Here is a 55,948-nt window from a genome sequence, read left to right as displayed (position 1 = left end):
GTCGATCAACCGCTGACCCAGGAGCTCCACCTTGGGCGCCCCCCCTCACCCAGCGCCATTCACCATGGGCCGTCTTCACGCGCCACGACGACCCATGGCTGAACATCGAGACTTCCAAGCTCCAGGAACAGGGCTGACGCGTAATCCGCCTGGACGGCGGGAAGTTGCAGGAGCGCCGGTATGGCTGGCACGGCCACACGCCGCAGTAGTCCACAGGCCCACCCCGGGCATCACCGGACAGGTCATACTCGACTGAGCACGCAGCGACCCAGAACACCAAGAGGGGGAGACGAAGGCATGGGTGGTAAAGGCAAGAGCGACCTCGCACTCCCGCTCAGCGATCTTGAGGACTACGGAAGCCGGTTGCGGTCCGTCAAGGATCGGATGAACCGGACGAAGAAGATCTTCGAGTCCTACAAGGACGACATCGGCGACGGGGGCGTGTACGACGCGCTCGACGACTTCGAGTCCAACTGGGAGGACGGCCGCGAGGACATCACCCAGCAGCTTGACGCGCTGGCCGACATGTCCGACGCGGTCGTACGCGAGTTCAAGAAGCTGGACGACAAGCTCGCGAAGGACGTCTCCGAGGGTGTGAAGGAGAAGGGCGGCAAGGGGAAGAGCAAGGGCGAGGGCGACTAGCCACTCACCCGCCCGCCACCAGCCGACCAGCCGCGCTCGTCTCCGGAGGAACCCGCGCCGCCACCAGCCGCCCGGCCGCGTTCGTCTCCGGAGGAGCCCGCACGGCGACGCCCGCCCCAACACCCGGTGAACACCGCCCACCCCCGAGCGGCGGCCCAGTGAACTCTCCCTGAGACAGCGCGCGTTGACTCGGAACCTCACCCCTCCCCTCGTAATTTGGCCACACCCGCACAACTGGGTTCGGACAACGGGGGTCGGTTCGGTGATGAGTGGTCTTTCCTGGGAGTCGATGGTCGCCGCCCTCGGGCTCGCGATACCCGTCGGCGCCGCCCTGTGGGAGTTCGGTTTCGCCGGGCGCAAACGGCTCGGCTACCGCGTGCAGATGGACACCACCGCGAAGAACGCGGACACCCACCCGCACGCCGGAGTCCTCCGGCAGATGCAGCAGAACGGCACCTCGCTCGCCGACCCCTCCTTCGTCCTGCTCCGCATCCAGAACAGCGGCTGGACCCACATCGACGCCACCGACTACGTCGTACGCGACGACGACCAGGTCGGCATCCGGATCAACTTCCCCGGCCGCCGCGTCGACGGCATGGTCGTCACCGAGCTCAGCCACGACTACCTGCGCCCGTGCTTCGACGACGCCGCAGGGCTGCGCATGGACGACGGCCACATCGAACTGCCCCGCGTCCCCCTCAACCGCGGCACCCACTACAAGGTCCTCGCCGTCCTGGAACGCGACCCGGACTTCCCGGTCGGCGCGGCCTTCCCCGACCCTGTCGTCGTCGCGGGCATAAAGGGCGGCGTACGCGGCGGGCGGATCAAGAAGACCGAGAGCCACACCTTCGCCTCGAAGCCCGTCATGGTCTTCATCGCGCTCCTGGTACTCATCGCCGCCACCCAGTCCTTCACCTCGTTCACCAGGGACGACGCCCCCACCCAGGCCGCACCGGTGGACTGCGCCGAGGGCACGCTGACACTCTCCGGCTCCACCGCCTTCAAGAGCGCCGTCACCGACGCGGCGAAGCGGTACGTCAAGAAGTGCACGGGCGCCCGCATCCCCGTCACGGACGACACGTTCAAGGGCAGTGTCGCGGGCCTCGACACACTGGAAGCGGCGGGCAAGAAGAGAACCGAGGCGGCCAAGACTGCGGACGCGGGGCCCGGTCTGCCCGATCGTCTCGCCTTCACGGACGGCGCAAAGGGCGACGGCCGCCCCCAACTCCTCCCCCGCCCCGTCGCGCTGTCCCTCTTCACCCTCGCCGTCAACAAAGACGCCGGTGTCCAGGACCTCTCCCTCAAGCAGCTACGTCAGATCTACTCCGGCGACATCACTAACTGGCGTCAGGTGAACGGAAACAACGTCCCCATCCACCTCGTGAGCCGCCACCCCGGCTCCGGCACCCGTTCCACGCTCGTCCACCAAGTCCTCGACGATAAAGAGCTCCTCGAAGTCACCTCGGGGGACTGCGCGGGCATGGACCGCAGCAAGCCGGGCCGCTGCGAGGTCGGCGACACCGGCATCCTGCTGGACAACGTGGCCTCGATCCCGGGAGCCCTCGGTCACAGCGAGGCGGGCGCCGCGCTCACCCACGAAGGCCTCCAGCAGGTACGTATCGCCGGTTACCCGGCCACGGTGGAGGGCGCCGACGCGGGCGCGTACCCCTACTGGCAGACGGAGTTCGCCTACACCTACGGCGAACCGCCCGCCGACTCCGTGGCCGCGGGCTTCCTCCGCTACCTCACGGAAGGCGCGGGCAAGGACAGCCTCCCGGTCCACGGCCACCGCCCCTGCTCGGAACTGGAGAAGCCGCTGCTCTGCCGTCCGGTCGGTCAGTAGCGCTCCGTCGGTGCCGCACGCTCTGCGCCGGGAACGTCTGGCGTCAGCCCGCGGCGCCACTAGGGCCTGCCCGGTGGTCGTGCCGGACAGGCCCCTCGCTCCTCACCTCCTAGCCCCTGGTCCCCGGCCCCCGGCCCCGAAGAGGGATCAGCGCTTGAGCGTGAAGGTGAAGTCGCCGGTGAGCTTGCCGCTCAGCCGGACCGCCGATACGAGTTTCCCTTCCTTGATCAGTCTCTCGACCTCGGCCCGCGACAGACCGCAGCCTTCAGCGATGAGTCGCACCGGCCGGACGGGGATCCGCGCCGCGAAGCGGACCGAGATGTCGATCACCTCGCGGTCCAGGTGATCCGATCCGCCGGTGTCGAGACGCCAGGCGTCGTCCCAGTCGAGGGCTACGCGATCACGGCGCCGCACGACCGGATCCTGGAGCAACTCGGCTGCCAGAGCGGGGTCGTTGTCGTGCATCCGGTTCAGCAGCTCAGGCCGTACGGAGCGCACGTTCATCCGCTCGAAGACCGTGAGCTTGGCGGTCTCCCCGCACCCGGTGCAGAGCACGAGGAGCCAGGCGTCGATGAGTTTGTGATGGGCGTTGACGCGAAATTTGCCGTTTGCCCGGAAGCGCTCGGAGGCGCAGGTGTGGCAACGGCGGCGAACGAGTGGCAGGCGCATGGGCATGACAACCCAGCTATTGAGCACAGAAGTACACCGGTTCCAGTGAGAAATCCGCAGTAAAAAGGAGCGCGGCGCACAGGTGCGACGCGCGACAGATCAGCGCTCAGGAGGTCTCACACGGTGTACAACGGGACGTCCTTGCCTAGACGACGTGGCTCGGCAGCACGGTAGCGGCGCACAGCGGCGCCGCTCCACCGGTTTTACAGCGCCCTACCGGTTTCGCAGCGCCCCACCGGCTTTACACCGGTTCCAATGGGCTCCCCACCGACTTTTGCAGCGCCCTACCGCGGCTCTACAGCGCCCCACCGCCGCCGCTCTCACTCGCCAACGTCCGCCGACGGCGACGCCTCGAGCGCTTCGGCGGCACGGGTGAGCCAGACATGAATCTCCCGCCACTGCTCCGGCGAGTCGAGTCGGGCGCGCAGGGTGTCCTCGATGCCTTCGATCTCGCTGGACGCCTTGGCGAGCGTGGCGGTGCCGTGTTCGGTGAGCGACAGGGTGCGGTGGCGGCCGGTCATGTCGGCACGGTGGACGAGTCGGGCGCGTACGAGGGCGTCGATGACGCGCAGCATGGTGGGCGCGGTGACGAAGGCCCGCCCCGCCAGTTCCGCGTTGCTCATGCCGGGGCTCCTGGTCAGCAGGTTCAACGCCGTGTACTGGGGCCCGGTGAGCCCGTGCGCGGCCAACCTGGTGTCCATCTCGCGACGCATGGCCTGCTGCAGGCGCTTGACGGCGAATCCGAGCGAGGCGGAGGGATCAAAGTGCGCATCCATGATCTGCATGCTACGTTGACCAACCATTAGCCCCCTAATCGTTGCCGCCTTGATCGTTCTGGAGGACTCCCCATGAGCACGACCAACCCCACCGGCCTGGACTTCGTATCTCTTCAGGTCAGCGACATCGACCGTTCCTACGCGTTCTACTGCGACACGCTGGGCCTTCCCGCCGCGCCGTCCAGCCCGCCCGGCGTGCAGCTCATCACCACCCAGCCGGTCTCCATGGCACTGCGCACCGACGTCACCCCGCAGCCGGGAACCGCCGGACACGGCGTGACGCTCTGGATCCGCGTGGACGACGTCGACACTCTCCACAAGACGGTGACGGCGAGCGGCGCGAAGGCGGAGGGGGAACCGGTGGACGGCCCCTTCGGGCGCATGTTCACCGTTGCCGACCCCGACGGCTACCGCCTCACCCTGCACAACGCCGGATGACAGAGGCGCATCACGCCCGGTCGACGGTGCGCGGCAGGCACGACCTGCGCCAGGCCCGGAACTTCCTAAAGCGTGGCCCCTGGAGAGCCGGGCCCCCCTTGAGGGAGCACTGCGGTTCGCCTATCGCGCACCGCCCGACCGGACCTCAGCCGACCTCGTTCTCCGCGATCGCGCTGCCCCGCACCGTCACGTCGCCGCCGTAGAACAGACCGGTGAAGACCGGGCTGTAGGTCAGCTGGACCTCGACCTCGACCTGATTCGCGTTCGCCGTCACGCAGTGCGTCGCCGCGACGTCGGCGCCGTTCATGTCCGTCGAGCGGGCGTAGGCCTGGGCTCGCGCGCCGCAGTTCTCGTAGTTGATGGGCGCGCCCTTGACACCTTCGTAGATGCCCTCGCGGTCGACGTCCTGCGCCGCGTAACGCGCTGCCTGCTCGGCGATGTCAGCTGCCCGCTCCCGCTTGGAGATGGACAGGCCGCCGTCGATGACGAAGGCCGAGAGCGAGAGGAAGACGAGCGCGAAGATGATGACGGCGCCCGCGCCCGAGCCACGGTCGTCGAGGCGTGCGCGGCGGACGGCGACCCAGTCCCGTACGACGGGAACGATGCTCACACCGACCTCCGGTACGGGTCGAGCGAGGAGCTGAAGCTGGCCGTCAGTGTGGTCGGCACATCGAGACCGAGCATGTCCAAGCCCCTCACCTTGCAGCTCACTTCGACCGTGAAGAACGGGTCGACCTCGGCGCTGAAGCCCGCGCTCGTCTTGCGGACGTCGACCGGTCCGGAGCAGACGTCGGCGAGGTCCGCCTCCGCTGCCGCCTTCGCCTCGGCCATCGCCGTGCCCTGGTCCTTCTGGATCGAGCCCGCGCGCGCCGCGTCCCGTGCCGCTCCGTCGACGGCTCCTCGGCCGTCGACGAGCTGGCCGAAGGCCACCAGGACCAGGATGAAGAGGATCATCACGGGAGCGAGAATGACCACCTCGATGGTCGACAGGCCCCGATCGTCCGCCCTGAGGTCGTCCGCCCGCAGGTCGTCCGCCCGCAGGTCGTCCGCCCGGGGGTCGTCCGCCCGGGGGTCGAGCGCCCCGAGGCCCTGCGCCCCGAGGTCGAGCGCGCGGCGCCGACGCATGGCACGTGCCCGTGCCCGTACGTTCCTCATCAGCCGCCCTCACCCTCCTCGACGAACCGCTCCACCGGGCCGGAGGACTGTGCGTGCACCGTCAGGTCGAGGCCGGGGAAGACCGAGGGTACGTTCGCGGTGATCTCCACCCCGACCGTGTTCGCCTTCGGCTGGATCGTCTTCACGTCGGGGCCGAGCACCAACTGCGGCCCCAGCTGCTGGATGTAGGCGTCGACCACGTCGCGCGAGTTGCCCCGCCAGCCGCCCGGGTTCTCGTCGGCCGTCGCACGGGCCTTGCGCGCGCCCGCCTGGGCCGCCGCCTGGGCGACGTGGTCCGCGAAGAAGTACAGCGCGAACTGCACCGTCGCGAAGATCATGAAGAAGAGGACCGGAGTGAGCAGCACGAACTCGATCGCGGTCATGCCGGATTCACCGCGGGTGGAGGCTGCCTCCACCCTGCGGCGTACCCATCGCTTCACGCACCCGCGCACTCGTCCCCGCCTTCGTTCCCCGGTAACCGATTGATCAGCAGGTCTTGCCGGCGTCCGCACCCTCGATGCAGTCGCCGACCTTGTCGGCGCCGCCCTTGAGCGCGGTGTTGATGATCGCGGCCACCACGCCGACGATCGCCACGACGACCGCCGAGATGATGACCCACTCGACCGCGGACGCACCACGGTCGAGCTCGCCGGAGCGGGCACGCTGCACGCGGCCCTGCAGGAAGGTGATCACGAGGTCCAGACCGGGGTTGCCGGTACTGAAGTTCCGTCCGTTCATGGTGAGTTGTCCTTTCAGGAGTGGGGGGAGGGTCCCGGGCCGCCGCCGTCCGCCGGCCCGTCCATCGCCGTGGCGGTCGCTAGACCTGGAACACGCGCATGGCCGCCGGGAAGATGAGGAAGACCAGGAAGCCGGCGCAGAGAAGGAGCTGGGCGACGAGCATCGACTGGGACTTCTCGCCCGCGCTGCCCTCGATCTCGGCCATCTCGCGGTGCCGCATCGTCTCCGCGCGGGAGGCGAGCGACTCGCGCACCTTCGCGCCGTCGTCCGCCACCAGGGCGAGCGAGGCCGACAGGTCCTTGAGCTCTTCGATGCCCAGTTCCTCGCCCAGGGTGCCAAGGGCCTGCCACTGGCTGATGCCGGTGATCCGGGCGTCGGCCAGAGCGTTCCGGATACGTTGCGTCGCCCACCCGTCCGAGATCTCCGCCGCCGCCATCAGGGCCTCGGGAAGACCCCGGCCGCCCGCCAGGCTCATCGACACCAGGTCCAGATAGGCGCCGATGACGCGGCGCAGGTCGCGTCGCTTCTCAGCGGCGTCGCGGCGCACCTCGAGGTCGGGCAGGAAGAAGAACAGTGCGCCGAACATGAGGGCCAGCCAGACCGGGATGATCGGGCTGCTGCCGACCCCCAGCGTCCAGATGACGGCGAACAGGAACGGTCCGAAGAAGACGCCAGCGGCCGCGAGCAGTGTCTTCGTCGCCAGGAACTTCTCCCAGCTGCGATCGAGCACCGCGAGGTCGGCGCGCAGCGAACGCTGTTCCCAGCCCTGCTGCAAGTAGAAGTCGGCGACCCGCGTGCCGACGCGGGCGCGAGCCGAACCGAGCCGGCCCTTGTCGCCCTTGGTGTCTTCGGAGGAGGCGCGGTGCGACTCGTACGCCGCACCCCGCGCCCGCATCGCGTCGATCCGCGCGACCGTGGCGACGGCACTCCGCTTGGAGGGCATCAGGGCACGGATGAGGGCGTAGATGCCCAGGCCCATGATGGCGCCGATCACTATCGGCATCGTCAGGCTCATCGACGTACCCCCTCAGGATTCGAATAGCCCGGCTGACCAGGCTGACCCGGACCCGAACCCGGCTGCGGATGGCCGGGCTGGCCGTACGGACCCGCCGGGCCCGTCAGCGGCGCCTGCTCACCCGAACCGGCAGCCGCGCCACCCGCGGCACCCGGACCCCGCGGACGCACGAACTGCACGCCAGGCTCGTCCCTGACCAGGAAGCGGTCCGGGGTCTCGACCGTCGAGAGCTTGCGCAGCCACCAGAAGCCGAGTGCGAACAGGCCGCAGACGCAGGCGAGTACGAGCTGCCCGACCGCCGTGCCGTAGGGCGAGACGAAGTCGCGGTTGAAGATGGAGAGGCCGAGTACGAACGCGATCGACACCGCGACCACGATCTGCACCGAACGCCGCGTCGACGCCCGCTGCGACATCACGCGCTGGCGCATGTCGACCTCTTCGCGGGCCGACTTGGCGAGCGCGCCGAGCACCTGCCGCAGACCAGGACCACGCAGCTTCGCGTTCAGGATCAGCGCGGCCACGATGATGTCGGCCGACGCGTCGTCGATCTCGTCGGCAAGGACCTGAAGGGCGTCGGGAAGCGGCGTACGCGCACGCAGCCGGTCCACCAGGGCGTCCAGGTGCGGGCGCAGGACCGGCGCCGCGGCGCGTGCCGAAGCGGGGATCGCCTGCTCAAGGCCGACCGCGCCCGCGATGGTGTCGCGCAGGGACTCCGTCCAGGCGGCGAGGGCCTCGACGCGCTTCATCTGCGCGCGCTCCTCCTTCGCGCCGCCGAACAGCTTGTCCCAGAAGAAGATGAGGATGCCGGACGCGATGCCCGCGACCGCCCATCGCGTCAGAAGCAGCACCACCAGGCCTACGCCGATGGCGAGCGAGCCGCGCTGGCCCGCGAACCGGATGAGTTCGCTCATCCGCTCGCTGGCCCGCTGCTTCTCGTGCTCGGGCTTCACCGGCAGACCGCGCACCGCGATCGCGAGGACCGCGAGGCCACCGCCTACCGCGATGCCGCAGCCCAGTGCGTACAGGACGGGCAGCGAGAAGAGGCCGCCCATCGAGCCGAGTGAGTTCATGTCGTGCTCACCCCCATTGCCCGGCGGGGCGGTAGCCGAAGACGGCCAGGTCGTCCATGCAGGCGATCGGCGCGTGCGCGACGACCTGCCCGTTCGAGGCCTCCGCGAAGACCTCACTGGACAGGACGCGCCCGTCGACGCCGTTGACCTCGCGGACCGAGGTCACCATGCGCTGGAGCTTGCCGCCGGTCTGGTAGTTGTTGCGCCGCTGGATGAAGACGACGAAGTTGACGGCTCCGGCCACGAGCATCTGGCTCGCCTCGATGGGCAGCCGCTCGGTGGCCTGGAGTGCGTACGTCGAGATGCGGTTGAAGACCTCACTCGAACTGTTGGCGTGGATCGTGGAGAGCGAGCCGTCGTTGCCCTGCGACATCGCGTTGAGCATGGTCACGATCTCGTCGCCGAGGACCTCACCGACGATGACGCGGGAGGGGTTCATACGGAGCGAACGGCGCACGAGCTCCGCCATCGAAATGGTGCCCTGCCCCTCGGAGTTGGGCAGCCGCTCCTCGAACGCCACCACATTGGGGTGCAGATCGGCGTACTGGTCGAGGCCGAGCTCCAGGGCTCGCTCGACGGTCACCAGACGCTCGTGCGGCGGGATCTCGTTGGCGAGCGCGCGAAGCAGCGTCGTCTTCCCGGCGTTCGTCGCTCCGGCGATCATGATGTTCTTACGGGCCCGCACCGCGCACGCCATGAAGTGCGCGACCTCGGGCGTCACCGTGCCGTTGCCCACCAGGTCCGACATGAAGACCTTGCCCATGCGGGCACGTCGGATGGAGAGCGCGGGGCGCCGCGTGACGTCCATGACGGCCGACAGACGCGAGCCGTCGGGGAGCCGGAGGTCGAGCTGCGGGTTGGCGGAGTCGAACGGACGCGAGGAGAGACCGGAGTAGGCGCCGAGGATCTGGATGAGCTCGATGAGCTCTTCGTCGGTCTCTGCAACCGGGTCAGCCTTGGCCTCACGCCCGTCGGCGTATCCGACGAAGACCTGGTCGTACCCGTTGATGTCGATGTTCTCGACCTCGGGGTCGTCGAGCAGCGGCTGGAGCCGTCCGACGCCGAAGAGCGCGGCGTGCACGGCGGCCGCGTACTTCTCCTCGGTGTCCGCGTCCAGCGGGGTGCGCCCGGCGTTGATCTCTATCCGGGCGTACTCCTCCAGTATCTGGGCGATGACGGCGCGGGCGTACTGCCGCTCGTCCTCGCCCGACATGGGGGTGACGCCGGAGACCTGGTCCAGGCGGCGCTGCTCGGCGATGCGGTCACCGGCGTCCTGCCGGAACCGCTTCACGAGCTGGTGATCGACGGGAACGCTCATCGGCCTGCCCCGTGCGCGCCGGCTCCGTGCGCACCGGCTCCGTGCGCGCCCGCGTTCGGGTTGGCCCAGGCGGCGCCGTACTGCTGGTACAGGTCGACGGTGACCTTGCGGGCCGAGCGGATCAGCATCGACTTGTCGAGACGGCCACGCTTGCGGCCCGCCAACTGCTCGGCGCCCGCCGGGTCCTCGGCGAGCGTGCCGACGACGCGGGCGCCGGTCTGTGCGGCCACCAGCATGTCGTTGACCTGGTGGACGAGCTTGGCGGACGTCGAGGGGTCGGCGATCAGGAGTACGCCGATGAGCGGAGTCGCGAGCGATGCCGCCCCACGCGATCCGCCGTGCAGCTTGGCGGCGAGGGCGGCGGCACGGTCGCGTACGCGCGCGATGGCCTCGGGCTCGGTCCGCGAGACGAGCAGCACGAGGGCCGCCTGCGGGAAGAGCTCGACGGCCGGGGTGTCCCCACTGATACGACCGCAGTCGGCGATGACGTCGGCGGGCGCGTGCGGGGAGTCGGCGAGCTGCGAGAAGGCACGACCGAGGGTCGGCCAGAGCCCCGCGAGCCCGGCGGCCTGTTCGGCCACACCAAGACCCACGAGGACTTCGAGCCCACCGGCCAACGGCTGGGTGTGGTCCCAGAGTTGATCGGGCACGAGGCCGCGACGCGCGGTGGCCGCGATGCTGAGCATCCCGGTGTTGGGGTTGAGCGGTCCGCCGTGCGCGGCGGCGCTGCGGTAGACCAGGTCGCCGCCTGCGGGGTCGGTCTCCGCGACCAGCACGCGCCGCGGCCAGACGGCTGCGAGCGCGACGGCGGCGGTGGTGACTCCGGGAGACCCCTTGTCAGCGGCGAGAGCAATGAGCGCCATGTCTCTTCTACTCGCCTCTAGTTGCTGTTGGGAGACACTTGGACGAGAGCTACGGCGCCCGCGGACGCGGCCCTGGCGACGGCGGCCGCGTCGGCGCTGTCCACCTGGAGCGTGACGCCGAGGGCGCCGGTGCTCACGGTGGCGTCGCTCTTGCTGGCGACGGTGCTGACGCGGGCGGCCGAGACGATGGGCGAGTCACCCGCGCTCGATCCGGCGGAACCGCCGCTCTCCTTGGACCCCGAGGACGCGGAGTCGCCGACCTGGAAGACGTCCACGGTGTCGCCGGACTTCAGACCGTCCGCGGGGTACTGCCCCTCCTTGAGGGCAACACCCACGGCGGACTTGCCGGCGGGCAGGCCGCCCTTGCTGGAGAACATCTCGCCGACGACCACGGCACCCTTGGGGATGGTGTTGGTGGCCGTGAGCTTCTTCAGGTTCCCGAGCTGCGACCACTTGACGTAGTTGATGCTCGCGTCGTCGGCGACCATGACGGAGGTGACATTGTCCTTGGTCACCGCCCCGCCCGCCGAGATCTCCTCCGTCACCTTCACGACCTCCACACGCTCTCCCGCGCGCAGCACGAGGACGGTGGCGCCGAGCGCGCCGACAAGGATGAGCAGAACGGCCAGGGCGGCGAGTGCCGGTTTGCGCTCGCGAGGCGGCGCGGGAAGGCGCTCACCGACCGCTGGCTGAACCGGCGCGGCGGAACGGCTGTTGCCCGCCCCCGTACGCTCTTGGATCTTCACGCAACTGCTCCCCGCACGCCCAAGAAGATTCGGTCATTTTCAGACACTCGCGACTCTCTTCGCCCGCCTCGGGCGGGCTATTCAGCCCCAGGCACAGTGTCAAGTCATCGCACCGTATCAGCAGCACATAAGCCCCTCAAGGCGCGTTAAGACTGCTGCGGCCCGCACCCCTCATCGTTACCCACGCGCAATCCTTACTCCATGGTTCCCACGCATTCCCGCATCTCGGAAGGAGAAGGATGATGTGCGTTCGCGAATACTTACCGTTTGCGCAACGGGCGCTGTGGGGCGCGGTGATGAGGAACACCAACTGATCGGTGGCTGATGGACAGCTGATCCATCAGCCGCACGGATGACGCGGGGAGGGGCGGGAGTGGTTCCCGGTTGGGCGGAGTTCGGCCAAGTGTGGCTGGGTGCCTCTGTCTGCTCCTCGGACATCGGGCACGGTCCGACGTCAGCACACTCCGGCGCCCCGTCCTTGACGCCAACTCCGGCGCACCTCGTCCTCGACCTACACCTCGACGTACACGAGGAAGCGCTGCACGCTCACGGCCAGGACTTCGACGGCTGACGTGAGGTGGTAGGCCTGGCCCTCAACTCGCTCCGGTGGGGGCCGATACACGGTGTGAACGAAGAGCCCGCCGCCCATGTCCGGCAGGGTGAGGCGGTGCAGGCGTCGACAGAGGCGAGCGAGGTCACCGGAGACGGCTGAACACTCCGTCGTACTCAAGGGCGCCGCCCGCTTCTCCCTGGTGCACGACGATCGCGAAGCCGTCGGCCAGGCGGCACGGTGAACACCGGCCAGGCCGCCCTGTCGCGCAGCAGCTCCAGCGCGGCATCAGCAGCGTCGACGCCGAACACGTCCACGGGGAGACCGTCGCTGAGATCAGCGAGATGAGCAGCCCAGAACCCCGGTTCGTCCATCAGCGGCAGTCCGTCCACGACGGGGGCCGATGCGTACCAATGCCATGCCATCACCATGCCGGGATTTCTACTGGAGGGCTCCATTCCGGCATTCGAGGAGCGCCATTCGTCCGTGCTACGACCGAAGTGGGGCACTTTGTGCGGCCATTTGCCTCACGAGACATTCACTACTCGGCAAAGTGAAACCTGGCGAAGGCATTGACCAATTCAGTACCTTCAGATGGCTTGAAGAACTGTCGCCCCACCGGGAGTCACACGTGAACCGCAGTCGCACCCTGCCCGTCGCCGTCGTCTCGCTGACGGCTGCCGCTGCTCTGCTTCTGACCGGGTGCGGGGGTGGGGACGACAAGGACTCGGGCAAGGACAAGATCGCTGGCGCTGATGAGGGCGGCAAGAAGAGTTCGTCGCCGAGTGCAGAGAAGAGCGAGTCACCGGTGATCGACCGCCCCGCGATGAAGCTTCCCTCGGACGTTGACCTCGTCTTCGAGGAGAGCAGCCTTCCGGACGCCGACCAGGCATCGGCCGCGAAGGATGCGCAGAACTTCGTGACGGCGATCCGGTACGGAATCGTGAAGCAGGATCCGGAAGACGCCGCGTACAAGTTCTACTCGGAATACCAGGGGCCGGCGTTCAAATACGCGAAAGACCTGATCAAGAAGAACGTCGACGCCGGTTACACGGTCACGGGTGAGCAGAACTTCAGCGGCACCAAAGTTGAAGTGGTGAAGAGCAAGAAGTCGGCTGTCGTCACTTTCTGCAGCGACGCCACCAAGTTCTTCAGCAAGGAAGTCAAGACGGAGAAGGTGCATCGCACCAAGCCGAGCGTCCAGGATTTCGCCTCTTGGGAGATCCTCATGACCGCCTCCGACAGCAACAAGGGTCTGTGGAGGGCCAAGCAGGCTCAGGTGCGCGACGGGGTTGAGGAGTGCAGGTCATGATAGTGCGGAAGCCGCTGCTTCTACTGACTGCCAGCATCTCGCTGGTACTTGCGGCCGGAAGCCCGGCCTTGGCAGGTACGGAGTTCGGCGACGGGAACGTGTCCGGGAAGAAGGACGGCAACACCGTGGCCGCCGTAGCCCAGATCCGCTACACCTCCACCGGCAACAAGACCGGTGGCGGCCGCGTGGCCTCCGTCGACACCAACTGGACGCCGCCCGCCTGCTGGTACGCGCCGGAGTGGAAGGCCACCGAGTTCCAGGAGTACCGCCAGCGCCTGTACTTCGGCGCGCGGCACGACCCTGACGCGCCGCGCGATGTTCTGGGTGACATGTCGGATCAGAACCAGGCGTACGCCAAGGACGGGTACAACATCGACAAGGAGAAGGACGGCATGTGGTGGGGGCCTCAGCAGAACCCCAACGCCTCCATGGCCGACCAGTTCAAGTGCGACAGGGAGCCGTTCTGGGTCGAGAACGGTGAGACCCCGGACGTGCCGCAGGCCATCGACCCGGAGACACTCGCGGGCCTCGCGTACGAACGGATCCAGGTCCCCGGCACCAAGGTCAGCCTCGCCCCTGACGGCCCCTCCAAGGTGAATCTCCCCACCTGGGCCTGGCTCGACAAGGGTGACTTCAAGCCCGTGTCCGTCACCGCATCGCTCGACGTACCCGGCCTGCACATCGAGGCCACCACGACCGCGAAGCCCACCGCGCTCAGCATCAAGCCGGGCACCGAGGACGCCGTGCGCATCCCCGCGTCCGGCAAGTGCGAGCTCAACGACGACGGTTCGATCGGTGAGCCGTACGCCAAGGGCAAGGCGAAGCAGACGCCGCCCTGTGGCGTCACCTATCAGCGCTCTTCCGGCAACGGCACCTTCAACCTCCAGGCCACAGCGACCTGGGAAATCGCCTGGACGGGCACGGGCGGCGCGGGCGGCGACCTCCCCGACGGCGAGTACGGCAACGACCAGCCGGTCACCGTCGAGGAGATCCAGTCCATCAACCGCTGACGTTCCGTCGCCGTGAGGGCGGGCATCGGCGCCGTCTCGTGCGCCGAACACCGTCTACCACTCGACCACTCGTCGCCGCGCCCAGAAGGCGCCCTCTGACAGCGCCTTTTTACCACTGCATGATCAAACAGATACGCGTCCTAGACTCGTTCCGGTTACGGTCGAGTCGGTATGCGTACGGTGGGACCACGGGGGCGGTCGGTAGTCATGGGTGACCTGGGCAAGGACTCGGAGTCGATAGCGAAGGCGGCGCCGCTGCTGCGAAGGGCTCCGCATCACATCGCTAAGCCGCTGCATGATTTCAAGGCGGAGTCGCATGACCTGTCGGCGCTGGGCGCGCTGGGGGCGTTGACGAGCGCGACGGATGATGTACGCGAGGGCATGGAGACGCTGTCCGAACTGGCCAAGGATCTTGTCGATGAGTGGCATGCCGAGGCGAAGCTGATGACGGATCTGTCCGAGGCGTTCGATGCGCTGGACGTGCTGATCGAGGCCGCCCTGCGCGCCGAGAAGCAGGGCTGAGCCCGGTGGTCGACCTCAACCCTCTGCACTACATCAACAAGTTCAACCACATGGCCGGCGACAACATGGCCAGCATGATGGAGTTCCTGGGGATCTCCGACCCGGCCGTGGACCCCGACGGCATCCGGGAGATCGCCAAGAAATGGCGTGGCCTGGCCAAGGCGGTCGATGCCTCGGTGAAGGAGGCCGAGCAGGCACTGCGGGACGTGACCTGGGAGGGCAAGACCGCCTCCGCGTTCAGCAAGCGGGCCAAGAAGACCCGTACGCAGGCGACCACGATGGCCGACTCGCTGCGCGACGGTGCGGACGCGCTGGACAAGTTCGCCGACGAGGCGCACGAGCTCCTTACCGAACTCAACGTGATCATCCTGGAGATCATCGAGGTCGAGCTGGCAGGCCTCGCCCTCTCCGTCCTGACCGGCGGCGCGTCCGCGGTGGTCGGCAGCCTGGCGGCGGGTGCCCGGTTCGCGAAGGCGATGGCGGTGATCGGCCGGATCGAACACGCCGGCACGGCGATGGCCCGCACCATCCGCGCGGTACTCGAAGTCATCCGCGGCCTCTCCCGGGCACTGAAGGCGCTCAAGGAGATCAAGACGATCGCGCGGATCGGGAAGATGGCCGGCTCCGGCGCCAAATACGCCGCCCTGGACACTCTGCTCAAAGACCCCGCCACCTTCAAGGACCCGGCCAAGCTGGCCGAGACCCTGGCGATGGGCGCCGCGCTCGGCGTGGGCCTGGGCGGCCTGGGCAAGCTGCTCGGCAAGGGCCTTGGCAAGCTCAAGCCCAAGGACCTGGCCAAGCTGCGCGGCGCGATGAAGCTCAACTGCGCCTCGTTCCAACGGCTTTCGATGCGCCCCGGCTTCGACAAACTCCCCGCATCGGTGCGCAACGCGCTCAAGAAGTTCGTGCGGGACCCGATAGACGTGGCCACCGGCGACATGGCCCTCACGCGTACGGACGTCCAGCTGCCGGGCGTACTGCCCCTGCTCCTGGAGCGCACGCACCTCTCCTCCTACCGCTTCGGAGGCTGGTTCGGAACCTCCTGGGCCTCGACGCTCGACCAGCGCGTGCAGGCCGACGACGAGGGATTCATATACGCGGCAGCAGACGGCGCCCGCCTCTGCTTCCCCATGCCGGACCCGGAGACGGGCGGCCCGGTCACCCCGGAGACACCCGGCTCACGCCTCACCCTGGCCTGGGACGAGGAGATGGACGGCGCCATCCGGGTCACGGACCCGGACACCGGCCTGACCCAGGTGTTCCACAGCCCGGTCCCGGCGGCCGACGGCGAAGCGGTCGACCTCCCGCTCCAATACATCCAGGACCGCAACGGCAACCGCATCACCATCGAGTACGACGAGGCCGACATCCCCGCGGCGGTGGTGCACTCGGGCGGCTACCACATAGCCCTGGACCGCGACGACTCCCGCTCCCGCATCACGGGCCTACGCCTGCTCGACCCCGCGCACCCGGCGGCACCCGGCACCACTCTGATCACCTTCGGCTACGACGAGACCGGCCGCCTCACCGAGGAGACCAACTCCTCGGGCCTGGCCATGCGCTACACCTACGACAACACGGGCCGCATCACCTCCTGGACCGACCGCAACGACACCACGTATTGGTACCGCTACGACGCCCAGGGCCGCGTCACCGAAACGGGCGGCACCGGCAACGCCCTGGCCTCCACCTTCACGTACGAGGACACCACACACACCACCCGAGTCACGGACTCCCTCGGCCACACCCGCGTATACGAACACAACGACTCGTACCGCTTGGTCCGCGAGACGAACCCGCTCGGTGAGATCACCACCCAGGAATGGGACGACGAGCACCAACTGACCGCGTTCATCAATCCGCTCGGGCACACCACTCGATATCGATACGACGAACATGGGCGAGTGGTGTCGGTGACCCGCCCGGACGGCCAGGACACGACCGCCACGTACAACGAACTCGCACTGCCCACGACGGTCACGGAAGGTGACCGGATCCTGTGGCAACGGGAGTACGACGAGCGCGGAAATCTCACCAGCGTCACGGACCCGGCCGGAGCCGTGAACCGATCCAGCTACAACGAGGCCGGTCATCTGACCACAACCACGGACGCGCTCGGCCACACGACGCGCGTGCGCTGTGACCCTGCCGGACTCCCCACCAGCGTCACTGATCCGCTGAGCGCGACGACGCGATACGAACGAGACGCGTTTGGGCGGCCTGTCGCGTTCACCGATCCGCTCGGCAACGTGACACGACTGAAGTGGACCGTTGAGGGAAGCCTCGCGCTTCGTTCCGCCCCTGACGGCAGCACCGAATCGTGGACCTACGACGGTGAAGGCAACTGCACCAGCCACACGGACACGCTGGGTGCGGTCTCCCGCTACGAGTACACCCACTTCGACCTGCTCGCCGCGCGCACGAACGCCGCCGGTGTCCGCCATGCGTTCACCCACGACAGCGAACTGCGGCTCGTTCAGGTCACGAACCCGCAGGGACTGACCTGGAATTACGAGTACGACCAGGCCGGGCGCCTGCAATCCGAAACGGACTTCGACGACCGTCGGCTCAGCTACCGCTACGACGTAGCCGACCGGCTCGTCTCCCGCACGAACGCACTCGGCCAGTCGACGTACTTCGCCCATGACGAGCTTGGGCAGATCGTGCGCCAGTCGGTTGAGGGTGTGAGCACCAGCTTCACTTACGACCCATCCGGACTGATGACACGAGCTGTCACTGCCCAGAATCAGGTCGACTTCCACCACGACTTCAACGGCCGCCTTCTCTCGGAATCGGTCAACGGCCGAACCACCTCCTACCGCTACGACGCCCTGGGCCGCCGCATCAGCCGCACCACACCGAGCGGCGCCACCAGCAGCTACGCGTACGACGCCGCAGGCAACCTCACCGGGCTGAACTCAGGTGGTCGCCAGGTCGACATCGAGTACGACCCGTCCGGTCAGGAGGTGACCAGGCGAGTCGGCGCCGCCATCGGCGTGGCGCACACCTTCGACGCCGTTGGCCGGCTGACCGGACAGTCGGTCACGGGGGCAAGCGGGCGTTCGATCCGTCGGCGCGCGTACGACTACCGTTCCGACGGCAACCTGGTTCGGCTCGACGACGATCTCGAAGGCACCCGTCACTTCGACCTGGACCCGACGGGTCGAGTCACCTCGGTGCGGGGGGCGGACTGGACCGAGAGCTACACGTACGACGCGGTGGGCAATCAGACGGCCGCCTCCCACCCTGGCTCTCACTCGGGCGTGGAGGCCGACGGCGCCCGTACATACGCGGGCACCCGCATCACCAAGGCCGGAACCGTCCGCTACGAGCATGACGCGCTGGGCCGTATAGTCCTGCGGCAGAAGACCCGTCTGTCCCGCAAACCGGACACCTGGCGGTACACCTGGGACGCCGAAGACCGGCTCGCCTCGGTCATCACACCCGACGGGACCAACTGGCGCTATCTCTACGACCCGCTGGGCCGGCGTATCGCCAAGCAACGGCTGGCTGCAGACGGTCTCTCCGTGGCCGAGCAGGTCGACTTCACCTGGGACGGCACAACACTCTGCGAGCAGACCACCACTGCCGACGAACTGCCGAGCCCCGTCACCCTCACCTGGGATCACCACGACCTGCACCCTGTCGCTCAGACCGAGCGCATCACTGCGGCCGACGCCTCTCAGGAGGAGATCGACTCCCGGTTCTTCGCGATCATCACCGACCTCGTCGGCAGCCCCACAGAACTCCTCGACGAAGACGGCGCCACCGTCTGGCGCGCCCGTTCCACGCTGTGGGGAAAGACCGCATGGGCGGCGAACAGCACGGCGTACATCCCCTTGAGATTTCCGGGGCAATACTACGACCCCGAAACTTCCCTGCACTACAACCACTTCCGCTACTACGACCCCGAGAACGCCCGCTACCTCACACCCGATCCCCTCGGCCTTGCTCCTGCAGACAATCCCAACAGCTACGTTGACAACCCGCAGACGTGGACAGACCCTCTCGGGCTCTCTCCATGTGTCAGAGGCAAGTGGGCGGACAAGGCTGACTTCTCGAGCCAGAAGGTGATGAGTAAGAAGTTCCACGCCCACGCGAAGGACTTCATGGACAATCCGGGAAACCTCAACGGAGCCAACCTCAAGGCCTTCGAAAAGTCCATGAAAGAGCATATGACGTCTCCGGAGGCAAAGATCTTCCGGTACAACTACCGTAAGCAAGGTCAGGCGGTGGGCTTCATCGATCCGCAATCGCTCAAGATGGTCATGCTCCGCGCTGACGGGAAGTTCTGGTCGGCCTTCCAACTCAACAAGAACCAGTTCTCGGACATTGTGCAGCGAGGATTCCTGTGGTGAACGAAGAGGAACAGCCGCAGATGGGCGGCGGCAAGGACGGGATACTGAACAGCCTTGTCTCCGGGCTGCGCTCTTTCAGGCAAGAGTGGCTCTCTGAGGGGAACAGGCGGGTAGTGCCGCTGCCGTCCCACTCCCGTATGGACGAGCACTTGGCACGCCGCATGAGCTCAGGAGCCGCACAGACCGGTCACGATCACCTCATCGCAGGTCTCTTGGGTGACACCGGCGTACAGCAGCCGGAGATCGAGATTCCTGCGTCCCAGGGGCGCATCCTCCAAGGACTCCCCTGGCGCGATGAGAACTTCGTGATCGCACTGCCGGACATCTCCGGCGCGCTCCTCGTGACAGACCAAGGCTATTCCTTGATCGCCGGAGGGGATGACTTCCTCAGGTACGGAGTCCCCGAGGGAGACGATCAAGCTGTCATTGATTTCAAGCGATATGCGAAGCGCGTCGGCCGCAGCCATCCAGCCACGCTCGCACTTTCGAAGAAGTTCTGGCCGACTGAGGTGGCATGGGCGTCGAAGAGCGACGTTGCCGCGGGAACCGCCACCGCGGAACAGGTGTCGCTCATGAAATCCTTCGTCGCCGACGAAATCAGCGCGGAGACCTTTGCCGTGTCATGGCTGGACGCCCGACGGCGTGCTCTGCGGCTGCACGAACGCCTGCGGGAGCCCTTCTCCCGGATCCTCGACCAGGTCTTCTATGCGCTTGACGACTACGTCATCGATCGTGGACTCCGAGATCCGGACGACATGACGGATGAACAACTGCAGGTGATCACCCGTGAGCGCCTCGCTGAGATCAACGCCCTTGAGAACGACTCGCGTTCATGAGCAGATTGCACCCTGACCCGTCAGGCGTGACTTCACGTGAGGATCTGTCAGTCTTCCTCTTGGAGTTGGCGCGGAACGTGGCGGCCGGTCGTTTCCCTATGGAACACGAGACGTCGATCGACTACGTACAGGCGGCTGGCTACTGGGTCCGCTCCATGGAAGGTTTCTTCGCCAATCGCGGCGAGGAGGCGCCGGATTGGAGCACGATCGCCGTGATCTTCTCTGCCGCGTTCGTCTACGAATGACCGCCGGTTCAATGGCTCGCCCCGCGACAAGGACCCGAAGGCGCCCAAGCCCCTCGACCGCAGTAGCTCGCTTGAGCAACTGGAGGGTCGGCGCTGGCCAGAGCGCCCCGCAGACGCGACCCCCATGGTCCAGAGCATGCACGAACTGCTACGCCGCCCCGTCGGAACGTTGGAGCCGCACGAGTTGGCCCGGCTGAGCGTCACCTCCTGAAGCAGGAAGGAAGCTCAAGTGACAAGCGAGAAGAGCGCCCTCGCAGGGACCGCGCCAGGCGCGGGTCGCCTGACGAGAGCGACGCGCTCCCACTTGCGCTCCCTGGCCGCCGGCACCATCACTCCCGAAGGGGCGTCGAAATGGGCGCTACGAATGATGGACGGCGATGCGCCGGAATTGCGTGAGCAACGGATCTGGACCGCACTCGACCGCCTCTCCGGTGCGGACCTACTCGTGGGGCCAGGGGAGTATCTGCACGGCCCGGAAGACTTCGGCGCCTGGGCCGAGGAATTCGACCACGCCAGGTAGACCGCACGCCTCGGCATTCGGAGCCCGGCGCCTCACCCGTCATGTCCCCTGTCGTGGTGCAGCCGAACCGATCTGATCTCTGCCTCGGGGGTAGAGCTCGTCCATGCTGTCGATGGGAAGGTAGCGGCGGGGGAAGGCGATCCACGGCGACCAGCTCGTATTCGTGCGCCGGGAGACGGGCGACGCGAGAACGGACGCGGTGCTGCGTGACAACGCCGAGTACTCACTCGCTGTCGACGAGGCGACCGGGAATCAGGATCCCAAGTCCAAGGCGGTGGCCTTCTACAGCAAGCCGCGGGCTACTTGGGGTCGGTCGACCGTATCGGCAATTCGACAACCCCTCGCCCCCCCACCGGGAGTTGCCCGCGAACTGCCGCCGTACGCTGCCCGTCGCCGTCGTCTCACTGACGGCTGCCACTGCCTCGCCGAGCTGCGTCGGGCGCGACCCGGTCTTGCCCTCCATGTGACGGAGACCGAGCCGGTGCACGGTCTCCGGGACCTGCGCACGGGGGAGATCGACCTGCTTCTGGCCTAGCGCTACGTTCCCGAAGGCCCGCCACCCTCGATAGCTGCCTCGCCGCGGCTGGGTCGCGGGGCATCCCGGCACCCCCGACCGGCGCCTGCTGTGCCGCTGGACCCACCGCATCGGCATCGACCCGGCGATCCGCTACGAGGCCGACGACTACGTCACCGCGCTCACCCTGATCGCGCAGGATCTGGCGGTCGGCCTGGTCCCCGCATCGGTGGTCGGCCGCCGGCACGACGCCGACCGGCCGGTCGTCCGCATTCCGGACCTGCCACAACCCCGAGGCCTCGACCGCCAGGCGCTCGCCGTGACGCGGCCGCGGTCGCACCATCCAATTGTCGACGAACTCGCCGAACTGCTGCGGGAGTCGATCGGGGCGTTGCGCAGGGCCAGGGAGACTTTCGCGGGGCAGGGGTAAGAAGCTTCCGGAGGGGCGCCGCCGAGGGCCGTCAGCCGATCGGGCCCCAGTCGCGCCGCGGTCGTGGTGGCTCGGATGCGGGGGCCGTCGGACCGCCTCCGGTGGTGCCTCGCCCCGGTGAGCGCACCAACGCCCACAGGCCCATCAGTCCGCCCACGACCGCCGGCATCCCCAGCAGCGCCCCGAACCCGAGCGTGAACCAGGCCCCGTCCTCGCCCCGGACCAGCTGACGCACCCCGGTGACGAGGAATGTCACGACCAGAACCGCCCAAGGCAGCACCCACGGCCAGGGATCGGGCGCCGGCACCGGCTCCTCGCGGCGCTCATCGCAGAAGGCGGCGTACCAATAGCGGACGCACCACCAGGCGACCGCGCACATCGACACCGCGCCCGCCCAGAGCCCGACCTTCGCGAGCGCGCCGTCCTCGCCGTTCACCGCAGCGGCCGTCAGCCCCACCCCCAACATGAACGTGAGGACGAACAGCATCGTGCCGACGGCCAGCCGGTGACGGCGGCTGCCGTCCAAGGCACGGGGTGAGATGTACATGTGGGTCACCCTAAGAGAGCCCGCCGCGCTCCCGTCAACGCCGCGTCAGTTCCGCATCAGACCGACATAAATCCCGAAGTGATCACCTCCCGAAACCCCCGCCCTCATAGTCCACTTGTCCCAGGAGTGACCTACACATCGACCATGCTGGAGCAGACCCAGCCCGACATCGGGAACATCTCCAACATCATGAAGAAGCCGTGCCGCGAGATGGAAGGGCGTGATGGGCCAGTTCCCCGTCGGCGACCCGCTGGACAGCTTCGTCCGCGTTGCCGAGGCGAAGGAGTTCGACATCACCTTCACCTACATCACCCTCGCCACGTACGCGCCCGGGAAGGCGCTGAAGGCCATGGCTGACATGACCAAGGCGGTCGGCGCCTGCAAGGGCGGCTTAACGGCGAAGGAGGACAAGGCCTCCAACGCGTACGTGTCCGTCCCCTCCGAGACCACCAGGACCGCACCCACGCCCGGTGCGGACGAGTCCCTGGCCTTCAGGGCCACGACCAAGTACCAGGGCGACACCCACAGCGTGCGCGCCCAGGCCACGCGCCACGGCGACACCATCGCCATCTACTTCGCCGTGGACGGCAACGCGTACATCCAGTCATGTGCCGGAAATGTCAAGATCTTTCCGGGGGTGGTCAAGTCGCAGGAAAAGAAGCTCAGTTGATGCCCCCGCGAGCAGCCGGGTCGCTCCACAGCGGCTCTCGGCGCGTCACGACACGATGACAGTTCACCGAAATAGGGCATCTTGCCCCGCTATCAACTCTGGTGGAACCAACAGCCCCACAGATAACGTCGGCGCTTTGGAGACCCCCTCGCCCCACCGGGAGCCGACCGTGAATCGCCGCACCATGCCCGTCACCGCCGCGCTCGCCGCGACCGCTGCCCTGCTTCTGACGGCCTGCGGCAGCGGAGACGACGGCAAGTCCAAGGACAAGGACAAGATCGCGGGCGCCGAGCAGGGCGACGCGAAGAAGTCCGCATCGCCTAGCGCACCGGCTGCGGACGGCGCCGACCGCCCGAAGGTGACACTGCCCAAGGACGACGTACTCGTCTTTGAGGGCGGCAAGACGGGTGACGCCAAGAAGGACGCCGTACTCGCGGACAATGCCGCGCGCCACCGCGCCATCGACGCCGCCATCATCAAGGGCGATCCGAGCTCCGAGGCCGTCCAGTTCTACTCGGAGGGTGACGGCGCGACCAGCGCGGTCACGTGGATCAAGTCGGTCGTGGACGACGGCTACTCCGTCACGGGAACGGTCCGGTTCTTCGACCGCACCGTGGCGTTCCGCGAGGACGGATCCGCACGGCTCACATACTGCAGCGACGAGAGCAAGTGGTTCGGCAAGGACCGAAAGACAGACAAGCCCGACAAGACTCCGGTGACGAAGAAGTCCTATGTCTTCTACGACGCCAGCCTGAAGCGCAGCGCAAAGGGCGTGTGGAAGACCACCGCCGTCTCATCGGAACGGGGAGCCAGTCAGTGCCAGCCGTGAGAAGGCCCTTGGCGGGGACCGCACTCGTACTTGCCGTCATGGGAGTATCGATCATTCCCAGCACCGCCTTTGCCGACGGACCCGGCGGCGGCTCCGAGGGCAATGTCGAGCAGTCCGGCGAGAAGAACGACGAAGAGATAGCCTCCGTCGTCCGGTTCGACCTCTCCCGCAACGGCACCGGCCCGTCCAGCGGCCCCATGACGGTGAAGTCGTCCGACTGGACCCCGCCCCCTTGCTGGTACGAGCCCAAGTACACGCCGGAGCAGCTCAAGGCGGACCACCAGAAGACGAAGAACCTCCCCCACGCCAGTGGGCTCGGCGAAGCGGTCGCCGCCTTCGAGAAGCATTACGTCGAAGGCCACCCCTACAAGAACTACAACATGGACAAGAAGGGCAAGGGCATGTTCTGGGACCGTGCCGCCCTTCCCTACGAAGAGGGCGGCGACATCTTCGCCTGCAAGAAGCCGCCCTTCTGGGTCGACAACGGCGAGCCCCCGAACGTCGAGAACGCGGTCACGCCCGAGGTCCTTGCCGAGCTCGCCTACGCGAGGATCAAGATCCCCGGTACCAAGGTCACACTCGCTCCCGAGAACGTCACGAAGGTCAACCTCCACACCTGGGCCTGGCTGGACAAGGCGAAGTTCAAGCCCGTCTCGGTGACCGCCTCCCTCAACGCCGGCGGCCAGAACATCGAGGCCACGACCACCGCCGAACCGCAGTCCCTCCGGATCGAGCCCGGCACGAAGGACGCGACGAGCCATCCCGCGTCCGGGGAGTGCGCCCTCAACGAGGACGGCAGCATCGGCTCCCCGTATGTCCAAGGCAACGCCAAGAAGATCCCGCCATGCGGCGTGACCTATCTCCGATCATCCGGCGACGGGACATACGCGCTCAAGGCCACCATTACGTGGAAGGTCACGTGGGAGGGCACCGGTGTCCCCGGGGGAACTCTCCCCGCGGGCACCTTCGGCACGACGCAGGACATCACAGTCGAGGAGATCCAGTCCATCAATCGCTGAACAGGCTGGACGGCGCGGCATTCACCAGCACGTCACCCGGCTCTGCCCCTTGCCCTTCTTCCGGGGGAAAGCTGGCAACGCGCCGTCGATCTCCCGGTAGGTGGGCCGACAACTGCAGGAGCCACCACGCCCTTCAGGCACTCCGCGACCTCACCATTGCCCGCCGTCGACGATCACTTCGGTAAGGCAGAACGGCCTGAATGCCACCCCCACTCACCCCACGGGGAACCTATGCAGGGCCTGACCTCAATCAATCATGAGCCCGCGTCGCCTTGCTGACGCAGGCTCACGGGCAGGGCAATTGCCACTGCGGCCCGAAGCCCTACAGCCCGCTACAAGCTCGTGTCACGAGCTCTCAGGAACTCGTTGGGTCCTCGGACAGGCGTACCGTGCTGAGAATCTTCATGATGGTGGCCTCCGGGACTTCCTCCTTGACGCCCGTGGCGCTGTAGAGGCTCCATGCGACGTACTCGCCCTCAGCGTTCTTGAAGCCGAACGTGATCGCCCTGCCGTCCGAGGAGCACTTGTTGGGGCGCGGCGCATTCTTGGACCGGGCCCACGCGATGCTGCCCTTGACGCCAGATTTGGTCGTGTAGGGCTTCGCCTTCTCATCGGTGATCAGGCTCTTCTTGTCCGGCTGCGTGTAGGCGCCGTAAACCCACCACCCGACCGTGTTCACCGCGACCTCATCGCTGTTCTTCGCGCCGTTCGCACCCTTGGTGCCCACGGCCGAGAGCGCCTTGTCCTCGCTCGAGCCGTCCTTGTCGTCGTCGGACGAGCACCACTTCGGCTTGTAGTACGCGGGCGCCGACATGGTGACGAGCGGGTCGCCGGTCTTGACGTCCTCGAACGCCACTGCGGAATTCGCAGCCCTGACGTCCCAGTCGGGGGGCACGTCAAAGGTGGTACCGCGCTTGGGGTTCACAACGGTCCGCCAACCCTTGACCGTTGGCTCGGGACCGTTGTCCGTGCCACGCGCGTCGTCACTTCCCTCCGCACCCTCCGCCGGAGAGTCATCGGGGCGGGGCTTCCCGGCCGAAGACTTCTCCGGGGCAGCGGACGTCTTCTCATCGCCCTTGTCTCCACCCAGGGCGAAGAACCCGGTGATCCCCGCAGCCACCACGACGGCAGTGGCCGCCACGATGGCGATCACCTTGGTCCTGTTCCCGCCACCCCCGGTCCCACCGCTACCACTGGGCTGCTGAGGCGTTCCCGGCATCATCGGTTGAGTGCCCCACTGCCCTGGCTGCTGATACGCGTCGGGCTGCTGGAACCCCGGTTGCTGGTACGGGTTCGGCGCTTGGTAACCCGGCTGCTGGTACGGGTTCCGGTCCTGCGGATTCTGCTCGCCCCCGGGCGGCTGCTGTCCTTGCCACATGGCGGGCAACACTAGAGCATTTACCTATTTGAGCCGGTGGCACGATCACGATCGGTGCCGGTGCCGGTGCTCCTTGGCCTGAGGTTAGGCCCTGACCCAGCGGCGTCTTCGCCAAGCCGAGGGGCAACATCAAGCTCAGCAAGTCCGTCTGTGCCCCGCTCGGGTACGCGATGAGCCAGTTCCCCTTCGGCGACTCACAGGACAGCTTCGCCCGCGTCGCAGAGGCGAAGGAGTTCGACGGCACCTTCACCTACATCACGCTCGCCGCTTACGCACCCGGTCAAGCGCAGGACGCCATGGCTGACATGACCAAGGCGGTCGGCGCCCGCACGGGCGGCTTCACGGTGAAGGGGGACAAGGCCGCCTCCAACGTGTCCGATTCGCGGTGGACGGCAATGCCTACCTCCAGTCACACGCCGGCGACACCAAGATCTTCCCCGCAGTGGTCAAGTCGCTGGAGACGAAGCTCAGTTGAGGCCGATGGGCCGCCTCAGCTGACCCAGACGTCCCCGCGGAACGCCCCTCATCGCAGGGCCCCGGCCCCTCTAAGCGGCCGAGGCCCTATGGCGGCCTTCTTCGCGTCACGACGCGATGACAGTTCCTCGAAATAGGGCACCTTGCTCCGTTATCGACCCTAGCGGAACCAACAGCCCCACAGTTAACGTCGGCCCTTTGGAGACCCCTCGCCCCACCGGGAGCCGACCGTGAACCGCCGCACCATGCCCGTCACCGCCGCGCTCGCCGCGACCGCAGCCCTGCTCCTGACGGCTTGCGGCAGCGGGGGCGACGACGCCAAGGACAACGACAAGATCGCCGGCGCCGAGCAGGGCGCAGAGAAGCCGAAGAAGTCGGCAAACCCGTCGGGAGCACCGGCGGAGGACAAGCCGGACGGCGTGGACGTGTCGCTGCCCAAGGACATGGACCTGGTCTTCGACTGGGACAAGCCGACGGACAAGAACGAAGCGGCTGCGATGGACGACGCAGCCAACTTCTTCCGTGCCATCTACCGAGGCGTCGACAAGCGCACGGCCAAGGAAGCCGCCGTGACCGTATACGCCACCGGTGAGGGACTCCACTACGCGAAGACCCAGATCGACGGCTGGATCGACGGCGGCTGGACCGCCACCGGCACCCTGCGCCACTACCAGGCGACCACCCGGTCCACTACGAACGGCAACTCAGTGGAAGTCGCGTTCTGTGCGGACGCAAGCAAGTTCTACGGCAAAGAGATCAAGACCAACAAGATCCTGAAGACCAAGAAGAGCATCGCGGACTTCGACTACTACAAGATGATCATGGTCAAGCACCCCACAGGCAGTGGCCTGTGGCAGGCGTCCAAGGTGTTCGTCGAGACGAAGGCGGAGAAGTGCCAGTGAACAGATCACGGCTTACGGTCCTCACCACCGCAGCCCTGACGCTCGCCCTCAGCGCCCTCGTCCTCACCGAAGTCGCCTATGCGGGGAAGCCGGTCGGTTCGGGTAAGGGCGGCTCCAAAGAAGAAGGCGGCACCGACAAAACCGGCATCTACGCCGCCGCAAAGGTCCAGTACTCCGGAGCCGTCGCCAAAGACGGCGCCAGCGGAAACGTATCCTCCGCCGACGTCAATTGGGACCCGCCGCCCTGCTGGTACGCCCCGTACCTCGGCGCCAAGGACTTCAAGAAGAAGAACACCGCAGATCTCAAGGAACAGATGAACACCCCCGGCCTGGGTTCGGGGGGAACCGCCCTGGGTGAGCTCAAGCGCCACTACGAGGACGACTACGGCTGGACGGACACCCCCGGCTACAAGGACTACAACGTCAAGAAGGACGGCGAGGGGATGTTCTGGGCTGCGGTCGAGAACCCCAACGAGCCGGACGCCCTCAAGCGCATGTCGTGCTCCGACATCCCCTTCTGGGTCGACAACGGCGAGCCCCCGCCGCCCCAGCACGAAGAGGCCATCACCCCGAAGATGCTCGCCGCCCTCGCCTACCAGCACATGGAGCTCCCGGGCACCAAGGTCACCCTTGCACCCGAGGCCAACACCAAGGTGAATCTGCCTACTTGGGCCTGGCTCGACAAGGCTGTTTTCGAGGACGTCAAGGCGACGGCGGAGATCAACGTGCCCGGGTTCAACCTCGAGGCGACCACGACCGCCACCCCCAAGTCCCTCACGCTCGACCCCGGCACCAGGGACGCCACCACCATCCCCGCCAATGGCGAATGCCCCATCGTCGACGGCAAGATCGGTGAGCCGTACGCCAAGGGCAAGTCCAAGGAGACCCCGCCCTGCGGCATCACGTACCGCCGCTCCTCCGGCGGCGACACGTTCCCGTTGAAGGCCTCCCTCACCTGGGAGATCAGCTGGCAGGGCACGGGCCAGGCGCAGGCGGTCGGCATGCCCGACGGCACCATCGAGGCGGTCCAGGACATCGCGGTCGAGGAAATCCAGTCCATCAACCGCTGAGGCTTCGGCTCGGGGCGCCACCCCGAGCCCCAGCCATCCAAGGCGGCAGCGCCGAGTGCGGCGGCGGCGAACGCCCCGGCACCGAGCAGTTCACCCGTGGCGCTCGCCTCACCGGGCGTCCTGGGGGCGAGTTCGTCCTCGGGGTCCTCGACGACTGTCAGGACCTGCCCGACGTCGTACTCGTCGGAGGTCGTTTGCAGCTCCGGCCCCGGCACCCGCGTAATGCGCAACGGCAGCCTCCCGCATGTTGCGCCGCATCTCGGCGGACTCCTCTTCCATCACGTGATGCCCGAAACGCTCGGCGAGGAGGGTGCGGGTTCGATCGGCCCGCTCCTTCAGTTGCTCAGGCGTGAGCGTACGAGCGGCGAGATCCTGCATCAGGGCACGGAGACCGGTCGCGCGCTTCAGCGACGGCGGCGAGCGACCGCCGAAGGCGCGGTGACCTAGGACCAGGGCGAAATCCACACGTGGACCGGAAGCCGTACCGATCCCCTCCCCCACACGTCGGCCTTTCCGTCGTACGCCTGCGCATACTGCGACACCACCCGATCGCACCGGCAAACACACCGCCGGACATCGCGGCCCCGGCAGCCACAAGGCAGCCGGGGTCCTCGACTGCCGCAGCCGTCGCGTCACGACACTATGACAGTCTGTCGGAATTATATGGATTGCCCCAATATCACCCCTGGTGAAGGCAGAAACCCCACAGATATCGTCGACCTGTTGGAGCCACCCTCGCTCCACCGGGAGCCGACTGACGCCGCCATGACCACATTCCTAAGGAGGACCGAGTGACCGTCGCCTTCTCCCTCGACACGGACAGCGGTGTCTGGGCACTCGTCGATGACGAACCGGCCAACAAGAAGCAGGTCAAGATGCTGGCCTTCGAGCTCGATTCGGCAGCCGAACTGATCCCTCAGACAGTTCCGGTGCACCAGATCTTTCTCTACGTTCCGGATCCCCGCCGAGAGCCGCCCAGGGCCCCGAGGTGATCGACTTCGACACCGAGCGCTTAGGGCGTGGCATGCGCTCGATCCGCCATTTCGTCGCGACCAAGGCCGGTGTCATGCGCTGCGCGGTGAACTACGCCTGGCGCATCGAGTCGCTCGGCGCACAGGGCTCAACCAACGCCCTGGTTGGTTCAATTCCACTGACGTACAGGCGCATTTCGAGAAACGAACCACAGCCGCTTGATCCCCTGCGAGCCATCGACCCCCTAGAACCCAGGAGAACCGAGGAATGCCGTCCGAGGAACTGCAGCGCGCAATAGGCCAACGCCTCGGCATCCACGCCGACGCCGCGGCGTGGTGCACGATCGACAAGATCCCACGGCCTCCCGCGGAGGTGATCCAGGCGGCTGGCGAGCCGCGGCTTCAGGCCGGGCGGCTGCGCCCGTTGGGGATGGTCGGTAAAGCGCTGGCAATAGTGTTCATGCCGGTCCTCGCAGTACTGCTCGTTCTCTCGAATGCGGTGGAGGCGATCGAGAGGCTCCTTGCCCCGCAGAACGAGAAGCAGCGGCTGCGGGCCGAGGCCGAGCGGCGCGATGCCATCATCGCCGAGCAACGGCTCGACCAAGTCTTCGACGGCGACTGGGATGCCGGCGCAGGGCAGTTCCTGCTGCGCTGGTACACCCACTCCGCTCATCATGAGCGCCTCATCCTGGCGACCGAGGACGGCATCGCCCTCGCGGCCCCTCCTCAACGCGTCAGCGTGGGCAGGGAGAAGCGTATGGAGATCGTGGCCCGCATCCCTGCCGGGGAAGCCGTCCTTGTCGATCCGTTCTCCGGCGAACCCATGACGGACGTACTACTTCTGCAATTCCGCGACGGTTCCTGGTTGCGGGTCGAATCGGAGGAGACCCCCAGCGACCTCCACCGCCATCTGCTCCGGCAGTCCCAAGCGTCACGACACGATGAGAGTACCCCGAAATGATCCGACTTGCCCCCCTCCATCACCCCTGGCGGAACCAACAACCCCACGGATAGCGTCGGCTCGGTCGGTACGGGCCAGGCGTAGGCGGCCGGTCTGCCCAACGGCACGATGGAGGCGGTCCAGGACAACACGGTCGAGGAAATTCAGTCCATCAACCGTTGAACATCGCAGACCGACGGAAGCGTTCAAGGCCCTGGTGGCGCCACCAGGGCCTAGAGACAGGGAGCAGAACTCACATGTCAGACGAGGAAGATCGTGACCCCGGGCCGTGGGAGTACAGGGCCCGCGAGGGAATCATCAGGAAGATGATTCCGGGGGACGTCATCGCCGCGGTGCCCGCCGCCCGGGAAGCCGCCGAGTCCGAGGGCCGCAGGCTGCAGTTCGACTTCCTCGACGACGAAGCGGTCTTGAAGATGCTGCGCCTTCGCTCTGTCGACGACGAACAGCTACTCAGCGCTGGAAAGAAGGCGGGCTACCCCACGGCCCTGATCTTCTGCGGGATCTTCCTCTACTGGGGCGCATACGCCCAGTACTGGGCAACCAGAACGCAGACGTTCTTCTACGCAGGAGCCGGACTCGTTGTCGCCGCCACCCTCGCGTTCTTCGTCGTCACGTTGACCCGGCAGTGGGGAAACCGCCCCCGCCAGAAGGTCCGGGCCAGGGCAGCCGCGTACCGGAAGATCGCGCACATCGCGGCCGAGAACGGCGGCGACGTCCCGACCTTCTACCCGCACTACGGGCCCTACCCCTTCGCCGCGAACTTCCATCCCGACGCCGCCGAACTCGACCTGCCCGAGCAGAGCAGATTCTGAAGGCCTCCATGCCGGCGTCGCCGGCGGTATCCAGCCTTCTGTCAGGGTTCGCCGGGGATCTCCCCCTGCCCATCCGGCCAGACTCCGCACTGGAGGGACCCACTGCCCTTCTTGCCCCAGCCGAAGCGCTGCTTCTCGGCCAGCACCGCCTGTACGCGGACAGCAGGGCCGAGCGGCAACTGGACGTCGGAGTCGTCCTCAGATCCAGGTGAACTCGCCGCTCAATGCCTCTGCTCTCGTTCCACCATCAGCTCACCTCATCGGCCCGGCAGGTGCGTCACATCACCCACCGCAGCGAGCCAGCCATGGCGTCGCACAGGTGCTCCATGGGGCCGGACATTCCCGTGACGGGGGCCGAGAAGGAGAGAACCAAGTAGCCAGCGCCGCCCGGCATATGGACATGAACGTCCAGGGACGTGGCGCCCAGTACGCGCACAGCCGTGCCTGCGGGAAGATCCACCACGGACACCTGCCGCCCCGACGCTCCGTCTTCGGACTCGCGCGCCGCCAGATACGTCGCGTACCTCTGCGGGTCCGCGGACGAATCGCCCAGTGGCATCAACGACACCAGCAGTGAGGCGGGCAAGCCGCCGTCCTGTGAGGTCGTCAGGAGGAAGAACTCCATGGCGCCACGCGCCAGGCCGGACTCCGCGGTGTTCCGCAGCGTGGTCCATACATTGCGCGTGAGATCCGCGGAGACCCCGCGGCCCTGCGCCTGCCGATCCACGAAGGTCTTCAGCTGGCCGCGCCACCGGTCTTGCGTGAGGTCGACGCGGAACCACTCGCGGGGGACCAGCAGACGGTAGTCCGTGGGGGTCGCCGCCTCGAGTGGTGAACCCGCCTCCTCCGGTGATTCGTTCATCGCATTCACCCCGGCATCACCAAGGGCAGTCCCTGCTCGTCGAAGAATCGGACGCTCTTCACGACACCGGCGAACATCGCGGAGAAGGTCTCCCACCCCTCGGCCGTCGGTGTTCCCAACTCCAGCACCATTACGGTCTGGTTGCTCAGCGGAATCTGGACCTGGATGAACGACGTCCAGATGGGCTCGTCCTCCCCCGACTCCGTGAGGCTGCCGTCCACGAAGGATTGCCGAGTGCCTATACAGGTCGCGGCGGGGCCACAGGGCAACTTCACCTCGTCCACCTGACCGATCTCCAGGTGCCGCATCGTCGATGCGATGAAGCCCACCGGCTTGGCCCCGGCTCGTTCGTCCAGGTCCACGAGGCTGACGTTCACCGTGGCCGTACAGCGGACGTCCTCGACCTCCGTCACCACGAAACCGGCGTACTGAACTCCCGCCTCGATGAACTCGTCGTAGTTCGCCGCGCACATGGAAGCCCATTCGAGTTGGACGTCCTCACTGGCACCCGGCAGTGCCTCTCGGGCCAACTCCATCAGCTTGCGGCAGAGTTCATCCAGGTCATCCGCCTCGAAGGGAAGCTCGAGGAACCCTTCAGGCATGACCCAGCGAACCTCTATGCCGTCGCTTCCCGTGAGGCTGGGCCGACTGTCTTCGATGGTGTCGGTAGTCAACTGTGGATTCTCCTCTCCGTCTCAAATGCCGCCAGGCACGACCTAGGCCGCCAACGCCGCGTTGAACGGCTTCGGCGAGGCACTGGGTGTGGGGGAAGGTTGAGGAGAGGGTTTAGGCGTTGGCGTGGCAGGGGCCGGCTCCTGGTATCCGGTCCTCTCGCCATTTTCCCCCTTGCGCATCCGGTTCAAGGCGCTCGCGAGGCCTGCCCCCTTGATGACCGCTGTGATGTTCTTGCCTTCGATGGGCCCCTTCTTGAGCAACGCGCGGCTCCCGTTAACGATCGTGACGCCCATGCCGTTCAGGAACTTGTCCCCGACACCCTCGAGAGCTGTGCCCCCCTTGAAGGTTCCAAGGCCCTTGAGCTTTGACAGGCCCTTGAGTCCCTTGAGCGCCGTAAACCCCCTGAGGGCGCCAAGTCCCGGCATCACGCCCAGTACGTCACCCCCCAGCTTCACCCAGCTGACCTTGCCCCCGCGCGCCGTCATGTCATACGCGTGGCCCGCAAGCGCGAGAGCGCTGGCAGCTACGGCAAGGCCCGCGAGGATGGGAACCAGAGCCTGAAGCGGCGGAACGAAAGCACAGATCACCGCGAGCACGGACAGGACGGCAGATATGTTCGAGAGCGCATCCGCCCAGTCCCCGAGCCAGTTCATGAAGCCGCCCGGATCCCGGACGTCATCGTGATGCACGACGTCCCTGATATGCCGAGCGGCTTTGTCCCCCGCATCGTCATAGATATCCCTGGCCTCCTTCACCAGTTTCCGGGAGCCGCCGATGCGAAGCAGCGCGTCGGCTTTCTTCTCCTTCCAGCGCTCGTAATCCTCCTTCTCGCCGGCGGGAACGTTGTGGGTGGGGTACTTCTCGTCGTACTTCTTCACCTCGCGCTCCGCCAGGTCAAAGTCACTCTTGGCTTCGCGATAGTCACCCAGCGCCTTGTCCGCCTTGCGCTGCGCCCTGCGCATTTCACCGGCGAACTCGTTCGACTCGCCTTCCCGCACGTGCTCACCGAGAGCCTTGGCGGCCTCGTCGTAGCGCTCGAAGGACTTCTTGAGCTTGTCCCCGGTGCCGCCTGCCATGTCGTGGAAGGCCCGGCCCGCGTCGCTGTCCCAACCGTCCACGGAGCCAAGGGCCTTGATGACGCGGGACTGCTCGTCGATCATCTTGGCCATCTTGCGCAGCTTGCGACCCAGCTCGGCCACTTCCTCGGGGTCTCCCGGGGTGGGATCGTCATGCCAGAGGGGTGGCCAGTCGCTGTCCGTCCTACTCACTTCTTGCCCTTGCCTTCCGCCTTGGCGCCACGGATCGCCTCGGCCAGCTTGTGGTCGATCTTCTCGTACTCCTTGGCGGCGACCGAGGTGAACTCGGCCAGCTTCTCAAGCTCCTTCATGAGCTTCTTCCTGGTCTTCTTCCAGGTGTCCCCGAAGTCCGAAAAGGCATCTTTCAGGGCGCCATGGCCCACGGCACTGCCGTATTCGTCGGCAGGGTTGCCGTTGCGCTCGAACTCGTTGTGGATCTTTCCCATATCTCGCGATGCCTGCTTGATAAGGGCGATATCCGCCTTCTGATGGTCCGCCACGGGACCCCCTCCCCGTTCGTTTCCCTGACCGTATCGCTCGTGCATCTGGAGACAATGGGGAGCAAATTGACCGCTCTCCACCCTCTTCACAGCACCCGGTACCGGATAGCCTAACGAAGCAGCAAGCCATTCTGCGACGCCCATGAGGAGTGCCTGACGTGACATCCACGGACGAGCAACGCGCAATCGCCGACCGGTTGGGCATTCAGGCCGAAGCCATGGAGTGGTGCACGATTGGCAAGATTCCCACGCCGCCCGCCGACGTGTTCCAGGCGGCCGGGTCCCCGCGGCTCCGGCCGGGGCGGATGCACCCCTTGGAGATGGTCTTCGAGGTGCTCGCCGCGCCGTTCAGGTTGATCGTTTGGTTGGCGACCCTCGTGACAGAAGCGAGGGAGGCGGTCCTGCGCAGTCTCGACTCCAAGAGTGAGAAGGAGCGGTTGCGGGGGAAGAGGGGCGAAGCCCAGCGGCATGAGGCCTTCATCGTCGAGCAGGGGCTCGACCGCGTCTTCGACGGGAACTGGCAGGCTGCGGCGGGGCAGTTTCTGCTGCACTGGTACACCCACTCCACCGACGACCAGCGCCTCGTGCTCATCGCCCCGGACGGCATCGTCCTCGCGGCACCACCTGTGCGTGCAGTCCTGGACCGGGAGAAGCACACGGAGGTCGTCGCCCGGCTCGGCGCCGAGGAGGCGAGCCTGGTCGACCCGTTCAACTGGGAGTTCGAGTCGCGGATGCTGCTCCTGCGCTTCCGCGACGGCTCGTGGCTGCGGATCGACACGGAGGACACCCACAGCGACCTCCACAGGTACTTGCTCCGCCAGCCCCTCCCCGACACTGTCCCCGATCCTCACTCCAACGACAACTGACGTCTTTCTCCCGACGGTTCAGTCCTCGCACCACCCCTACACCGGCATAGGCGTAGTAACCGTCCGCGTCTCCCCGTCCCCAAGGTGCAGCAAACCGCTGCCCGGAGTGATCGGCCCGCCGACCGTGCTGCGCGTCGTGCGAATGCCGATCAGGTCGCCCGCGGAACTGTCCTGCGGGGACAGCAGGATGCCGCGCCGCGCCTTCTTCGCGTCGACCTGCCAGCCGGAGAAGCCGCCGCAGATCTCTTCCTCGTCACCGGCGATGACGACAGCGAGGCCCTCCTCGCCGCCCCGCTGGACGATGCGCTTGAACACATCTTCCGCGTCACAGTCGTCCAGCGTCTCGGCGTCGTCGACGAGCACCACGATCGGCTCCTCGCGCGTCGCCGACGCCAGAACCTCCTTGAGGTCGTCCTCCTCGATGTCGTCCTCCGTGAACACCTTCAAGACGCCCTCGCGGCCTTCCAGTTCACGCAGGGGCGACTGCCGCGGAGCAGCGATCACCAGGCGCACGCCCTGACCCAGGTAGGAGCGGGCGAAGTTCATCAGGACGGTACTGCGGCCCGACTTGGCGGGGCCGCCGACGACAAAAACAGGCATTCCCTGCCCCAAATCGGTGCCCAATCCGGTCAGTTCGTCGCCGCCGACGCCCACCAGGCCCCACAGCGGGGAGGCCGGAAGCGAGGCGTCCCGAAGCCGCCACGCGTCGTCGAAGGAGATGCGGGACGGGAGCACGTCGACCCTGAACGGCCTGCGGGCGCGGGGGACTTCGGTGTCCCGCTCGGCCGCCGCCTCACCGATGACGGTGAGGGCCGCCGCCTGCCCCTGGCCCGTGACGTCTTCGCTCAGCAGCGCGAACTGGGTCTCGGTCGCGGTTCCGTTCTGGAAGGCACGGCCGGCGGCGATCTCGTCGGGCAGCTTGCGCGCGTTGATCTCCAGCATCGAGAAGTCTGCGCGGTCGGAGAGCCTCAGAGCGTACTTGTCCTCGGTGAGCGAGGAGATCCGTCCCGAGAGAATCTGCCTGTCACCCGTCATGATCAGGTGGATGCCGACGCTCGCGCCCTCCCGCATCATGGCCATGATCTCGTCCGTCAGCACACCGTGGTCGTACTCGCCGAGGCCGGGAAGCCAGCCCTCCCAGCGGTCGAGCAGGATCACCAGGTGCGGCATCCGATCGTCCTCCGGTACGGCGGCCCGCTGTTCCCCGATGTCCGCGAATCCCTTCTCCGCGAATGCGTCCTGCCGGCGGGTGAGTTCGCCGCTCAGTCTGTTGATGAGGCGGATGGCCCGCTCCGTCTGCGCGCGGCTGACGACCGCGCCACAGTGCGGCAGCCGGGACAGGGCGTTGAGCGCGCCGTTGCCGCAGTCGATGCCGTACAGATGCACGTCGGCGGTGGAGTGCGTGCGGGCCAGGGAGCCCGCGATGGTCCGCAGCACCTGGGAGCGCCCGCTGCGGGGCGCACCGCCGATGAGGAGGTGGCCGAAGGTGGCGAAGTCCACCGTCACCGGGATGCGCGCCTGCTCGGAGGGCAGATCCGCGATGCCGTACGGGGCCGGGGGAAGCGCCCCCGCACCCTGCGCCGCCGGGATCTCGTCGAGGAGCAGGGTGTCGCCGAGCGCGGGGAGCCAGGGGCTGTGCTGAGCCGGGATGCGCATGGCGTCGTTGGCCTCGCGTACGGCGTCGACCAGCACCTTGAGGTCGGTGATCTCCTCATCCTCGCGGGCCTCGCCCTTGGGCTTCACGAGCGCGGGCCTGCCGAGGTCCTGCCACTGCAGCAGGCTCGACCAGGGGGCGAGGGCCTGCGGGTCGGCGGCCCCGGGCCTGCGGCCACCGACACGGCCCGACTGGAAGGGGATCAGGGAGGCGTGTCCGAGACGGACGTACGCGCGTCCCGGCGTGCTCTTCGAGATGTGCCCGGCCTCGGGAGAGTCGATGACGTCGCTGGACTCGCCGCCGTCGGTCACGCGCAGCGCGATGCGCAGGTTGGTGTTGGCCCGGATCTCGGGCGAGACGACACCGCTGGGCCGCTGCGTGGCGAGCAGCAGGTGGATGCCGAGGGACCGGCCTCGCTGAGCGATGTTGACCAGGCCGGCGACGAAGTCCGGCAGGTCCCGGACCATCGACGCGAACTCATCGATGACGATGAGAAGTCGGGGCACCGGCGCGTGCGACGGGGCGCGACGCACGAGGTCTTGGTAGTCCTCGATGTCCTTGGCGTCAGCCGCGGCCAGGATGTGCTCGCGCCGCTTGAGTTCGGCGCCAAGCGACTCGAGGGCGCGCTCGACGAGGTGTGCGTCGAGGTCGGTGACCATGCCGACCGTGTGCGGCAGCTTCACACAGTCCTTGAACGCCGAGCCGCCCTTGTAGTCGATCAGCACGAAGGTCATGGCCTCCGGGGTGTTGGCCACCGCGAGCGCGGCCACGATGGTCTGCAGCAGCTCCGACTTACCGGAGCCGGTGGTGCCCGCAATCAAGCCGTGCGGTCCGTCCCGCCGCAGGTCGATGCCGAACGGGCCGTCGTACGACTCTCCGATGACCGCCATCGTCGACTGACCGCCCGTGCGCCAGCGCGCCGTGATCGCGTCGCCGGTCGGCGGCTCCAGCTGGAGGACGTCGAGCAGACGGCTGGACGCGGGCAGCGCCGAGTCCTCGGTCTCACCGCTGATGTCCCGCAGCGGGGAGAGGGAGCGGGCGAGCCGGGCGCACCAGGCGGGCGCGACGAAGTCCGGCCGCACGTCGCTGATGACCCTGGCGCCGGTCTGGTGGACGCGCAGCCGCAGGCCCAAGCTTTTATCCACGTCGGCCACAGCGGACCCGGCGTGATCCCAGGCGCTGAAAGAAGGGAATCCACCGGGCGGGGCCTCGGGCGCCGCACTCGCGGACCGCCTGCCCCTGAGCCGATCGGAGGCGGTCCTCGTACCCTTCCCTGCGCTCGTCTTCGCCGCGGTCTGAACGGGACGCGGCTCGGCGACGACGACGGCCTGGCACTCGCCGGGCAGGAACCGCTCCTCGGCATCGATGCAGAGCGAGAACATCGAGACCGTGGGACCTTCGCGGAGGAGCCGCACCACACCGGGCATCGACCGCAGCCGCCTCGATCCGTCCCACATGATGACGATGTCGGGGTCGCCGAACGAGGTGGCGTCTCGCTGGCCGCCTTCCTTCGCGGCCTTCTGGCGGGCGTCGAGGATCTGCGTCAGCTCACCGATGCGGGCGCCCACGGTCTCGGAGTCGACGCCGATCAGGACATGGGCGTGGTCGCCGCCGGGGCGGGAATGAGGCAGCCAGCGTACCCAGTCCCAGCTCTCCTGCGCCGAGTTCTCCGTGAGGACGTAGAACAGCACGTCCATCGGGCTGTGCAGCGTCGCGGTCTGGGCGACGGCCCAGCGCCCAAGGGCCCGTGCCGTGTCGTCGGGACCGGCGATGCCCACCACCCCGATGTCCCGCAGCGGCAGTGCCACCGGGACGTCCTCGATCTTCCAGGTGACCTGGCGCCGGTGTTCGTCCTGCTCCGGGTCATCGAGCACGACCTCGGACGGCAGTCGGCCGGTGCCGAGGCGCAGCAGCAGATGGTCGGCGTCGGCGCGCCTGCGCTCCCACAGCCGGCTCCGGGGGCCGGTGGCCAGAGCGAGCACGAGCGCGGGGTCCGGAACGGCCTCGATCCGGTCGAGACGCTCGGCGACGAGGGCTTCTCGCGCGTCCTGCTCGATGCGCGCCTTCTGCTCCTTGTACTCCTTCACCTGCTTCGCATGCGACTGCCGACCGTGCTTCTTGTCCATGAAGTAGTTGCCGAAGAGCATGATCGGACTCAGGGCGGCGATGATCAGGAACTGCCAGCGCCCGAAGACCCAGGCGGAGACGACGGCGCCGGCCAGCGGCATGAACGCCATGAGCCACGGCAGCGGTCGGGCCTCGAACTCCCGGGGCGACTGGGGCAGCCGGAACGTGGTCTGCCGCTCGGAGGGACGCAGTCGCGGCGGCCGGTTGTAGTCGAGCCCGGCGCCGTCGTCGGACCACTTGAGCGCGGCGTCGGGCGGCGTGTAACGGTGAAGTTCGAGCAGCGTGTTGCCGACGGCCAGTTGCCCGCCCACCGGCCATTCGTCACCGTCGAGCTCTTCACCGTCGAGAGTTACACCCTCTTTGTCCCCATGTATGGCGACCTGGCATATCCCGTTCACCTTGACCGACAACGCGACGGCTCGGTCCGCGAGTTCGGGGTCGTCGATGCGTACGTACGACGCCGCACCCCTGCCGATCTCGTAGCGCCCGACCCCGAGCCGGTGCACGGCCCCGGCGGCGGGGCCGCTCGCGACGCGCAGCTCGACCAGGCCGGCCGGCTCTCCGGGGAGGCATCCGGCGGGATCGTGCAGGCTGACGACGGCCCCCTCGCGCAATGGTGACCCGACCACCGTCGCATGGGGGTCGACGGCATACCCGTCGACGAAGACGGCAGGTGCGCCGTCGCTGGGCAGCCCGGCCCCACCGATTCCACCGCGCCCACTGCCGATGGCGATGACCTGCGCCTGCGGCCCTTCATCGACATACCCGACATGTCGGCCCAACTCGCGCGCGATGTCCCCGACAACTGATTCGGGGTCGACATCGAGCACCACATCGGAGCTCATGCCCCTCATGGGATCGACGACGGTCAGGGTCAGGCGCACGCTCGTCCTCCTCATCAGACCGAGGCCCGCCCCGGCCGGAGCACGGACCACTGCCCATGGTGTCAGCGAACCCTATCCGCCCCGCACTTCCCATCCGCAACCACCTTGTGCACGACCTCACAGAGCCCTCGCTCCCCCAGAGGGCTGTGCGCCCCCGCCCGTCCCCCCGTAAGCTTCTGTGCCACGCTGACGATCGGATCATCCGCATCAGCGAATACGGGAGCCACGGGGGTTGGCCCTGCGGCAAGTCGGAAAAGGGAGTGCCCGATGGCCAAGAAGGACACCGATCTCACATATGCCGAGATGGACAAAGAAGCCGGCAAGCTTCTGAAGGACATGGACGACTTCCACCGCGAACTCGACGCGATCGACAGCCGCATCGACCTCCTGGTGGAGAACGGCTACACCACCCAGAAGGGCTCGGCGGCCTTCGAGAAGTCCTTCAAGGAGTTCACCAAGGGCGCGAAGAAGGCTCTTGAGGGCCTCCAGGGCATGTCCGAGTTCATCACCAAGGCCCGCAAGGCCTACGAGGACCTGGACATCGAGCTCGCCAACGCGAACAAGTAACAAAGTGGCTTCCTGACGGCAGCCCAAAGGGATCGGCCCGGTTCAGAGAGACTTGAGCCGGGCCGTCCCATTTGCGCTGGACGGGCAGCGGGGAGCCGGTCACTGTTACGACGCCGATGTGACGCGGGAACGGGGAGGACCCTGATGGGCAGTTCGGCGAAGCCTGCGCGGCCCAAGGCCGCGGCCGCGGCTGCGCAGGGCAGCGGCTGGAAGAAGGCCGGGTTCGCCTGCCTGGTCCTCCTCATCGGGTTCGCGGTGGCTGCCGCCCTCGTCCTCGGTCCCTATGCCTGGGCCGGCGAGATGTGGCGCGACCTCGCGCCGAAGTGGCCGGGCGGGGGTTATGGCTTCGCGGTCACGGCCGGGCTGCTTCTGCCGGTCGCGGGCGCGCTGGTGGCGTTGCCGTTGCGGTACATCAACTGGAAGCAGGACAAGCCCCGCTCGGCGGGATGGACGGCCGCGGCCCTGCCCGGTATCGGCGCCTGCGTCCTAATTCTCTCCATCGCCATGCACACGATCCGCCCCAAACGAAGCCATCGGAGCGGGTACTGCAACGCGAGCGGCGAGTACTGCTGGGTCAGCCTGAACTATCCGTATGTGTGGGTGGTGGGGCTGGGGGCGACGATTCTGGGCGCTCTGGCGGGCGGTTGGCTGTACGGGGCATACCGGCGGCGGGCGGCCTCCGGCAGCGAATGAGCGGCGGGCGGTGCGGGGCCGACTGCGGGTTGTCAGTCCACGCGGGAGAGTTGGGCCTCTGGGTTGCCTGACTTTTTGTTTTCCGAGAGGTACAGCAGGGCGTCGCCCTTGGGGCGTAGGCGGACCGTGTGGCTGTTCTTCGTGCACTGGGCCGCGCTGTCCGCCTGGCCCTTGCCCTGCGCCACGATCTCCTTCCGCGACACCGACTTCAGGACCAGGTCCACCGCGCAGACGCCGCCCAGCTGGTCCGTCTGCGTCATGACCGCGAAGCGTTCGCCGACCTTGCCCTGCTCGACCTTGAGGCTGAACGTGCCCATCGGGATCGCGCCGTTGGCTGCTGTCGCCTGGCCTTCCCACGTGCCGAGGTAGGAGCTTGGGACCTTGCCGTCGCCCTGCTGGCCGCTTGCCGTCGCCTGTGGGGGCCGGGCCGTGTCGCTGCTCTTGTCGTTCTCTCCCGGGAGCAGCCCGAACACGAAGGCGGACCCGATGGTCGCCGCTGCGAGCGCGCCCGCGACGCCCAGGACCAGCGTGCAACTGACCTTGCGGCCCCGCTGCCCGTCGGCCCCACTCGGCGTGGACGTCGCGGCGACCGAGACGCTCACCCGGCCGGGCGGGTCCGGTGGCGGGGCTGACGACGGAGGTGAGGTCTGCGTGGGGACGTACGCGGCGGGCGCCGACGCGTACGAAGCGTCCGGTGGGCCGAAGGTCCCACTGCTCTGCGGCTCACGCCCCTCGGCCCGGCCGCCCGCAGGCCACCCCACCACCGAACCGCCGAACGGCACCGGCCCCGACGGCTGTTCCGCGCCCCCGACCCCGTCCGTCTCCAGGTCGAGGATCCGCACCGCGCTCCGGCTGACCCGCTCCACCAGCGGCCCCGGCAGCCACCCGGCCGCCACGAGCCCGTCCACACCCGAGGGCGCGAGCCGCCGCGCGACCTCCCGCGGAGTCGGGCGCGCAGCCGGGTCCTTGATCAGGCACTCCCGTGCCAAGTCGCGCAGATCGCCGTCCAGCGCGCCGAGTTCCGGCTCCTCGTGTACGACCTTGTAGAGCAGCGACGCGGAGGAATCACCCGGGAACGGGGATGCCCCCGTGGCCGCGTACACGAGGACGGCGCCCAGTGAGAAGACGTCCGCCGCCCCTGTGACCCCCCTGCCGAGGATCTGCTCCGGCGACATGTAGCCGGGCGAGCCGACGGAGACGCCGGTCGACGTGAGCGAGGCCGTGCCGTCCGTCGCGCGTGCGATGCCGAAGTCGATGAGGCGCGGGCCGTCCATCGTGAGCATCACGTTCGACGGCTTGACGTCACGGTGCACGAGTCCCAGGCCATGGACGTGCGTCAGCGCCTCGGCCAGGCCCGCCACCAGTACGCGTACGGAATGGGCGGGGAGAGGGGACAGGTCACGTACCGCCTCCGCGAGTGAAGGCCCCGCCGCGTAGCCCGTGGCCACCCACGGCACCGGCGCCTCCGGGTCCGCGTCGAGCACCGGCGCCGTCCAGTCGCCGCCCACCCGCCGCGCCGCGTCCACCTCGCGCCGGAAGCGGGCGCGGAACTCCTCGTCGAGCGCGAAGTGCGGATGGACGACTTTCACCGCGACCGTACGGCCGCCCGAGCTGCGCCCCAGATAGACCCGGCCCATGCCGCCCGAGCCCAGTCTGCCGAGCAGGCGGTAGGGGCCGACGGCGGTCGGTTCGCCGGGATCGAGCGGGTGCATGACGAAGGCCTCCCCCGGACGCGCCGCACGCCCGCGTCCACCCGGGCCGCGGGCACTGTCTCCAGATGCGGCTCAGAGTAGTCCGCGGCTCAAGGTAATCCGCGGCTCGGAGTGGTCCGCAGCTCGGAATGGTCCGTGCCTCGGAGTGGTCCGCGGCTCGGAATGGTCCGTGCCTCGGAGTGGTCCGCGGCTTAAGGCTGCTTACCCCACAACTCCACCCGCACATCCGCGGGGAAGCCCGTCGTCTCCCCCACCCGGCGCGCGAACTCCGTCACGCCCTCCAGCTGCGCGCTCCCGAACCGGAAGTCGAGCGTCGTGAAGTACTGCTCCAGGATCTGAGCGTCGAAGGCCTCCCAGCGCGCGGCCTGCTCGGAGACCTTGCCGACCTCCTCCAGGGAGAGGTCGCGCGAGGCCAGGAACGCCTTGTGCACCGCGTCCACGACGGCGGGCTCGCGCTCCGCGTAGTCGCGCCGGGCCGCCCAGACCGCGAAGACGAACGGCAGACCCGTCCATTCCTTCCACATCTGGCCCAGGTCGTACACGTCAAGGCCCAGGCGCGGCCCGTCGATCAGGTTGGCCCGCAGCGCCGCGTCCCCGATGAGCACGGCGGCGTCCGCCTCCTGCATCATCACGCCGAGGTCGGGCGGACACGTGTAGTAGTCGGGCTGTACGCCGTAGCGCTCGGCGAGCAGCAGCTGCGCCAGGCGCACGGAGGTGCGCGAGGTCGAGCCGAGCGCGACCCTGGCGCCGTCCAGCTGGTCGAGGGGGACCTGCGAGACGATCACGCAGGACATCACCGGGCCGTCGCAGCCGACCGCGAGATCGGGAAAAGCGACGAGATCGTCGGCGTTCCTGAGGAACTCGACGAGAGTGACGGGCGCGATATCGAGATCGCCCCGCACCAACTGCTCACTGAGCTTCTCCGGGGTGTCCTTCGTGAGCTCGAAGTCGAGCAGGGTTCCGGTCCGCGCGAGACCCCAGTACAGGGGCATGCAGTTCAGGAACTGAATGTGACCGACGCGCGGCCTGGGGGTGCGGTGATGACCGGGGAGCTGGTCTGAGCCCTCCCCGGTGATGGTGCCAACGGGAGAATTGTCCACATCGGGGAGGCTAGCCCCCTTGCGGTACGGTGCAGAAAGCGGGGCCCCGATCCCGCCCTTGTCAACCCCTCCGGACCTGGTCCGTCAACCCCTCCAGGGGGTCCGTCAAACATCCGGGTGACGTGATCTTGCCCCCTATTGCATTCAGCTGCCTGCGTGCTAAGCTCACCGCAAGTTGCAGTTTGGTTTCCCTTGCAGTACAGAGCCTGCGGAGCATGTAACCCGCAGGCTCTCGTCGTTTTCAGACTTATGCAGTTGTTTCAACAATCGCAGGTTCTGGAGCAGGGCAACCCTTTGGCCCAAGGAGGGCTTATGGCTACCGGAACCGTGAAGTGGTTCAACGCCGAAAAGGGCTTTGGATTCATCGCCCAGGAAGGCGGAGGCCCCGACGTCTTCGTCCACTACTCCGCGATCAACGCGAACGGCTTCCGCTCCCTTGAGGAGAACCAGGCCGTGAGCTTCGATGTCACGCAGGGCCCGAAGGGTCCGCAGGCGGAGAACGTCACCCCCCAGTAGTGGGGCGTCCCATGCGAATGGGATGTGTGAGAGTTCCGGTGACTTGATCCGGACACGGATAGCAGTACCCAAGGAGCCCTGTCCCCGCGCGCAAGCGCGGAGACAGGGCTCCTGCCTTTATGCGGGGCCCCGCGTTTGTGCGGGGCCCCGCGTTTGTGCAGGGCCCCGCGTTTGTGCAGGGCCCCGCCTTTACGCCGAGCTCAATGCCGCCCTGGCCTATGCCGAGCTCAATGCCGCCCTCGCCGACGTCACATCCTGTGGGTTCCAGCCCTCGCCCGGGACCGAGGCGAGCAGCAGGTTCGTATACGGGTCCTCCGGTGCCGTCAGTACCCGGTCCGTGGGCCCCTGTTCCACCACCTTGCCCCGGCGCATCACCAGGACCTCGTCGGTGATGTGCTGGACGACGGCCAGGTCGTGGCTGACGAAGACCAGAGCCACCCCGGTGTCCCGGCGGATCTCGCCGAGCAGCTGGAGGATCTGGGCCTGGATCGACACGTCCAGAGCCGCCACCGCCTCGTCCAGGACCAGGACTTGGGGATCCACCGCGAGCGCCCTCGCGATGGCCAGGCGCTGGCGCTGGCCGCCGGAGAGTTCGCGGGGGCGGGCGCCGGCCTCGCGTGAGCCGAGGCCCACCTGGTCCAGGAGCCCTGCCGCCAGCTTCTCGTCCCTGCCGTGCAGGTGCAGGGCCGTGCGCAGGCACTGGGACGAGGTGAGGCGGGGGTCCAGGGAGAGGTAGGGGTCCTGGAAGACCATCTGGATCTCCCTCGCCCTGGCCAGACGTGCGGTGCGCTTGCGGGGCGTACGGGCCTCGCGTGGGCGGTCTTTCACGGTCACCGTGCCGGAGTCCTGGCGGACCAGGCCCACCAGCATGCGGGCGACCGTCGTCTTGCCCGAGCCCGATTCGCCCACGATGCCCACGGAACCGCCGGGCCGGACGGTGAACGTCACGTTGTCGGCCGCCTGGTGGCGACCACCGCCGGGCAAGGGGTAGCTCTTGCTCAGGCCTTCTACCGCCAGCAGGTCGAGGGACGTGGACATCAGTGGCTCACCTCGGTCGTTTCCGTGCTCTGCGGTCGCAGATCGGGGTGCCCGCCCACGACCATGCACGCCGCTGTTCCGCCGTCGTCCAGCTTCAACCGCTCCGGCGTCCACGTCCGGCAGGACTCCTCCGCGTCCCCGCACCGCGACACGAACGGACAGCCCTCGAACGTGTCCGACAGGGACGGCGGGCGGCCCGGGATCGGGTGGAGGGTGTGGGTCGTGTCGCCCAGGGTGGGCGAGCAGGAGAGCAGGCCCCGCGTATAGGGGTGGGCCGGTGTCGCGAACAGGGCCTCGGCCGAGCGTTCCTCCACCACGCGGCCCGCGTACATGACGTACACGCGGTCGCAGTACGCCGCCGCGAGGTGCAGGTCGTGGGTGATGAAGAGGAGGCCGAGGTCCCGGGTGGAGCGCAGTTGGCGCAGGAGGGCCAGGATCTCCGCCTGCGTCGTGACGTCGAGCGCGCTGGTCGCCTCGTCCGCGAGCAACAGGCTCGGCTCCGCCGCGAGCGCGCCCGCGATGACCACGCGTTGCAGCATGCCGCCCGAGAGCTCGTGCGGCCGTTGGCGTACGCGGTGTTCGGGGTCGGAAAGGCCCACGGCGTCCAGGAGTTCCACGGCACGCTCGCGCGTCGCGCCCCTCTCGACCAGGAAGTCGCCGATGCGGCGCACCGGGTTGAGGGCGGCGCGGGGGTCCTGGTGGACCATGGCCACCGTCCGCGCGCGGTGCGTGCGCAGGGCCTCGCCCGTGAGGGTCAGGACTTCGGCGCCGTTCACGCGGACGGAGCCCGATGTCCTGGCCCCGGCCGGGAGGAGGCCGAGCGCCGCCTTCGCCGTGGTCGACTTCCCCGATCCCGACTCGCCCACCAGGCCCACGACTTCGCCGGGCCGCACGGTGAGGGACACCGACTGGAGGAGCGGCCGGGCCGCGCCCGGTACCCGCAGAGTGAGGTCTTCGATGTCGAGCAGCATGGGTCACTGCCTCCCTAGCCGGTCGGCGGCCCAGACCCCGACCACGTTGAAGGACACGACGACCAGCGCGATGGCCGTGCCGGGGACGAGTGCCGGGAGCAACGCGCCCTGGACCACGGCCGCCTGGCCCTCCTGCACCATCAGGCCCCAGTCGGATGAGGGCGGTTGGGCGCCGAAGCCGAGGTACGACAGCGTCGCGAGGGACATCAGCGCCTCCCCGAACAACACCACCAGGTAGCCCAGGATCGCTCGGCCCAGGTTCGGCACCAGGTGCGCGACGCAGATCCGCGCGCCGCCCATTCCCTGCACCCGGTAGGCGTCGACGTACGGCTTGCGCGATTCCGAAAGGGCCAGCGAGCGTACGTACTTGGCGATCGTCGGCGTGAAGGCGAGGCCGAGTGCCAGTACCGACGTCGTCATTCCCGCGCCGAAGACCGCGATGATCAGGACGGTGAACAGCAGGCCGGGGAACGCGTACATCACGTCCGTGATCCGCGAGACCAGCGCGTCCACCCATCCCCCGCGCCATGCCGCGAGCACCCCGAGCGTGACGCCGAGGACGGCCGCGACGGCGAGGAGCAGGACCGGCGCGATCAGGCTCGTACGGGTTCCGTACAGGGCGCGCGAGAGCAGGTCCTGGCCTGACGAGTCCGTGCCCAGGAGGTGCTCGCCGGACGTCCCGACCAGTGATGCCGAGAGGTCGATGGCGTCGGGGGCGTAGGGCGCGAGGAGCGGTGCGAGAACCGCTGCCAGTACGACGAGGCCGAGCAGGCCCGCGGCCACCAGCACCCCGATGGGGCGTCGACGACGGCGTACGGCCAAGGGCGCGAGCGCCACGGCGGAAGCACCGGAAGCAGCAGAAGTAGCGGTAGAAGGGGTAGAAGCCATCAGGAACGTGCCTCCTTCACTCGCGGGTCGAGCAGCGGGTGCACCACGTCCACCAGGGTCGTCACCACGATGTAGCCGGTGACCATGAGCAGCAGGACCGCCTGCGCCACCGGGAAGTCGTGCGTATTGATCGCGCCCACGAGGAGCGAACCGATCCCGCTGATGCCGAACGCCGTCTCCACGACCACCGTGCCCGCCAGCATTCCCGCCATGACGAGTCCGCACATCGTGATGATCGGCCCGAGCGCGTTGCGCAGGACGTGCCGTCGGATGATGTCCCGTTCCGGGACGCCCGAGGCGCGCGCCGCCTCCACGTGGTCGGACGCGGCGGCGTCCGCCATCGCCTGCCGGGTGACCCGGCTGATGATGGCGAGGGCGCCGAGCGCCAACGACAGTGCGGGCAGGGTCAGATGGTGCAGCGTGCCCCCGAAGCCCTCCCCCGAGCCCGAGACCGGGAACCACCCCAGCTGCACCCCGAACAGGGAGACCAGCGCGATCGCCGCCACGAACGAAGGCACCGAGGCCGCGAGCGTCGTGCCCCCGACCACCGCCGAGTCCACCCACGTGGACCGCTTGACCGCGGCCAGGATTCCGGCGCCGACTCCGAGGACGACGAACAGCACGGTCGCGTACGCGACAAGTTGGAGTGTCGTCGGGAAGCGGGCCGTCACCAGGTCGGCCACCTGGTCGCTGTATTTGAAGGAGCGTCCCAGGTCGAAGTGGACGCAGTCCCACAGCCAACGGCCGTACTGGACCACCAGCGGCTCGTCCAGGTGGTACTGGGAGCGCACCTGGGCGAGGCGCTCCGGTGTCAGTTTGTCCCGGCCGCCCGCGAGGAACACCGCCGGGTCACCGGGCGCCGCGTACACGGCGGCGAAGATGACGAACGAGGCGGCGAAGAGGGTGGCGACAAGTCCGGCGAGACGCCGGGAGATCCGAGCGAGCATGGTCCGTCTCACCTAGCCCTTCTTCGTCTTGAGGCCCAGTTCGGCCGCCCACGGGTAGTAGAGGTAGGCCTGGGAAGCGGGCGGGCCCGTCAGCTTTCCGCTGATGACCAGGGCCGAGGGGACCTGCGCGACCGGGATCCACACCCCCGCGTCCACGAACCGCTTCTGTACGTCGATGGCGAGCTCGGCCCGCTTCGCGTCGTCCAGGGTGCTCAGCGCCTTCCGGACCAACTTGTCGTACGTCGCGTCCTTGAAGCCGACCCAGTTGTTGGAGGAGTCGGAGAGGCCGTTGTCGTAGAAGCCCATGGGGTCCGCCTTGGAGATGTACCAGTCCCCGACCAGCACATCGATGTCGGCCCGCGCGGCCGGATCGCTGTAGAACTCCTCGAACTGGGCGGTGGGAACCGTCTTGATCTGCCCCTTGAGCCCGATCCGCTGGAGCGCGGAACGCACGGCGTTCGCGACGACCGTCCGCCCCTGGCTGCTGTCCGTGCCGATCACGATGGGATCGGCCGGCGCGCCCGCCTCCTTCACGAGCTCCTTGGCCTTCGCCAGGTCGTCGGCGGTCGGGGTGTCGGGCGCGGACGCGGACAACTCCTCCTGCGCCGCCTCGAATTCATCCTTCTCGTACCCCCAGGCGCCCGAGCCGACCGGTGTGGCCCACGGCTGGATGAGCCCGCCGTATCCCGACTTGGCGATGCCCGTCCGGTCGATCGCGAGGGACAGTGCCCGCCGGATCTGCGGGTCCTTCAGGCCGCCGCGGGCCGTCGGGATGAGCACGAGCGACGCCGTGGACGGGCCGTAGTGCTCGTCGAGCCCCTTGCTGGTGCGCAGGGCGGAGGCGGTGTTCGGGGATTCCGCGTACGTTCCGTCGGCCGCGCCCGTCTTCAGGGCGTTGACCAGCGCGCTGTCCGATGCCCAGCGGAAGACGACCTGCCGGGTCAGCGGCTTCTTGCCCCAGTAGCCGTCGTACGCCTCGATGGTGATCGAGTCGCCGGACTTCCAGCCCGTCAGCTCGTACGGGCCGCTGCACGCGTCGCCCTGGCCGGGCGTTCCGAAGTCCTCTCCGGAACCGGTCACCCGCTTCTTGTTCCAGACGATGCCCGCGTCACCGGCGAGCGCCTTGGTGAAGAGCGCGTCGGGCGACTTGAAGCGGACGGTGATCTCGCGGTCGCCGGTCTTCTTCATGGACTTGACGTTGCCGAACTCGTCGGCCTGCTCCATGTCCGGATCGGCGTGCCGCTTCAGGGACCACAGCACGTCGTCGGCGGTCAGCTTCGACCCGTCGTGGAAGGTGACGCCGTCCCGGACGGTCAGGACGAGGGTCTTGTCGTCGGGCGCGTGGGCCTTCTCGGCGAGGAAGGGCTTCGTCGTCATGTCGGGCTGGAGCTGGTAGAGCCGCTCGCAGACGTTCGTGAGGACGACGCGGCCCGCGCTCGATCCCTGGGTGTCGAGGTCGAGCGAGTCCGGCTCGTCCTCAAGAAGCCAGTTCGCCTTGTCCAGGGCGCCCTTGGCGGGGGCGGTCGTCGCGCTCAGCTTCAGCTTCGCGGCGTCGGCGGGCTTTCCGCCGGTGGCGGCAGTGTCGGCGCCGCTGCATCCGGCGACGGCGGTGAGGAGCGTGGCTGCGACGATCCCGGTGACCGCCGCCCGGCGCCGTCGGCCCCTCGCAGTACAGGTCATGTCGGCCCTCTTGGTCCTCTCGGCCTTCTCGGCCTTCTCGGCCTTCTCGACCCTCTCGACCCTCTCGGTCCTCTCGGTCCTCGTCATCTGTTGTCTCCGTACGGGCCGTCGTAGAGGTTCCAGGGCATGTGCTGGTAGTCGCGGTCGCAGGGGGTGCCCGCGGTGACGTGGTAATCGCCGCTGGTCAGATCCACGCAGGAGGAGACGAGCGTGGCCCAGTGCTTGACCTCGGGCTGTCGCGGGTCGGGGTGGGTGCAGAGCGACTCGGGGTGGCCGAGGTGGTCGGACATGGCCTGCTTGATGAGCTTGCGCGACTCGTCGGCGCCGGTGGAGGAGCGCAGGGCCTTCAGTCCCTGCTCGGCGCGCGGGACGCGGACGAGCGAGTCCGACGACATGGGGCGGTAGTTGGCGGCGATCGCGGCCGGGATGCCCGCCTGGTAGTGGTTGCCGTGCACGAGGAGCCCGTCGGTGGGGTACATCCAGCCGTGCCCGGCGGGTGTCGTCTCCAGGTCGACGGCGAAGCCCTCGCGGCAGGTCAGCAGGGCGTTGGAGGCGATGTGCGCGCGGGTGCGGCAGAGCACGTCCAGGGCGTCGGTGATGGCGTGCTGGTCCAGGACACTGCGGCGTACGACGGTCTGCGGGAGGCCGATCGCGTCGTTGAAGCGCCCGCCCAGGCCGTTCGCGTTGAGCGCGATGCCCGCTGAGTTGGCGCCCTGGCGTCCGACCTGGCCCGCCTCGACCTGCATGATCAGGGTCGGGTGCGGGGGCTGGACGATGCGCAGCATGACGACGGTGTCGGCGACCCCGGCCCGCCAGTCCCAGTTCTGCCCGGCCCAGACGTGGCCGTCGCCGCTGGCCTCTCCGTAGGCGGCGAAGGAGGTGCAGCCGTCGGCGGCCTCCTCCTTCGTCTCTTCCCCCTTCGTCTCCTCCTCCTTCCTCTCCTCCCCCTTCATCTGCGTGGCCTTCTCGGCCTCCATGGTGGCGAACGAGCGGTCGTAGATGACCTCGCCGCGGGCGTTGAGGGCCAGCACGTCGAGCAGGTCGACCCCGGCGCCCTCCGCGATGCCGCGCATCTCGTCGACGAGGTGGGGGGCGTAGTCGCGGACGGGCTCCAGCCAGCGGGCGGCGCGCGTGGTGACCTGGTCCCAGGTCAGGCCGGACGACTGGCCGAACGCCTCCTCGTAATAGGCGAGGGCGGCGTGCAGTTGGGGGCGGACGGCTTCGCCGTACTGGCGGCCGCGCTCGACGGGCGTGCCGGATATCTCGACGAGCGGAAGGGAGCGTTCGGGGGCTGCGGGGGCGTCGGGGGCGGTGCGGGGTGCCATTCTTCTCCTCGCGACGGAGAGCTTCCGGTGACCGTGTTGTAACGTTGATTACGGGAAGCTCTCCTTCTGGAATGCGTTGCCCAGGAGAGTAACGGCCATCACACGAGAGTCAATAGCTGTAATGGAAATTTCAGAGGATGGTACGGGGGCCGAGCCTTCCGGCGGGACCGGGCCCTCCGGCAGGGTCGAGCCCTCCAGCGGGGCGGGGCCCTCCGGAGGGGCAGGGCCCTCCGGAGGGGCGGGGCTCGCGCGGCTGCGGGCCACGGTGCGTGATCAGTGGGAGTCTCTGTCGACGTCCGAGCGGGCCGTCGCCCAGTACGTGGTCAGCGCCCCCGCCGAGTCGCTGCTCTTCGCCAGCGCCCAGGAGCTGGGCACGGCGAGCGGCACCAGCAACGCGACGGTGGTCCGCGCCATGCAGCGCCTCGGTTACGCGGGCCTGCCCGCGCTCAAGCGGGAGCTGGCGTCGGACTTCACGTCGGCGGTGCCGCCCGAGGTACGGCTCCAGCAGCGCATCGCGCACGTGGGCCGGGACCTGGACGACATCTGGGGCGACGTCTTCGACGAGGCCCAGGAGCGCATCGAGCACGCGCGGCGCCTGACGCCGGGCGAGGCGCTGCGGGACGCGGTGGGCTTCCTCGCGGAGGCTCCCGAGATCCACTGCTACGGCATCGCGGCATCCGAACTGGCCGCGCGCCACTTGGCGTTGGCCCTGGGCAGGATCGGCCGCCGGGCCCGCTACTTCGGGGACACCGGTTTCGCCCTCGCCGACCATCTGCTCGCCGTGCGGCAGGGCGACGCGGTGGTGATCTTCCAGCCGGGGCGCGCGCTGGCCGAACTGACGGTCCTGATCGAGCGGGCGCGGGCGGTGGGGGCGCGGGTCGTCCTCGTCACGGACGAACTGGCGGAGTTGTACGGGTCACGGGTGGACGCGGTCCTGACAGCACCGCACACGCCGACCGGCATCACGACGGAGGCGCTGACCGCGCTGGTGGTGGCGGACGCGCTGCTGCTCGCGCTCGCGACGCTCGACGAGGGCCGGGCGGTGGAGACGTCACACCAACTCACCGCACTGCGGGAGCAGTTGCTGTCGCCGAGGGGGCGGAAGGGGTAGCGCGCGAAGGGGCGCGGGGGACTACGCGACAAGCCACGACGCACCGGCGGACGCGTGGCGTATCCCGGCGCGTCCCGGCTCTTCCGGCGCGGCGCCTAGCTGCGCCACCCAGCCGTGCCGCCCAGCCGTGCCGCCTAGCCGTGCTGCCTAGCTGTGCTGCATCACCAGCACGAAGGTCGTGCCCGGCACCAGCGCCTCGTACAGGTGCGCGACGTCGCCGCGGTACGACATGTAGTCACCGGCGGACAGCTCCACCGTCTCGTCGCGCGGACCGGCGACCAGTCGGCCCGTGGAGACGACCAGGTGCTCCATCGACCCCGGGATGTGCGGTTCGGACTCCCGCACCGAGCCGGGCTCCAACGCGCCGTGGTAGATGTCGCGCCGGACGCCGGAAGGTCCGGCGGAGAGCAACGTCCCCGCGTACGAGGCCTGTTCGGCGTGCATGGTCGGCCCCTCCCCCGCGCGGATCACCGTCACGGCGGGCGCGGGCGACTCCACGAGCACGCTGAACGGCACCCCGAGCGCCACGGCGAGGGCCCACAGCGTCTCGATCCCGGGATTACCGGTGGCCGCCTCCAACTGCGAGAGCGTCGACTTCGCGATCCCGGCCCGCTTGGCAAGCTCGGAGAGCGAGATCCCCGCCTTGGCCCGCTCACGCCGCAGGGCGGCGGCGACCCATTCGCGGGGGAGGCGGGAGGGGGCCGTGCGGGGGGCCGGGGACGCCGGGGCTGCCGGGGCGGAAGCGGGCGGGGCGCTGGTTGCGCCGGAGGGCGCGGGGCCCGCACCGCCGGTCGCGCCGGAAGACGCTACGGCGCCCGCATCAGGTTGCGCGCCCGCGCCGGACCCAAGGGCCGCGACTGCGGCCGACGCCGCGCTGGACACAGAAGAGCCACCACCACCGGACGAACCGGAGACCACCGGAACACCACCCACCGAATCGCCACCACCCGTCACGCCGAGGCCCACCACAGCACCCGCACCAGGCCGCGCGCCCGCGTCGGATCCAGGAGCCGCCACTGGGGCCGACGCCGCGCTGGACACGGAAGGGCCACCGCCACCGGACGCACCGGAGGCCGCCGAATCACCACCGCCCGTCGCACCGAGGCCCGACACAGCACCCGCACCAGGCCGCGCGCCCGCCGCCTCGTCGACGCCCGCGCCCGATCCCTCGTCCGCCCTGCCCCGCACCATGTCCCGTACTCCCTCGCCTCTCACCGGCCGTTCGCTATAGCGGACCACTCGTTCGGCTTGACGAACGTGGTCCACTCCACCCATCCTACGACGTATGCGTTCGTCAGACCGAACAGAAAGCACGCCAGAGCGAACGAACAACGGATTCGTGCGCCCCTCCCACCTTCCCCGTGGTGTCCTGCGCGACATCGCCCTCGTCTGGGTCGCCGACGCCGTCGTCGGTGTCTCCTTCGGCGCGATCGGCGTCGCGGGCGGACTGCCGGTCTGGGTGCCGGTTCTGATGTCCCTGCTCGTGTACGCGGGCTCCGCCCAGTTCAGCGCGATCGGCATCCTCGCCGCAGGCGGCGGCCCGGTGGCCGCGGCGGCGACCGGGCTGCTGCTCAACTCCCGCACAGCCGCATTCAGCCTGGCCGTCGCCGACAGCCTGGGCCGGCCCTGGGCCGCGCGACTCCTGGGCGCGCATCTGATCACCGACGAGACGGCGGCCTTCGTCCTCGCGCAGCCCGACCAGAAGCAGCGCAAGGCCGCGTTCTGGATAGCCGGGCTCGGCCTGTTCGCCGTATGGAACGTCAGCGTCCTCGGCGGCGCGCTCGCCGGTTCCGCCCTCGGTGACACCGACCGCTTCGGGCTCGACGCCGCGTTCCCCGCCGTGCTCCTCGCCCTGGTGCTGCCCGCCCTGCGCGCCGACAGCGCGACGCGGCGGGCCGCTGCCGCCGGTGCCGTGATCGCCGTCGTCGCCGCCCCCGTACTCCCTGCTGGAGTGCCCGTGCTTCTTGCCCTGCTCGGCCTGCTCGCCGCCCGGCGCGGACCGGGCCGCCCCGTCTCCCGGAGGAGCGACTCGTGAACGCCTACCTCGCCTGCATCCTCGCCCTCGCCGCAGGAACGTACGCCTTCCGCCTCGCCGGACCCCTCCTGCACGGGCGCGTCGAACTGCCCGCCCGCGTGCAGGAGTTGCTGACCGTCGGCGCCACCGTCCTCCTGGTCGCCCTGCTCGCCACCGGCGCGCTCACCGAGGGGCACGGTTTCGCCGGATGGGCGCGGCCCCTCGGTGTTCTGGCCGGTGGGGTGCTCGCCTGGCGGAAGGCGCCCTTCGCCGTGGTCGTGGTCGGCGCGGCGGCGACCACGGCGCTGTTGCGTCTTGCGGGAGTCGCGTAGGCCCCGCAAGCCGCAACTCCCACCTTCGCGCCTTCAGGCTCGGCGTCAGGAGTCCGCGCCGCGCGCCGCGCGCGCCATCGCTCACACCGCCGTCCGCTCCACGGGAATCCACAGCTCCGCGTCAGCGCGCGTCCCGTCGTCCGAGAGCCGGGTCCGCAGGATCTCGGGCCCCGGCCTACTCTGGTACGGGTTCGACGGGAACCACTGCGTGAACACGTCCCGCCACATGTACTGCAACGTCTGCGGGAACGGCCCCGCGCTCTCGAAGACGGCCCAAGCCCCGGCAGAGACGCTCAGCACGTCCATGTCCTCGGGCGCCTCTGCGCCGCTCACCACACCGTGCCAGTAGTCGAGTTCGGTCCCCTCGGCACGGCTCTCGTCCAGGTTGTCGCTCACCGAGATGATCCCCTCCGGCTCCTGGTCCGACAGGCCCTCGATACGCCGCAGCGTCTCCTGCCCGATCCCCCGGATGAACTCGGCGATGCCCGGATTCACGCCTTCATGCACGAGCGGGACCCGCGCCTTCCTGCCGACGATCTGGAACTCGTCCTTGTCCACGACCTTGTACCGCATGCTGCTGTTCCCTTCGACGATGAGGCGGAAGGACATCCGTGGCTGGGACTGGAGACTCGCGCCGTTCCGCCTGGCCTCACCGGGACCGACCCCGTGCATGCCTCGGAACGCCCGGGCGAACGCCTCGCCCGACGAGTAGCCGTAGCGCACGGCGACTTCGAGCAGCGTCCGCTCCCCGCCCAGCACCTCGGCACCCGCGACGGTCAGCCGCCTGCGCCGGATGTACTCCGACAGCGGCATCCCCGCCAGCGCGGAGAACAGCCGCCGGAAGTGGTACTCCGACGTCATGGCCGTCCGCGCCAGGCCGCCCACGTCGATCTCCTGATCGAGGTGGGTCTCGATGCGCTCCATGGCCTGGTTCAACCGCTCCAGCACCCGGTTCTCCTTCCCTTTCGCTCACTCACGTTAGGAAGGACCCACCCTGCCGGACCCGACATCCTGTGCCCGGTCCGGTCGGGCTCCATCTGTGGTTCTGTCTACGGCCCTGTCTGCGGCCCTGTCTGCGGCTCTATCCGCCCTTGGGCAGCAGTCCCGCCGCCACCCGTGCCGCGTCCGCGTACGCGGCGACGTCCGCAGGGCGCGGTGCCGGACGGAAGGTGTCCGGGACGTCCGACTCCTCCTCCGCCGCGCAGGC

The 55,948-nt window shown here is 68.3% G+C and carries 60 protein-coding genes (2 of these 60 only partly in view); 29 read left to right on the top strand and 31 right to left on the bottom strand.

Going from position 1 to position 55,948, the window contains the following annotated elements; translation table 11 throughout:
* From ACZ5CR_RS27295 to ACZ5CR_RS27285, 3 genes are all read left to right on the top strand, one after another.
* Positions 1–16, top strand: the 3' end of a protein-coding gene (locus tag ACZ5CR_RS27295) for a hypothetical protein (protein WP_468861972.1). 1,055 nt of this gene lie to the left of the window's left edge; 16 of the gene's 1,071 nt are visible here — the last part of the coding sequence; its start codon lies off the left edge, out of view; the stop codon is at positions 14–16.
* A 281-nt stretch (positions 17–297) separates the two neighbouring features.
* Complete coding sequence (locus tag ACZ5CR_RS27290) at positions 298–642, top strand: hypothetical protein (RefSeq protein WP_468861970.1); 345 nt, start codon at positions 298–300, stop codon at positions 640–642.
* 265 nt (positions 643–907) lie between these two features.
* Positions 908–2,485: a PstS family phosphate ABC transporter substrate-binding protein gene (locus ACZ5CR_RS27285; RefSeq protein WP_468861968.1), complete on the top strand. Its 1,578-nt coding sequence runs from the start codon at positions 908–910 to the stop codon at positions 2,483–2,485.
* A 147-nt stretch (positions 2,486–2,632) separates the two neighbouring features.
* On the opposite strand, the gene ACZ5CR_RS27280 is transcribed toward ACZ5CR_RS27285, so the two are convergent.
* Positions 2,633–3,181 carry a DUF1062 domain-containing protein gene (locus ACZ5CR_RS27280; RefSeq protein ID WP_468861966.1) on the bottom strand — a complete coding sequence of 183 codons (549 nt, stop codon included), beginning with the start codon at positions 3,179–3,181 and terminating at the stop codon, positions 2,633–2,635.
* Positions 3,182–3,474: 293 nt separating this feature from the next.
* Positions 3,475–3,930, bottom strand: coding sequence for a MarR family winged helix-turn-helix transcriptional regulator (locus ACZ5CR_RS27275; RefSeq protein ID WP_468861965.1), 456 nt, complete (start codon positions 3,928–3,930; stop codon positions 3,475–3,477).
* Positions 3,931–4,002: 72 nt separating this feature from the next.
* On the opposite strand from ACZ5CR_RS27275, the gene ACZ5CR_RS27270 reads away from it, so the two are divergent.
* Positions 4,003–4,368: a VOC family protein gene (locus ACZ5CR_RS27270; RefSeq protein WP_468861963.1), complete on the top strand. Its 366-nt coding sequence runs from the start codon at positions 4,003–4,005 to the stop codon at positions 4,366–4,368.
* A 145-nt stretch (positions 4,369–4,513) separates the two neighbouring features.
* On the opposite strand, the gene ACZ5CR_RS27265 is transcribed toward ACZ5CR_RS27270, so the two are convergent.
* The 11 genes from ACZ5CR_RS27265 to ACZ5CR_RS27215 form a co-directional block, all read right to left on the bottom strand.
* A complete protein-coding gene (locus tag ACZ5CR_RS27265) occupies positions 4,514–4,972 on the bottom strand; it encodes a pilus assembly protein TadG-related protein (protein WP_468862165.1) in 459 nt (152 codons plus the stop codon).
* A gap of 2 nt (positions 4,973–4,974) precedes the next feature.
* Positions 4,975–5,409, bottom strand: a complete 435-nt coding sequence (locus ACZ5CR_RS27260) for a TadE/TadG family type IV pilus assembly protein (protein WP_468862163.1) — start codon at positions 5,407–5,409, stop codon at positions 4,975–4,977.
* Between the two features lie 113 nt (positions 5,410–5,522).
* Positions 5,523–5,906 carry a TadE family protein gene (locus ACZ5CR_RS27255; RefSeq protein ID WP_389912520.1) on the bottom strand — a complete coding sequence of 128 codons (384 nt, stop codon included), beginning with the start codon at positions 5,904–5,906 and terminating at the stop codon, positions 5,523–5,525.
* Positions 5,907–6,009: 103 nt separating this feature from the next.
* Positions 6,010–6,261, bottom strand: coding sequence for a hypothetical protein (locus ACZ5CR_RS27250; RefSeq protein ID WP_453536058.1), 252 nt, complete (start codon positions 6,259–6,261; stop codon positions 6,010–6,012).
* A 79-nt stretch (positions 6,262–6,340) separates the two neighbouring features.
* On the bottom strand, positions 6,341–7,276 hold the full coding sequence (locus tag ACZ5CR_RS27245) for a type II secretion system F family protein (RefSeq protein WP_389912526.1): 936 nt from the start codon (positions 7,274–7,276) through the stop codon (positions 6,341–6,343).
* On the bottom strand, positions 7,273–8,346 hold the full coding sequence (locus tag ACZ5CR_RS27240) for a type II secretion system F family protein (protein WP_468861961.1): 1,074 nt from the start codon (positions 8,344–8,346) through the stop codon (positions 7,273–7,275). Before ACZ5CR_RS27240 ends, ACZ5CR_RS27245 begins: the two co-directional genes overlap by 4 nt.
* A 7-nt stretch (positions 8,347–8,353) precedes the next feature.
* Entirely contained in the window at positions 8,354–9,664 is a 1,311-nt protein-coding gene (locus ACZ5CR_RS27235; RefSeq protein WP_468861959.1) for a CpaF family protein, read from the bottom strand.
* Entirely contained in the window at positions 9,661–10,527 is an 867-nt protein-coding gene (locus tag ACZ5CR_RS27230; RefSeq protein WP_468861957.1) for a hypothetical protein, read from the bottom strand. Before ACZ5CR_RS27230 ends, ACZ5CR_RS27235 begins: the two co-directional genes overlap by 4 nt.
* Positions 10,528–10,544: 17 nt before the next feature.
* Positions 10,545–11,273, bottom strand: a complete 729-nt coding sequence (locus ACZ5CR_RS27225; protein WP_468861955.1) for an RcpC/CpaB family pilus assembly protein — start codon at positions 11,271–11,273, stop codon at positions 10,545–10,547.
* 511 nt (positions 11,274–11,784) lie between these two features.
* Positions 11,785–12,003, bottom strand: coding sequence for a hypothetical protein (locus ACZ5CR_RS27220; protein ID WP_468861953.1), 219 nt, complete (start codon positions 12,001–12,003; stop codon positions 11,785–11,787).
* Positions 12,000–12,254, bottom strand: a complete 255-nt coding sequence (locus ACZ5CR_RS27215) for a hypothetical protein (RefSeq protein WP_468861950.1) — start codon at positions 12,252–12,254, stop codon at positions 12,000–12,002. The genes ACZ5CR_RS27220 and ACZ5CR_RS27215 overlap by 4 nt, the downstream gene beginning before the upstream one ends.
* A 122-nt stretch (positions 12,255–12,376) precedes the next feature.
* On the opposite strand from ACZ5CR_RS27215, the gene ACZ5CR_RS27210 reads away from it, so the two are divergent.
* From ACZ5CR_RS27210 to ACZ5CR_RS27170, 9 genes are all read left to right on the top strand, one after another.
* A complete protein-coding gene (locus tag ACZ5CR_RS27210; RefSeq protein WP_468861948.1) occupies positions 12,377–13,135 on the top strand; it encodes a hypothetical protein in 759 nt (252 codons plus the stop codon).
* Entirely contained in the window at positions 13,132–14,145 is a 1,014-nt protein-coding gene (locus tag ACZ5CR_RS27205; RefSeq protein WP_468861946.1) for a hypothetical protein, read from the top strand. Before ACZ5CR_RS27210 ends, ACZ5CR_RS27205 begins: the two co-directional genes overlap by 4 nt.
* 207 nt (positions 14,146–14,352) lie before the next feature.
* Positions 14,353–14,667, top strand: coding sequence for a hypothetical protein (locus ACZ5CR_RS27200; protein ID WP_468861944.1), 315 nt, complete (start codon positions 14,353–14,355; stop codon positions 14,665–14,667).
* A 5-nt stretch (positions 14,668–14,672) separates the two neighbouring features.
* The gene (locus tag ACZ5CR_RS27195; protein ID WP_468861942.1) at positions 14,673–19,025 is read left to right on the top strand and encodes a DUF6531 domain-containing protein; all 4,353 of its coding nucleotides are present in this window, start codon (positions 14,673–14,675) and stop codon (positions 19,023–19,025) included.
* Entirely contained in the window at positions 19,022–19,861 is an 840-nt protein-coding gene (locus tag ACZ5CR_RS27190) for a colicin immunity domain-containing protein (protein WP_468861940.1), read from the top strand. Before ACZ5CR_RS27195 ends, ACZ5CR_RS27190 begins: the two co-directional genes overlap by 4 nt.
* Positions 19,858–20,106, top strand: coding sequence for a DUF7660 family protein (locus ACZ5CR_RS27185; RefSeq protein ID WP_468861937.1), 249 nt, complete (start codon positions 19,858–19,860; stop codon positions 20,104–20,106). Before ACZ5CR_RS27190 ends, ACZ5CR_RS27185 begins: the two co-directional genes overlap by 4 nt.
* A gap of 229 nt (positions 20,107–20,335) precedes the next feature.
* Complete coding sequence (locus ACZ5CR_RS27180; protein WP_468861936.1) at positions 20,336–20,626, top strand: DNA-binding protein; 291 nt, start codon at positions 20,336–20,338, stop codon at positions 20,624–20,626.
* A gap of 163 nt (positions 20,627–20,789) precedes the next feature.
* The gene (locus ACZ5CR_RS27175) at positions 20,790–21,161 is read left to right on the top strand and encodes a hypothetical protein (RefSeq protein ID WP_468861933.1); all 372 of its coding nucleotides are present in this window, start codon (positions 20,790–20,792) and stop codon (positions 21,159–21,161) included.
* A gap of 34 nt (positions 21,162–21,195) precedes the next feature.
* The gene (locus tag ACZ5CR_RS27170) at positions 21,196–21,570 is read left to right on the top strand and encodes a LysR substrate-binding domain-containing protein (RefSeq protein ID WP_468862160.1); all 375 of its coding nucleotides are present in this window, start codon (positions 21,196–21,198) and stop codon (positions 21,568–21,570) included.
* 31 nt (positions 21,571–21,601) lie between these two features.
* On the opposite strand, the gene ACZ5CR_RS27165 is transcribed toward ACZ5CR_RS27170, so the two are convergent.
* Positions 21,602–22,117, bottom strand: coding sequence for a hypothetical protein (locus ACZ5CR_RS27165; protein WP_468861931.1), 516 nt, complete (start codon positions 22,115–22,117; stop codon positions 21,602–21,604).
* Between the two features lie 223 nt (positions 22,118–22,340).
* On the opposite strand from ACZ5CR_RS27165, the gene ACZ5CR_RS27160 reads away from it, so the two are divergent.
* From ACZ5CR_RS27160 to ACZ5CR_RS27150, 3 genes are all read left to right on the top strand, one after another.
* Complete coding sequence (locus tag ACZ5CR_RS27160) at positions 22,341–22,787, top strand: hypothetical protein (protein ID WP_468861930.1); 447 nt, start codon at positions 22,341–22,343, stop codon at positions 22,785–22,787.
* Between the two features lie 169 nt (positions 22,788–22,956).
* Positions 22,957–23,616 (top strand): hypothetical protein, encoded by a 660-nt coding sequence (locus ACZ5CR_RS27155; protein WP_468861928.1) that lies wholly within the window; start codon positions 22,957–22,959, stop codon positions 23,614–23,616.
* Positions 23,617–23,654: 38 nt separating this feature from the next.
* Positions 23,655–24,635, top strand: a complete 981-nt coding sequence (locus tag ACZ5CR_RS27150) for a hypothetical protein (protein ID WP_468861926.1) — start codon at positions 23,655–23,657, stop codon at positions 24,633–24,635.
* 355 nt (positions 24,636–24,990) lie between these two features.
* Here the strand turns inward: ACZ5CR_RS27150 and ACZ5CR_RS27145 are convergent, their stop codons facing one another.
* Complete coding sequence (locus tag ACZ5CR_RS27145) at positions 24,991–26,013, bottom strand: DUF8017 domain-containing protein (RefSeq protein ID WP_468861924.1); 1,023 nt, start codon at positions 26,011–26,013, stop codon at positions 24,991–24,993.
* Between the two features lie 704 nt (positions 26,014–26,717).
* Here ACZ5CR_RS27145 and ACZ5CR_RS27140 point away from each other — a divergent pair.
* The 6 genes from ACZ5CR_RS27140 (at position 26,718) to ACZ5CR_RS27115 (ending at position 31,203) form a co-directional block, all read left to right on the top strand.
* Positions 26,718–27,389: a hypothetical protein gene (locus ACZ5CR_RS27140; RefSeq protein WP_468861922.1), complete on the top strand. Its 672-nt coding sequence runs from the start codon at positions 26,718–26,720 to the stop codon at positions 27,387–27,389.
* Positions 27,386–28,459: a hypothetical protein gene (locus tag ACZ5CR_RS27135; protein ID WP_468861920.1), complete on the top strand. Its 1,074-nt coding sequence runs from the start codon at positions 27,386–27,388 to the stop codon at positions 28,457–28,459. Before ACZ5CR_RS27140 ends, ACZ5CR_RS27135 begins: the two co-directional genes overlap by 4 nt.
* 285 nt (positions 28,460–28,744) lie before the next feature.
* Positions 28,745–28,906 carry a hypothetical protein gene (locus tag ACZ5CR_RS27130; RefSeq protein WP_468861918.1) on the top strand — a complete coding sequence of 54 codons (162 nt, stop codon included), beginning with the start codon at positions 28,745–28,747 and terminating at the stop codon, positions 28,904–28,906.
* 344 nt (positions 28,907–29,250) lie between these two features.
* Positions 29,251–29,451 carry a hypothetical protein gene (locus ACZ5CR_RS27125; protein WP_468861915.1) on the top strand — a complete coding sequence of 67 codons (201 nt, stop codon included), beginning with the start codon at positions 29,251–29,253 and terminating at the stop codon, positions 29,449–29,451.
* A gap of 247 nt (positions 29,452–29,698) precedes the next feature.
* Positions 29,699–30,391, top strand: coding sequence for a hypothetical protein (locus tag ACZ5CR_RS27120; RefSeq protein WP_468861913.1), 693 nt, complete (start codon positions 29,699–29,701; stop codon positions 30,389–30,391).
* 236 nt (positions 30,392–30,627) lie between these two features.
* On the top strand, positions 30,628–31,203 hold the full coding sequence (locus ACZ5CR_RS27115; RefSeq protein ID WP_468861912.1) for a hypothetical protein: 576 nt from the start codon (positions 30,628–30,630) through the stop codon (positions 31,201–31,203).
* A 277-nt stretch (positions 31,204–31,480) separates the two neighbouring features.
* Here ACZ5CR_RS27115 and ACZ5CR_RS27110 read toward each other — a convergent pair whose 3' ends face one another.
* From ACZ5CR_RS27110 to ACZ5CR_RS27095, 4 genes are read right to left on the bottom strand one after another with little or no spacing between them, the layout of a single operon-like run.
* Positions 31,481–32,065 carry a hypothetical protein gene (locus tag ACZ5CR_RS27110; protein WP_468861909.1) on the bottom strand — a complete coding sequence of 195 codons (585 nt, stop codon included), beginning with the start codon at positions 32,063–32,065 and terminating at the stop codon, positions 31,481–31,483.
* A gap of 5 nt (positions 32,066–32,070) precedes the next feature.
* Entirely contained in the window at positions 32,071–32,739 is a 669-nt protein-coding gene (locus tag ACZ5CR_RS27105) for a hypothetical protein (RefSeq protein ID WP_468861906.1), read from the bottom strand.
* Positions 32,740–32,781: 42 nt separating this feature from the next.
* On the bottom strand, positions 32,782–34,008 hold the full coding sequence (locus ACZ5CR_RS27100; protein ID WP_468861905.1) for a putative T7SS-secreted protein: 1,227 nt from the start codon (positions 34,006–34,008) through the stop codon (positions 32,782–32,784).
* Complete coding sequence (locus ACZ5CR_RS27095; RefSeq protein ID WP_468861902.1) at positions 34,005–34,316, bottom strand: type VII secretion target; 312 nt, start codon at positions 34,314–34,316, stop codon at positions 34,005–34,007. Before ACZ5CR_RS27095 ends, ACZ5CR_RS27100 begins: the two co-directional genes overlap by 4 nt.
* A 158-nt stretch (positions 34,317–34,474) precedes the next feature.
* On the opposite strand from ACZ5CR_RS27095, the gene ACZ5CR_RS27090 reads away from it, so the two are divergent.
* Positions 34,475–35,182 (top strand): hypothetical protein, encoded by a 708-nt coding sequence (locus ACZ5CR_RS27090; protein WP_468861900.1) that lies wholly within the window; start codon positions 34,475–34,477, stop codon positions 35,180–35,182.
* Positions 35,183–35,218: 36 nt separating this feature from the next.
* Here the strand turns inward: ACZ5CR_RS27090 and ACZ5CR_RS27085 are convergent, their stop codons facing one another.
* Positions 35,219–39,847: an FtsK/SpoIIIE domain-containing protein gene (locus ACZ5CR_RS27085; RefSeq protein ID WP_468861897.1), complete on the bottom strand. Its 4,629-nt coding sequence runs from the start codon at positions 39,845–39,847 to the stop codon at positions 35,219–35,221.
* Positions 39,848–40,114: 267 nt separating this feature from the next.
* On the opposite strand from ACZ5CR_RS27085, the gene ACZ5CR_RS27080 reads away from it, so the two are divergent.
* Both ACZ5CR_RS27080 and ACZ5CR_RS27075 read left to right on the top strand, forming a co-directional pair.
* Positions 40,115–40,414, top strand: a complete 300-nt coding sequence (locus ACZ5CR_RS27080) for a WXG100 family type VII secretion target (protein WP_468861895.1) — start codon at positions 40,115–40,117, stop codon at positions 40,412–40,414.
* 144 nt (positions 40,415–40,558) lie between these two features.
* Positions 40,559–41,107, top strand: a complete 549-nt coding sequence (locus tag ACZ5CR_RS27075; RefSeq protein WP_468861893.1) for a hypothetical protein — start codon at positions 40,559–40,561, stop codon at positions 41,105–41,107.
* A 32-nt stretch (positions 41,108–41,139) separates the two neighbouring features.
* Here the strand turns inward: ACZ5CR_RS27075 and ACZ5CR_RS27070 are convergent, their stop codons facing one another.
* Together ACZ5CR_RS27070 and ACZ5CR_RS27065 are read right to left on the bottom strand one after the other, a co-directional pair.
* On the bottom strand, positions 41,140–42,819 hold the full coding sequence (locus ACZ5CR_RS27070) for a serine/threonine-protein kinase (RefSeq protein WP_468861892.1): 1,680 nt from the start codon (positions 42,817–42,819) through the stop codon (positions 41,140–41,142).
* A gap of 191 nt (positions 42,820–43,010) precedes the next feature.
* Entirely contained in the window at positions 43,011–43,895 is an 885-nt protein-coding gene (locus tag ACZ5CR_RS27065; RefSeq protein ID WP_468862158.1) for a menaquinone biosynthetic enzyme MqnA/MqnD family protein, read from the bottom strand.
* A 336-nt stretch (positions 43,896–44,231) separates the two neighbouring features.
* On the opposite strand from ACZ5CR_RS27065, the gene ACZ5CR_RS27060 reads away from it, so the two are divergent.
* A complete protein-coding gene (locus tag ACZ5CR_RS27060; protein ID WP_018528239.1) occupies positions 44,232–44,435 on the top strand; it encodes a cold-shock protein in 204 nt (67 codons plus the stop codon).
* Between the two features lie 216 nt (positions 44,436–44,651).
* Here ACZ5CR_RS27060 and ACZ5CR_RS27055 read toward each other — a convergent pair whose 3' ends face one another.
* The 6 genes from ACZ5CR_RS27055 to ACZ5CR_RS27030 form a co-directional block, all read right to left on the bottom strand.
* A complete protein-coding gene (locus ACZ5CR_RS27055; protein ID WP_468861890.1) occupies positions 44,652–45,473 on the bottom strand; it encodes an ABC transporter ATP-binding protein in 822 nt (273 codons plus the stop codon).
* Positions 45,473–46,444: an ABC transporter ATP-binding protein gene (locus ACZ5CR_RS27050; RefSeq protein ID WP_468861888.1), complete on the bottom strand. Its 972-nt coding sequence runs from the start codon at positions 46,442–46,444 to the stop codon at positions 45,473–45,475. The genes ACZ5CR_RS27055 and ACZ5CR_RS27050 overlap by 1 nt, the downstream gene beginning before the upstream one ends.
* A 3-nt stretch (positions 46,445–46,447) precedes the next feature.
* Positions 46,448–47,332 (bottom strand): ABC transporter permease, encoded by an 885-nt coding sequence (locus ACZ5CR_RS27045; protein ID WP_468861886.1) that lies wholly within the window; start codon positions 47,330–47,332, stop codon positions 46,448–46,450.
* Positions 47,332–48,279: an ABC transporter permease gene (locus ACZ5CR_RS27040; RefSeq protein WP_366462514.1), complete on the bottom strand. Its 948-nt coding sequence runs from the start codon at positions 48,277–48,279 to the stop codon at positions 47,332–47,334. Before ACZ5CR_RS27040 ends, ACZ5CR_RS27045 begins: the two co-directional genes overlap by 1 nt.
* Before the next feature lie 12 nt (positions 48,280–48,291).
* A complete protein-coding gene (locus tag ACZ5CR_RS27035) occupies positions 48,292–49,959 on the bottom strand; it encodes an ABC transporter substrate-binding protein (RefSeq protein WP_468862156.1) in 1,668 nt (555 codons plus the stop codon).
* Positions 49,960–50,042: 83 nt separating this feature from the next.
* Positions 50,043–51,284 (bottom strand): C45 family autoproteolytic acyltransferase/hydolase, encoded by a 1,242-nt coding sequence (locus tag ACZ5CR_RS27030; RefSeq protein WP_468861884.1) that lies wholly within the window; start codon positions 51,282–51,284, stop codon positions 50,043–50,045.
* 121 nt (positions 51,285–51,405) lie between these two features.
* Here ACZ5CR_RS27030 and ACZ5CR_RS27025 point away from each other — a divergent pair, with 121 nt between their 5' ends.
* Positions 51,406–52,395 (top strand): MurR/RpiR family transcriptional regulator, encoded by a 990-nt coding sequence (locus tag ACZ5CR_RS27025; protein WP_468861882.1) that lies wholly within the window; start codon positions 51,406–51,408, stop codon positions 52,393–52,395.
* A gap of 147 nt (positions 52,396–52,542) precedes the next feature.
* Here the strand turns inward: ACZ5CR_RS27025 and ACZ5CR_RS27020 are convergent, their stop codons facing one another.
* Positions 52,543–53,058 carry a helix-turn-helix domain-containing protein gene (locus tag ACZ5CR_RS27020; protein ID WP_468862154.1) on the bottom strand — a complete coding sequence of 172 codons (516 nt, stop codon included), beginning with the start codon at positions 53,056–53,058 and terminating at the stop codon, positions 52,543–52,545.
* 622 nt (positions 53,059–53,680) lie between these two features.
* On the opposite strand from ACZ5CR_RS27020, the gene ACZ5CR_RS27015 reads away from it, so the two are divergent.
* Both ACZ5CR_RS27015 and ACZ5CR_RS27010 read left to right on the top strand, forming a co-directional pair.
* The gene (locus ACZ5CR_RS27015) at positions 53,681–54,430 is read left to right on the top strand and encodes an AzlC family ABC transporter permease (RefSeq protein WP_468861880.1); all 750 of its coding nucleotides are present in this window, start codon (positions 53,681–53,683) and stop codon (positions 54,428–54,430) included.
* Positions 54,427–54,741: an AzlD domain-containing protein gene (locus tag ACZ5CR_RS27010; RefSeq protein ID WP_468861878.1), complete on the top strand. Its 315-nt coding sequence runs from the start codon at positions 54,427–54,429 to the stop codon at positions 54,739–54,741. Before ACZ5CR_RS27015 ends, ACZ5CR_RS27010 begins: the two co-directional genes overlap by 4 nt.
* A gap of 81 nt (positions 54,742–54,822) precedes the next feature.
* On the opposite strand, the gene ACZ5CR_RS27005 is transcribed toward ACZ5CR_RS27010, so the two are convergent.
* Both ACZ5CR_RS27005 and ACZ5CR_RS27000 read right to left on the bottom strand, forming a co-directional pair.
* Complete coding sequence (locus ACZ5CR_RS27005) at positions 54,823–55,689, bottom strand: AraC family transcriptional regulator (protein WP_468861876.1); 867 nt, start codon at positions 55,687–55,689, stop codon at positions 54,823–54,825.
* Between the two features lie 133 nt (positions 55,690–55,822).
* Positions 55,823–55,948 carry the end of a hypothetical protein gene (locus ACZ5CR_RS27000; RefSeq protein WP_468861873.1) on the bottom strand. 840 nt of this gene lie beyond the right edge of the window, so only the last 126 of its 966 coding nucleotides appear in the window; its start codon lies off the right edge, out of view — the gene reads right to left on this strand; the stop codon is at positions 55,823–55,825.

Source organism: Streptomyces sp. NPDC031274 (genome assembly GCF_055570235.1).
The sequence above is the reverse complement of the archived record's forward strand: the minus strand, read 5'-3'. Positions and strand labels throughout refer to the sequence as shown.

Bases quoted from the DNA above. Each gene is read 5' to 3' on its own strand.
- ACZ5CR_RS27015 (WP_468861880.1), top strand. From the start codon at position 53,681: ATGCGTTCGTCAGACCGAACAGAAAGCACGCCAGAGCGAACGAACAAC.
- ACZ5CR_RS27060 (WP_018528239.1), top strand. From the start codon at position 44,232: ATGGCTACCGGAACCGTGAAGTGGTTCAACGCCGAAAAGGGCTTTGGA.
- ACZ5CR_RS27185 (WP_468861937.1), top strand. From the start codon at position 19,858: ATGAGCAGATTGCACCCTGACCCGTCAGGCGTGACTTCACGTGAGGAT.
- ACZ5CR_RS27285 (WP_468861968.1), top strand. From the start codon at position 908: ATGAGTGGTCTTTCCTGGGAGTCGATGGTCGCCGCCCTCGGGCTCGCG.
- ACZ5CR_RS27050 (WP_468861888.1), bottom strand. From the start codon at position 46,444: ATGCTGCTCGACATCGAAGACCTCACTCTGCGGGTACCGGGCGCGGCC.
- ACZ5CR_RS27270 (WP_468861963.1), top strand. From the start codon at position 4,003: ATGAGCACGACCAACCCCACCGGCCTGGACTTCGTATCTCTTCAGGTC.
- ACZ5CR_RS27115 (WP_468861912.1), top strand. From the start codon at position 30,628: ATGTCAGACGAGGAAGATCGTGACCCCGGGCCGTGGGAGTACAGGGCC.
- ACZ5CR_RS27235 (WP_468861959.1), bottom strand. From the start codon at position 9,664: ATGAGCGTTCCCGTCGATCACCAGCTCGTGAAGCGGTTCCGGCAGGAC.
- ACZ5CR_RS27045 (WP_468861886.1), bottom strand. From the start codon at position 47,332: ATGGCTTCTACCCCTTCTACCGCTACTTCTGCTGCTTCCGGTGCTTCC.
- ACZ5CR_RS27275 (WP_468861965.1), bottom strand. From the start codon at position 3,930: ATGGATGCGCACTTTGATCCCTCCGCCTCGCTCGGATTCGCCGTCAAG.
- ACZ5CR_RS27120 (WP_468861913.1), top strand. From the start codon at position 29,699: ATGCCGTCCGAGGAACTGCAGCGCGCAATAGGCCAACGCCTCGGCATC.
- ACZ5CR_RS27200 (WP_468861944.1), top strand. From the start codon at position 14,353: ATGGGTGACCTGGGCAAGGACTCGGAGTCGATAGCGAAGGCGGCGCCG.
- ACZ5CR_RS27055 (WP_468861890.1), bottom strand. From the start codon at position 45,473: ATGTCCACGTCCCTCGACCTGCTGGCGGTAGAAGGCCTGAGCAAGAGC.
- ACZ5CR_RS27110 (WP_468861909.1), bottom strand. From the start codon at position 32,065: ATGAACGAATCACCGGAGGAGGCGGGTTCACCACTCGAGGCGGCGACC.
- ACZ5CR_RS27080 (WP_468861895.1), top strand. From the start codon at position 40,115: ATGGCCAAGAAGGACACCGATCTCACATATGCCGAGATGGACAAAGAA.
- ACZ5CR_RS27075 (WP_468861893.1), top strand. From the start codon at position 40,559: ATGGGCAGTTCGGCGAAGCCTGCGCGGCCCAAGGCCGCGGCCGCGGCT.
- ACZ5CR_RS27035 (WP_468862156.1), bottom strand. From the start codon at position 49,959: ATGACCTGTACTGCGAGGGGCCGACGGCGCCGGGCGGCGGTCACCGGG.
- ACZ5CR_RS27250 (WP_453536058.1), bottom strand. From the start codon at position 6,261: ATGAACGGACGGAACTTCAGTACCGGCAACCCCGGTCTGGACCTCGTG.
- ACZ5CR_RS27255 (WP_389912520.1), bottom strand. From the start codon at position 5,906: ATGACCGCGATCGAGTTCGTGCTGCTCACTCCGGTCCTCTTCTTCATG.
- ACZ5CR_RS27240 (WP_468861961.1), bottom strand. From the start codon at position 8,346: ATGAACTCACTCGGCTCGATGGGCGGCCTCTTCTCGCTGCCCGTCCTG.
- ACZ5CR_RS27025 (WP_468861882.1), top strand. From the start codon at position 51,406: ATGGAAATTTCAGAGGATGGTACGGGGGCCGAGCCTTCCGGCGGGACC.
- ACZ5CR_RS27160 (WP_468861930.1), top strand. From the start codon at position 22,341: ATGGGCCAGTTCCCCGTCGGCGACCCGCTGGACAGCTTCGTCCGCGTT.
- ACZ5CR_RS27205 (WP_468861946.1), top strand. From the start codon at position 13,132: ATGATAGTGCGGAAGCCGCTGCTTCTACTGACTGCCAGCATCTCGCTG.
- ACZ5CR_RS27215 (WP_468861950.1), bottom strand. From the start codon at position 12,254: ATGGTGATGGCATGGCATTGGTACGCATCGGCCCCCGTCGTGGACGGA.
- ACZ5CR_RS27040 (WP_366462514.1), bottom strand. From the start codon at position 48,279: ATGCTCGCTCGGATCTCCCGGCGTCTCGCCGGACTTGTCGCCACCCTC.
- ACZ5CR_RS27230 (WP_468861957.1), bottom strand. From the start codon at position 10,527: ATGGCGCTCATTGCTCTCGCCGCTGACAAGGGGTCTCCCGGAGTCACC.
- ACZ5CR_RS27130 (WP_468861918.1), top strand. From the start codon at position 28,745: ATGCCCGAAACGCTCGGCGAGGAGGGTGCGGGTTCGATCGGCCCGCTC.
- ACZ5CR_RS27150 (WP_468861926.1), top strand. From the start codon at position 23,655: ATGGGAGTATCGATCATTCCCAGCACCGCCTTTGCCGACGGACCCGGC.
- ACZ5CR_RS27245 (WP_389912526.1), bottom strand. From the start codon at position 7,276: ATGAGCCTGACGATGCCGATAGTGATCGGCGCCATCATGGGCCTGGGC.
- ACZ5CR_RS27165 (WP_468861931.1), bottom strand. From the start codon at position 22,117: ATGTACATCTCACCCCGTGCCTTGGACGGCAGCCGCCGTCACCGGCTG.
- ACZ5CR_RS27290 (WP_468861970.1), top strand. From the start codon at position 298: ATGGGTGGTAAAGGCAAGAGCGACCTCGCACTCCCGCTCAGCGATCTT.
- ACZ5CR_RS27145 (WP_468861924.1), bottom strand. From the start codon at position 26,013: ATGTGGCAAGGACAGCAGCCGCCCGGGGGCGAGCAGAATCCGCAGGAC.
- ACZ5CR_RS27030 (WP_468861884.1), bottom strand. From the start codon at position 51,284: ATGGCACCCCGCACCGCCCCCGACGCCCCCGCAGCCCCCGAACGCTCC.
- ACZ5CR_RS27070 (WP_468861892.1), bottom strand. From the start codon at position 42,819: ATGCACCCGCTCGATCCCGGCGAACCGACCGCCGTCGGCCCCTACCGC.